Below are 56,530 nucleotides of genomic sequence, written 5' to 3'. Positions count from 1 at the left end.
CGAGGCGCTGGTGCCGCCGGGCGCGGTGGCCGGTGAGCGGGGGAACGCCGCCTACCTGGCCAACCTCGGCACCTGACGCCGCACGCGGAGACGTCGCCCTGGCCGGCCCCGCCACCTCGCCGGGCTCGGTGCTCGCCGGCCGCGCCGGCCGCCGGGGGTTCAGGCGATCTTGTGGATCCAGTTGTGGGTGTCGGGGCGGGCGCCGTACTGGATGCCGACCAGCTCCTCGCGCACCCGCATGGTGATCGGGCCAGGGGTGCCGTCGCCGACCGTCCAGGAGCGGTCGGCGCCCTTGACCGAGCCGACCGGCGTCACCACGGCCGCGGTGCCGCAGGCGAACACCTCGGTCAGCTCGCCGCTCTCGCAGCCGGCCTGCCACTCGTCCACGCTGATCAGCCGCTCCTCGGTCTCCAGGCCGAGGTCGCCGGCGAGCTGGAGGATCGAGTCACGGGTGATGCCGGGCAGCAGCGTGCCGGTGAGCGCGGGGGTGACGAGCTTGCCGCCGATGACGAAGAACAGGTTCATCCCGCCCATCTCCTCGACGTAGCGGTGCTCGTGCGCGTCGAGCCAGACGACCTGGTCGCAGCCGTTCTCGACGGCCTGCCGCTGCGCCACGAAGGCCGCGGCGTAGTTGCCGCCGCACTTGGCGAAGCCGGTGCCGCCGGGCGCGGCCCTGGTGTACTCGGTGGACAGCCAGACGGAGACGGGCTTGATGCCGCCGGTGAAGTAGGAGGCCGCGGGCGAGGCGATGACCATGTACCGGTAGGTCTTCGACGGCCAGTTGACGCCCAGCCCGACCTGCGTGGCGATCATGAAGGGGCGCAGGTAGAGGCTGTGCCCCTCGGTGGTGGGCACCCACTCTTTGTCGGTGTCGACGAGCAGCTCGAGCGACTCGACGAACGTCTCCTCCGGCAGCTCGGGCATGGCCATGCGCTGGGCCGAGCGGTTGAAGCGGCGGGCGTTGGCGTACGGGCGGAACATCACGATCGAGCCGCCCGCCTGCCGGTACGCCTTGAGGCCCTCGAACAGTTCCTGGGCGTAGTGGAAGACCGCAGTGGCGGGGTCGAGGGTGAGCGGCCCGTACGGCGTGAGCCGCGCGTCGTGCCAGCCCCGGCCCTCGGTGTAGTCGATCGAGACCATGTGATCGGTGAAGATCTGCCCGAAACCCGGGTTCGCCAGTACCTGCTCCCGCTCGGCCGCGGTGCGAGCGTGGTCGGATAGCTGCACGTCGAAGCTGAGCTTCTGAGCGACGGTCATGACGACGATCCTTCTCTCTGCGATCTACCGAAATCTAACGGAACTGCCCGCCGGCTGCGGTTCTGCGCGGCCGCCGCAGGGCGGCCGTGCCGGAAGGCAGTCCGTCCTTCCTATTGTCTCGCTATATGGGATGGCAAGGGGTCAATGGTGCATTAAGCGCACTTCCCCCTGGTGCTGGGGACACCAAAAAGCGCCCGGCAGTCCTCCTAGGGCCGCCGGGCGCTCGTGAATCGGCTAGGCGACCCTCGCCGGCTACTCGCGCGGTGATGTCGTCGCCGATCTGCTGCGTGCTGCGCGGGGCGGCACCCTCAGCACGCGCCGCGATGTCGGCGGCGACGGCCTGCTCCACCTTGGCCGCCTCGGCGCTCAGGCCGAGGTGGTCGAGGAGCATGGCGACGGACAGGATGGTCGCGGTCGGGTCGGCCTTGCCCTGGCCGGCGATGTCGGGCGCACTGCCGTGGACGGGCTCGAACATGCTGGGCGCGGCGCCGGTGGGGTTGATGTTGCCGCTGGCGGCCAGGCCGATGCCGCCCGCGATGGCGGCGCCGAGGTCGGTGATGATGTCGCCGAAGAGGTTGTCGGTGACCACCACGTCGAAGCGCTCGGGCTGGGTGACGAAGAACATCGAGGCGGCGTCGATGTGGGAGTAGTCGACGCTGACCTCGGGGTATTCGGCGGCCACGCGGTTGACCGTACGCTGCCACAGGTCGCCCGCGTAGGTGAGGACGTTCGTCTTGTGGACGAGCGTGAGCTTCTTGCGGGGGCGCGACTGCGCCTTGTCGAAGGCGTAGCGCACCACGCGCTCGACGCCGTAGGCGGTGTTGAGCGACTCCTGGGTGGCGATCTCGTGCGGGGTGCCGCGCCGCATGGCGCCGCCGGTGCCGGCGTAGAGGCCCTCGGTGCCCTCGCGGACGACGATCATGTCGATGTTCTCGGGCGGCGTGTCGGCCAGCGGGGTGCGCACACCGGGGAACAGCTTGACCGGACGCAGGTTGACGTAGTGGTCGAACTCGAACCGCAGCCGAAGCAGCAGGTCGCGCTCCAGGATGCCGGGCGGCACGCTGGGGTCACCGACGGCGCCGAGCAGGATGGCGTCGTAGCCGCGCAGCTCCTGGAGCACCGAGTCGGGCAACGTCTCGCCGGTGCGGTGATAGCGTGCGGCGCCCAGGTCATAGTGGGTGGGCTCGATCTTCGTGCCCACCGCCTCCAGGACCTTGAGTCCTTCTGCGACGACCTCGGTGCCGATGCCGTCACCGGGGATGACAGCCAAGCGGATGTTACGCGACTCCATGGGCGGTACCTTACCGGCTCGTCTCGACTGACGAACACATCATCTCACTGTCCGGACGTCCGATTTTAGACGTATTGCGACCTTTTGACCGTTTCGTTAGAGTCCGTCAGGCCTAATCCACGCAGCAGCTGCGTGGAGCCGGGGACCCAACCTCCCCCAGGGGCGAATCGGCGCGCGCCGTAGGGCTGTCTTCCAGGCCCGAGCCCGTCAGCTAACCCGGTCGGCCGCATGGAAGGACAGACCCCTGTCTCGCATCGCCATCGCCCTGGCAGGCGTCGCCGCCGGGCTCATCGCACTCCCCTCTCCGGCCTTCGCCGACCCCGGCGAGAGCCGCGACCCCGCCGGCCCGGACACGAGCCCGGCCGGCTCGATCACCCTCACCGGTCCTCAGGTCAAGCGCATCCTGGAGAAGCGCCGGCCCAGGCCCGCCTGGAAGGTCGCGCTCAAGTTCGCCATGCGCCAGCGCGGCACCCCGTACGTGTGGGGCGGCACCGGCAACGGCGGCTACGACTGCTCCGGGCTGATGCTCAGGGCGTACAGGAAGGCGGGGATCCACCTGCCGCGTACCGCCGCCGAGCAGTACCACGCGTTCTCAAGAAAGATCGGATGGAACCAGCTCAAGCCCGGTGACCTGGTCTTCTTCAGCGGCCTCGGTCACGTGGGCATGATCTCCAAGCCCGGATACATGGTGCACGCGCCACGTTCAGGCGACGTGGTGAAGGAGGAGAAGCTCTCCGAGTGGCGCCGTCAGGCGTTCGTCGGCGCGGTCAGACCGGATCCCAAGGGCGTCCGCCAGTGGGCCAAGGTGCTCGAACGGCGCAAGGAACCCGCACCGCCGATGCTCACCGCCACCCTCTGAACCTCACCCCTGCGACCACCGGACCACACCCATGAACTCCGGCCGCACTCCGGCGACGACCGGCCCCGTGCGACCAGCGCGGGGCCGCTCGTACTCACCTGCTCTGGGGGGCTCCGCCGTTGTCGCGCCGGTCCAGGGCCATCTGGACGGCCTCGGTGGCCTCGTCCTCGTGGTCCTCGGCACGGTTGTAGGCATACATCTCGTACATGTGACTCATCTCGCTTCGCGGACGCGTTCCTGAAAGAGAGGGGGAAGCCGGGCTCCGGTCGCGAGCCCGATCGGGCCTGATCTCGTGGTCCGGGTTGCGGACCGGGCGAAGGGACTTAACGGCCGACACATGCGCCGCTCACCGCGGCGGGTATGTCGACCTGCCCTAACAGGCCCCGCCGCGGCAGGTAATGAGTACGAGAACCTGGCGCATCACCGGCTACGGTACCCGAGGATGAAGCTTGGATGTCCTACTATCTCGCATCCTGAGACAGAAAAGGGCCGCCGCCCGAAACGGGTGACGGCCCTTCGCAGGTCAAAGGGGTATTGACCCAGCCGGCCGGCCGAAAGGCGCGGCCCTCCGGATCAACCGGGGGCCCGCCCCGTCCGCCCGGCCGGGCTCAGGCTCAGTCCTCCGGATCAACCGGGGGCCCGGCCCATCCGCCCGGCCGGGCTCAGGCTCAGTCCTCCAGGTCGACCGAGCGGCCGCTCTCGGCGCCGATCTCGGCGCCGATCTGCTCGACCACGTCGGCCGGGATCGCCGAGTCGACGGTCAGCGCGATGAGCGCCTTGCCGCCCTTGACGTCGCGGGCCACCTGCATCGAGGCGATGTTGATGCCGTGCTCGCCGAGCAGCCGGCCGACCACGCCGACGATGCCGGGGCGGTCGGTGTAGGTGAAGAAGCACAGGTGGGCCGTCGGCTCGATCTCCATCTCGTAGCCGTTGACCTCGACGATCTTGGTGATCTGGCGCGGCCCGGACAGCGTGCCCGAGACCGAGACCGTGCGGCCGTCGGCCAGCACGCCGCGCACGGTGACGACGTTGCGCCAGTCGGGGCTCTCGGAGCTGGTGACCAGCTCGACGTTGATGCCGCGGTCCTTGGCCAGCAGCGGCGCGTTGACGTAGGTGACCTGCTCCTCCACCACGTCGGTGAAGACGCCCTTGAGCGCGGCCAGCTCGATCACCCGGACGTCCTGGGAGGCGATCTCGCCGCGCACCTCGACGTCGAGCTTGGTGGCCACCTCGCCGGCCAGCGCGGTGAAGACCCGGCCCAGCTTCTCGGCCAGCGGCAGGCCCGGCTTGACGTCCTCGGCGACCACGCCGCCCTGGACGTTGACCGCGTCGGGCACGAACTCGCCCGCCAGCGCCAGCTTCACGCTCCGCGCCACCTGGGTGCCGGCCTTCTCCTGGGCCTCGTGGGTGGAGGCGCCGAGGTGCGGCGTGACGACGACCTGGTCGAGCTCGAAGAGCGGGCTGTCGGTGCACGGCTCCTTGGCGAAGACGTCCAGACCGGCCCCCGCGACCCGGCCCTCCTTGATCGCCGCGTAGAGCGCACCCTCGTCGACGATGCCGCCGCGGGCCACGTTGATGATCCGCACGTTGGGCTTGACCTGGTGCAGCTCGCGGTCGCCGATGAGCCCGATGGTCTCCTTGGACTTGGGCAGGTGGACGGTGATGAAGTCAGCCTGCTTGAGCACCTCTTCGAGGCTGACGAGCCGGACGCCCATCTGCGCGGCGCGGGCCGGCGGGAGGTAGGGGTCGTAGGCGATCAGCTCGACGCCGAACGGCGCCAGCCGCTGGGCCACGAGCTGACCGATCTTGCCGAGACCGAGGATGCCGACGGTCTTGCCGTCCAGCTCGACACCGGTGTACTTCGAGCGCTTCCACTCGCCGTTCTTCAGCGCGGCGTGCGCCTGGGGCGTGTTGCGCGCGCTGGCCAGGATCAGCGCGATGGTCTGCTCGGCGGCGCTGGTGATGTTGGAGGTCGGAGCGTTGACGACCATGACACCGGCCTTGGTGGCCGCCTCGACGTCGACGTTGTCGAGACCGACCCCCGCGCGGGCGACCACGCGCAGCTTGGGCGCCGCGGCGATGGCCTCCGCGTCGACCTGAGTGGCGGAGCGGACGATGAGCGCGTCAACGTCGGCGAGGGCGGGCAGCAGCTGGGAACGGTCGGCGCCGTCGGTGTGGCGGACCTCGAAATCGGCGCCGAGAACGGCGAGACCGGCCTCGGACAGCTCCTCTGCGACCAGAACGACGGGCTTGTTCACTGGTGTGGATCCTTAAGGCAAGGCGGGCTGGGGGAGGGACACGTCCACGGATCCCCCCGGCGGTCCCACAGAGTCTATCGGGCGCTTGTGAACGCGTTCACGAGGGACTCACGATGTGAGACGCGGACCTGAGTACCCACCAGGCGGCAAAGTCATCCACGCGGCTCCCATCTTTGTCTTGATCGGGAGATTTATTCGCCGTTAGCCTGATAAGCCGTGGCCGACTACCTATGGTGCGTCATATGAGCATCGGGAATCCTGCGCTTGCCGACGTGCTCGCCCAGCATGGCACTCCTCACCGCCTCCTGGGCGCTCTTGCCGACGGTGGAGTCCTGGTGGCAGTGCGACCAGATCGTTCCGTGGTCCTCGGGACCACGCAAGTGGGTGACCGGGTGCTGCTGGGTTACACCAGCCCCGCCACCTATGCCCGGCACCGCGGCAGCCATTCCCTTTCGTCCTGCGACGCCGACACCATCCTGGACATCCAGCGCGTCACCGGGGTGCGCGAGATCGTGATCGACGCGGCCGGCCCAGCCGCCGCGGCCGTGCCCATCGAGGATCTGCACCGCTTCATCACCACGACGCGCACGGGACCCACACCCGTGCTGTCGGGTGCGGCTCCCGCCGCCTACGCCACGGGCGCGATGGCCACCGTGTCACGCGGCGCCGCGCTGGCCCAGGTGGCTCCTCCCTCGCCCGAAGCGCCCGCGCTGCCGTGGGTGCCCGCTCCCCGCCCGCATCTGTCGGGGCCGATGCAGCAGGTGGACCCGGGCTACCGGCGGTGCACGCATCCGATCCTGCCCGCGCTGCGCAAGGCGATCGCGTACCTGCTGGTCGACTTCCCGCTCGTGCACCACGTGTGGATCAGCGAGGCCCGCACGGCCTCCGGCGCCACCGGGATCATGCTGCACGTCAAGGTGCACATGTCCGCGGCCGAGGACGTCGTACGCGACCTGCACCGCCTCGTGCGCGCCCGGCTGCCGCAGTTCGCCGCCTCCGGCGCGCCGATCCTGATGGCCAGGGTCGCCGACGCGCGAAGCGAGCGCCGCATGATCGAGATCGGCGCCCACGTCGTCTGCGCCAGCGTCAACGACTGACCGGCGGAGGGTCCGTTCCGCCCGGGCCCTCCCCCGCCGCGCCCTCACCGCAGCTCCCTCACCGCAGCGCCCTCACCGTTGGGACCGGGCTCGCGCCGACCGGCCACGCCCTCGCCGCACCGGGCCCTCACCACCGGACCGGGGCCGGTTGATTCAGGCCGTTACCGCGAAACTGGGCCCTCCCCAACAAGGCCTCGCTCGGATTCAATGAGGTAATGATCACACCGGGCGCGGGCGAGGCCACCGTCCCGAAGGGCGTGCGGTTCGGCTACGGCATCGGCTCCTTCTGCACCGCCACCGTCAACACGGTGCCCGGCCTGCTGCTGCTGTACTACATGACGAACTTCCTGGCCGTGCCGGCGTGGCTGGCCGGCGTGGTGGTGACCGCGCCGAAGGTCTGGGACTTCATCATCAACCCGCTGGTCGGCCGCTGGTCGGACCGGACCGTCTCGCGCTGGGGGCCGCGCAGGCCCTGGCTGCTCGCCGGCGCGTGCACGATGCCGGCCGCGTTCTTCCTGGTGTTCGCCGGTCCCCCGCTGTCCGGGGTGCCCGCCGCGCTGTACGTCGGCGCCTGCTTCCTCGCCACGGCCACCGCGTACGCGCTGTTCGAGGTGCCGTACAAGGCGATGCCCGGCGAGATGACGCACAGCTACCACGAGCGCACGTCGCTGCTGCAGTGGCGGATGGTCTTCATCGGCGCGGCCACCGCGATCAGCGGCGTGCTCGCGCCGGCGATCGCCACCGGCGAGGGCGAGCACGGCACGCTGGACAGCTACCGCATGATGGGGCTGACGATCGCGGTCATCATGCTCGTGGCCATGCTCGCCTCGTTCTTCGGCACCGCACGCGCGCCCATGACGGGGGCGCCCGAGCCCGATCGCGGCGGATGGCGCGAGCAGTTCGCGGCGATCAAGGGCAACTCGGCGTTCCTGTGGCTGACCGTGCTGTCCTGCACGCAGATGCTGGCGGTCAGCATGATGCTGGCCGCGGCGCCGTACTTCGCGACGTACACGCTGGGCGACCCCGGGGCCACGCAGACGCTGTTCGCCGCGCTCGTCGGGCCGATCCTGCTGACCATGCCGCTGTGGGTGCGCCTCGCCAAGCGCCTCGACAAGCGCGGCGCGATGGTGCTGGCGGCGCTGATGTACGGAGGCGGCACCATGGCCGCGCTGGCCACGCCCATGTTCGGCTCGCCGTGGGCGCACGGCTGGATCCTGCTGGTCGGCATCGGCTACGCCGGGCTGCAGCTGCTGCAGTTCTCGATGCTGGCCGACGTGATCGCGACGGACGCGGCGGCGTCCGGCAAGCGGCGGGCCGGCGTGCTCACCGGGCTGTGGACCGCCATCGAGAGCGGGGTCAGCTCGTTCGGCGCGCTGATCTTCGGCGTGGTGCTGTCGATCGGCGGCTTCATCGAGTCGGAGCCGAGCCTGCCGGTCGAGCAGCCGGAGAGCGCGCTGAGCGCGGTCCTCATCGGGCAGACGCTGATCCCCGCACTGATCATCTTCGCCTCGGTGCTGATGACGCTGAAGTACCGGCTCAAGCCGCCCGCCGTACCTGCCTCCGCGACCGCCGAGTGACCGTCACCGCGGGGCTCCGGCACGTCCCAGCGGGGCGGGCGGCGCGCCGGATGGCCCCTGTCCTGGGGCCATTTGCAACCGATCCCCGTATTCTGGACAGCAACCGAGGTTCAGGCCGATACTCGCTCTATGAGCTCCACTCATCCGCCTTTTCGCGCCTCAGATGGGGAACGTGACCGTGCGATCGAGGAGCTCAAGCACCGCGCCGTCGAGGGCCGCATCTCCCATGACACCTTCGTGGGCCGGGTCGATCAGGCACTGCGCGCGCGTAACCGGCACGAGCTCGATGAACTCGTGGCCGACCTGCCCAGGCGGCCCACTCTCCGGCAACGGCTGACGGACGCGGTCGCCTCGCTGTCGGAGTTCACCACCAAGATCCAGGCCGCGTGGCGGCGGCCCCGGCTGCCCCGCCTGGCGCTCCCCGACGACGACCGCGAGCGTTACGTGGTCGGGCGCGGGTCCTCCTGCGACCTCGTGCTCACCGACCTGACCGTCTCCCGCGTGCACGCCGAGCTGCGCCGCGAGGGCGACGGCGCGTGGATGCTGGTCGATCTCGGCTCGCTCAACGGCACCCGGCTCAACGGGTGGCGGCTGGTGGGGCCCGCGCGGGTGAAGTCGGGCGACGAGGTGGCGTTCGGCGACTGCGGCTTCCTGCTCACGGCCGAGCGCCCATCCTGACACGTTCTCAGCCGTCTGTCCTGACGCGCCGGACGGCGCCGTTCCGGCGTGTTGAGAAAAGAGCCGTCCGTACGCGGCCCGCCCGTTCTCACAACGCCGCCACAGCCGATAAATACGTGTATTTGCGGATTACAGGCTGCCTGCGGTGATTCATGCTCTTCTGGCGATTCCCCCAGTCACTTGGAGACCCCATGCGGCGCACCTCAGCCTCACTCATCGCGGGCGCGCTCGTCGCGGCCCTCGCGTGGGCGTCAGCCCCCTCCTCCCCTGCCATCGCACGCGACCCCGACGTGGGCGTGGCGGACCTGACTCAGGACATCAACCAGATCCTCAGCGACTCCCGGCTCACGATCGCCCGCGCGGGCGTCGTGGTGAAGAGCGCGAAGACCGGTGAGGAGCTGTACGCCACCGACGCGGGCAAGCTGCTCATCCCCGCGTCCAACACCAAGCTGTTCACCTCGGCCGCCGCCGCGGAGACGCTCGGCCTCGACTACCGCTTCACCACCAGCGTGCTGAGCACCGGACGCAAGGCGGGCTCGGTGCTGACCGGCGACCTGGTGCTGCGCGGCACCGGTGACCCGACGATGCTGGCCGAGGACTACGACGCGCTGGCCGCCCAGGTCGCCAAGGCCGGCATCAAGGTCGTCACCGGCAAGCTGGTGGCCGACGACACCTGGTTCGACGCGCAGCGCCTCGGCAACGACTGGGCCTGGGACGACGAGACCGCCTACTACGCCGCCCCGATCTCGGCGCTGACCGCCGCGCCCGACCGCGATTACGACGCTGGCTCGGTGGTCGTGGCCGTCTCGGCGAGCGGCGGCAAGGTCAAGGTGTCCACGACGCCGGAGACCGACTACCTGAAGATCGTCAACAAGGCGACGGTCGGCGACTCGACGAACGTGCTCATCGAGCGGCAGCACGGCACCCGCACGGTGGTCATCACCGGCACGGTGAAGGACCCGTACCAGGAGTGGGTGGCGGTCGACGACCCCACCGCGTACGCGGCCTCGCTGTTCCGCGACGGCCTGAAGCGGCACGGCGTCAAGGTGCTCGGCCCGACCACGACCGGCGCGGCCCCGTCGGGCGCCAAGGAGCTGGCGAAGCACGAGTCGATGACGCTCGGCGAGCTGCTGGTGCCGTTCATGAAGCTGAGCAACAACATCCACGCCGAGATCCTCACCAAGGCGATGGGCCGCAAGGTCGCGAACCAGGGCACGTGGTCGGCCGGGCTCAAGGTCACCACGGACTTCGCCAAGGCGCACGGCGTCGAGGTGATCAACATGCGGGACGGCTCCGGCCTGTCGCGCCGCGACGGCTTCTCGCCGGCCTCGATCGTGCAGCTGCTGTCGGCCGTACGCGACAAGCCGTGGTTCGGCACCTGGTACGAGTCGCTGCCGATCGCCGGCAACAGCGACAGGTTCACCGGCGGCACGCTGCGCAGCCGCATGCAGGGCACGCCCGCGGCCGACAATGTGCACGCCAAGACCGGCTCGCTGACCGGCGTCACCTCGCTGTCCGGTTACGTCACGAGCGCGGACGGCGAGCCGCTGATCTTCTCGATCATGCTGAACCAGTACCTGTCGGGCTCGCCGAAGGACATCGAGGACAAGATCGCGGTCCGGCTGGCGCAGTTCTCGCGTACGGCGGCGGTCGATGAGACCGTCCAGCTCCGTGCGACGGAGGCGCCGCAGGCGGGCGAGCTGGAGTGCTCCTGGCTCAAGCCGGCCTCCTGCTGACGGCCGGCCGACGGCTCCTGGCAGCCGTGCACGGGCCGATTCCACGGCCGGTGCACGGCTGATCCATGACCGGCCCACGGCCGGCGCACGACCCCGGCGTTTCCCTGACGCGCGGGAGGCCGCCGGGGTTTACCGAGATCAGGCGGTATGTCATCACGATTCGGCCACTTGGAGCTCCAAGTTAGTCGGCCATTTGCCTACAAACGCGGCTCAGTCAGGACAGAATTCGTGATTGAGCGCCAACGCCGCCCGCCTCAGGCGCTCGTACGGACCATGGGAGCGACAGGGCTTCACCGGCCACCCCGAGCCGGTCTCCCACCGCACGCCCGCAGCGCTCCCCTTCGGGCGGACCCGGCCGCGCCTCCCCCCGCACACAGGACCGCGGCCGGGTCCGCATAACACGAGCCAGGTTCGCGATCCCGGCGAAGGTCAGTCCTGCGGCCGGTCCGAGAAGCGGGCGAGGACCAGCGCCTCGACCACGCCGACCGCCGCGTACGCCAGGATCGACACTCCGGTGACCACCACGATGTCCGCCCACACCTCGTCGTAGCGGAACCCGCCGATCGCGCGCAGGATCTCAGCGCCGATGCCCTGGCCGGTGGCCAGCCACTCGGCGATGAGCGCACCGATGATCGAGGCGGGCACGGAGATCCTGGCCGAGGCGAAGACCGAGGGCATCGCGGTCGGCACGGCCACCTTGCGCAGCACGGTCATCCGGGTGCCGCCGTACGCCATGATCAGATCGGTGGCCTGCGGCGAGGCCGAGCGCAGTCCGAAGGCGATGTTCACCAGCGCGGGGAAGAACACCACGATGCCGCCGATGACCGCCACCCCGAGCAGCTCACGGCCGAAGATCAGCGTGATCAGCGGCGTCATGACCACGAGCGGCACCGAGCGCAGCAGCATCGCGACCGGCATGAACGTCTGCTCGACGGTCCGGAACAGCACGAACAGCACGGCCACGACGCTCGCCGCGACCATGCCGGAGACGAAGCCGGTGGCCGCGTCCCTGATCGTGATGCCGAGCGCGCCGAACACGGCGTCCCGATGCTCCTGCGACGACGTCAGGTACTCCCACACCTGCGGCGGCCGCTTGCCCACCAGCGGGCTGATGCCGAACGCCTCCAGCGCCAGCCACCACGCGGCCACGACGATGACGACCGAGGGCACGAGCGGGCCCACGATCCGCAGCACGGTACGCCCGATCACCGCTGGGCCTCCCCTCTCGACCACGGCGTGACCACGCGGGCGACGAGCGCGACGATCGCGTAGCCGAGACCCGCGATCAGGCCGGCGACCAGCGCGAGCCCCCAGGTGCGCGGCACCTGGAACTGCTGCTGCGAGATCATCAGGGAGACGCCGAGCCCCTGGTCGTTGCTGCCGAGGTATTCGCCGATGATGGCGCCGAGCAGCGCGGACGGGGCCGAGATCTTCAGCCCGGCGAACGTGCTGGGCAGCGCCGCGATGACCTGGACGTACCTGAGCCTGGCCAGGCGGCCGCCGCCGTAGACGGTGATGAGGTCGAGGCTGGCCCGGTCGGCGGAGCGCAGTCCGAGCAGCGCGCCGATGAGCGTGGTGAAGAAGACGGAGATGGCGGCGAGGAACACCACGGTCGCCTCGCCGCCGAAGACGACGAGCACGATCGGCCCGATGGCGAGCAGCGGGATGCAGTAGCTGATCACCGCGAGCTGCGTGGCCACGGCCTCCAGCCTGGGCACGAGCAGCACCAGCAGGGCCACGGCGATGGCCAGCCCATTGCCCCACAGGAAGCCTTGGACGGCGGCCGACAGGGTGGCCGAGGCGTTGGGGCCGTAGAAGGACCAGCCGTCTTCGGCCATGGAGGCGACCACCGCGGCCGGGGTGGGCACCGCTCCCCGCCGGCGAAGACCGTGGCGGCCAGCAGCCACCACAGCGCGACGAGGACGACGACGCCGATCAGGCCCTGGATCCGTCTCATGAGCCCTGCCCTCTCAACCGTGCCCGAACAGCAGGTCGCTGAGGTGGTCGTGGAGTGCGTGGAACTCGGGCGTGCGCATCATCTCGGGCGTGCGCGGGCGGGGCAGGTCGATCTCCACCAGCTCGATCACCCGGCCGGGGCGCGGGCTCATGACGGCGACCACGTCCGAGAGGAAGACCGCCTCGCCGATGCCGTGGGTGACCATGAGCGTGGTGGCGGGCTTCTCCGTCCAGATGCGCAGCAGCTCCAGGTTCAGGCGCTGGCGGGTCATGTCGTCCAGGGCGCCGAACGGCTCGTCGAGCAGCAGCACGCTGGGCTTGACCACCAGTGCGCGGGCGATCGAGACCCGCTGGCGCATGCCGCCGGACAGCTCCGACGGCCGTGCCTTCTCGAAGCCTTCGAGCCCGACCAGCTTGATGAGGTCGTCGATCACGCCGGGCTCCGGCTTGATGCCGGCGACCTCGAGCGGCAGCCGGATGTTGGCCGCGACGCTGCGCCAGGCGAGCAGCGCGGAGTCCTGGAAGGCGATGCCGAGCTGGTGGCCCTTGCGCAGCTCCTGCGGCGTCAGGCCGTTCACCCGGATCTCGCCGGTGGTGGGCTCCTCCAGCCCGGCGAGGATGCGCAGCACCGTGGACTTGCCGCAGCCGGACGGGCCGAGCAGCGACAGGAACGAGCCCTTCGGCGTCTGCAGATCGACGTCCTGGACGGCCGTCAGTCCCTTGCCGAAGGTCTTGCTCAGCCCGGTGATGCTGATGCCGCTCATGACAGCTTCAGGCTCGGGTCCGCCTGGTAGACCTCGTCGAGGATCGACAGGTCGAAGAGCTGCTCGGCCTTGATGTTCAGCCCGGCCTTGGCCAGCGAGGCGATGTTCTGCTCGATCAGCTCGGGCGTCATCGTGAACAGGCCGTTCTGCTTGACGTCGGGGGTGACGACCAGCTCGTTCTGCATTTTGGCCTCTTCCGTCTGCTCCTTGACGTCGAGGTTCTGGTCCTTGCCGTAGACGGTGGCGGCCAGCTCGGCGGACTTGGCCGGGTCGGCGACGGCGTCCTTCCAGCCCTTGATCTCGGCGGTCAGGAACGCCTTGAGCTTGTCGCGCTCGTTGTCGATGGTCTCCTGGGTGACCGTGAACGTCTCGGCGACCAGCGGCAGCCCGGCGTCGGAGAGCAGCAGGTACTCGGGGTCGTGGCCCTGCATGCGCAGGTTGACCGGGCCGCTGGTGACGAAGCCGACGTAGCCGTCGAGCTGGCCGGAGGTGAGCATCGACGGGTCCGACTGGAACGGCACCCTGGTGACGCTGGAGGCGTCGAGGCCGTTGGCCTTGAGCAGCGCGTTCCAGACCAGCTCGTTGGAGTCCTGGACGCCGATCCGCTTGCCGGCGAGGTCCTTGGCCTCCTTGATCGGGTTCTTGCTCAGCGAGATGATCGCGAACGGGTTCTTCTGGAACGTCGCGCCGACGATCTTCAGCGGGGCGCCCTGGAGCACGGCGGGCGCGGTGATCGTGGGCGCCGACAGGCCGGCCCAGCAGCGGCCGGTGGCCAGGCCCGACTCGACCGAGGTGCCGGAGCCGCCGCCGGACAGCAGCTCGACCTGCGTGAACCCGGCCGCCTTGTAGTAGCCGTTGGTGTCGGCGAAGTACTCGCCGGCGAACTCGACGTTCTTCTTCCAGGAGAGCTGGAGCTTGACCGCGCCGAAGCCGTCCCCGCCCGAGGAGGAGCCGGACGTGGCGGTGCCGTTGTCGCCGCAGGCGGCCAGACCGAGCGCAAGACCGGCCAGACCTGTCGTCCGCAGGAACGCGCGACGGTCGAAGGTAGCCATAATTCTCCTTGAACGGCGGTGAACCAGCAGGTCAGGACGGTATCTGTCGATTATTACCAAAGTGTGACGGTCATTTCGGACGATGGCCGCGAAAGCCTGCCGTATGCGCATATCGCCGGAAAACCGCTGGCCGTCCCTGTAGGTCCCTACGAGAGCGCCCCGCGAGGACCGTAGATCCCTCCAGCCGCCCGGCCGCTCCGGTACCGTCGAACGGAAGATGAGACTCGACGGAATCCCCCTTTGGGACGGTACCGAATTCCGCGGCCCGGTCGACCTGACATGGGAGCCCGACCGGATCACCGGCATCGACGCCGCCCCCGCCGGACACGCCGACCTGTGCGTGCTGCCCGGCCTGGTCGACACGCACGTCCACCTGGTCGGCTACGCCGGAGACGGCGAGCCGCCCGACTTCGCCACCTGGCCGCTCACCACCACCCGCGACGAGCAGGTGCTGCACGGCGTCGCGCACGCCCAGAAGGCCATGCGCCACGGCGTCACCACGCTGCGCGACCTCGCGGGCGACGAGGCGCAGGTCGCGCTGCGGCGGGTCTTCGACGCCGGGGTGCTGCCCGGGCCGCGCATCCTGGTGCACGGCGTGGTGGGGATGACCGCCGGGCACAACGACCTGTTCGTGCCGCCCGCCGTGCCGTCGCCGCTCAGGAAGCCGGTGGCCGACGGGCCCGACGAGTGCCGCAAGCTCGTGCGCACCTGGGCCAGGGCCGGCATGGACGGCATCAAGCTCACGACCAGCGGCGGCGTGCTGTCCATGGGCGATAAGAACGCCTGGCGCAACTACACCCGCGACGAGATCAGGGCCGTGATCGACGAGGCGCACGCGCTCGGCATGCCGGTCGCCGCGCACGCCCACTCGGAAGAGGGCATCCGCGTGGCCGTCGAGGAGGGCGTCGACTCCATCGAGCACGGCACGCTGCTCAGCCGCGACCTGGCCGAGACGCTGGCCGCCAGGGGCACGCCTGTGGCGCCCACGCTGCTCATCAACGAGGCCATCGCCGAGGGCCGGGTGCCGGTGACGCCGCAGGCCAAGGCCAAGGCAGCCGAGCTGGTCGCCACCCGTGACGTGCTGCTCGCCCAGGCCGCCGCGCTGGGCGTGCGGTTCGTGCTCGGCACCGACGCCAACGGCCACCACGTGCAGTTCGGCGACCAGCTCGCCGAGGTCGTCCGCATGACGCGCATCCTCGGCATGGACGCGGAGTCGGCGCTGCGCGCGGCAACCTCCGACGCCGCCGACGCGCTCGGCATGCCGGTGGGCCGGATCAAGGAGGGCCTGGGCGCCGACCTGATCGTGCTGCGCGGCCGCCCGTGGGAGAACATCGAGGACCTGGCCGCGGAGAACATCGTGGCCGTGGTGTCACGGGGCCGCGTCGTCGCGGGCCGGCTGCCCTGAGCCCTGCCCTGAGCGCAGGGCGAGATACAGGTCCGTACGGTCGCGCATCGACGACATGCGCCGCCCGGTCAGCTCCTCGATGCGCTGCATCCGGTAGCGCAGGGTGTTGACGTGCACGTACAGCTCGTCGGCGGTGCGCTGCCAGGAGCCGCACGTCTCCAGGAACGTGTCCAGCGTGCGCAGCAGCTCGGAGCCGTGGCGGGCGTCGTACTCCTCGACGGGGCCGAGCAGGTGGTCGCGGAACGAGCGGCGGGTCGCGGCGGGCAGCGCGGCGAGCAGCATGTCGAAGCTGTCGATGTCGGCCAGCGACATGATCGAGACGGGGCCCGGGCCGCCGCGCGCCGACTCCATGCCGCGCCTGGCCGTCTCCAGCGCCTCGCCGAGCTGCGAGACGCTGGCCGCCATCTCGCTGATCCCGGCGGCGATGCTGGTGCCGGGGCGGCCGGCGATCAGCGCGCGCAGCTCGTCGGCCAGGCTCTTGCGCGAGGCGCGGCCGTTGACCAGCACGATCGCCTCGTCCGGGGTGCCGCCGACGATCAGGTGGCGGCCCTTCCTCGCCAGACCCTCGTGCAGCAGCTCGGGCAGATCCAGCTCGGGGCCGCCGGTCAGCGTCACCGCCATGGCAGCAGTGGGCAATCCCGGGTCGGCGCCGAGCAGCCGCAAGTGGGCGGATACCTCGCCGGGCGGTATGCGGCCGAGCACGTCGAGCAGGGTCTGCGCCCTGGCCCGCTCGGCCCTGCGCTGCTCGGCGGCGAAGCCCTCGGCGGTCACCACCTCGGTGATCGCGCCGAACGCCTGGTCGGGGGCGGCGAGCAGAAGCGGCAGGCGGCGCCGCTCGCACGCCTCGACCAGCTCGGCCGGCAGCTCGCCGAGCACGACCAGGCCGACGACCAGGCCGGCGGCGTCGCTCGCCCACAGCGCGTCGGCGAAGCGCTCGCAGTCGGAAGGCTCGGAGTACCAGACGCCGCTGGTCAGCACGAGGTCACCGGAGCGCAGGTAGCGGCGGGGATCGGGCAGGTCCGTCGGATAGGCCCTGAGGATCTCTCTGCCGAGCGCGTCGGAGCCCGTCACCAGCGTCAGCCGCAGGTCCTCGCGTGCCAGCAGATCCTCCAGCCTCATGAAATCTGATGTTATGCCAGGTCAACACGTGAGAGTTCAGAGGTTCGCACGATACCTAGGCCCTGACAGGTCCTGTTTACTCGTGGGCATGCGTCCCAAAGCGGAACTCCACCTGCACATCGAGGGCACCCTCGAACCGGAGCTCGTCGTCGAGCTGGCCAGGCGTAACCGGATCGAGCTGCCGACGTACGACGTGGAGGCCATCCGCGCGCGGTACTCGTTCGCGAACCTGCAGTCGTTCCTGGACGTGTACTACGAGAACCTCGCCGTGCTCCGCGCCGAGCAGGACTTCTACGACCTGGCCGCCGCCTACCTGCGCAGGGCGGCCGCCCAGGGGGTGCGGCACGCGGAGATCTTCTTCGACCCGCAGGCGCATCTGAGCAGGGGCGTGCCGCTTGACGTCGTCTTCGGCGGGCTGTCCGCCGCGCTCAAGGACGGCCCTCTTTCGGCGGCGCTCATCCTGTGCTTCCTCCGCGATCGGGGGCCGGAGGAGGCCGAGCAGGTGCTGCGGGCGGCGCTGCCGTACCGGGAGCACTTCATCGGGGTGGGGCTGGACTCGGCGGAGGTGGGGCATCCGCCGTCGCTGTTCCGCCGGGTGTTCGAGATCGCCGGGGGCGAGGGGCTGCACCGGGTGGCGCACGCGGGCGAGGAAGGCGGGCCCGACTACGTGTGGGAGGCGCTCGACGTGCTGCGCGTCGAGCGGGTGGACCACGGCATCAGGGCGATGGAGGATCCGCAGCTCGTGGCCAGGCTACGGGAGGAGCGGATCCCGCTGACGGTGTGCCCGCTGTCGAACGTGCGGCTGCGCGTGGTGCCGTCGCTGCGCGACCACATCCTGCCCGCGATGCTGGACGAGGGCCTGCTGGTGACCGTCAACTCCGACGACCCGGCCTACTTCGGCGGCTACGTGGAGGACAACTACGCCGCGTTGCGGCGGGAGCTGGGGCTGAGCGAGGAGCAGCTCGACGCGATCGCGCGCAACTCCTTCGAGGCGTCGTTCGCGTACGAGGGCTGAAGCCACTCCAGGGACAAGGCGAAGGGGCCCGCCCTCGGCTGGGCGGGCCCCTTGTGCGTCCGTTTCTCGTCAGGCGCTCAGCACGCGCGAGAGGAGCTGGTTCAGGAGGTCCAGGTCGAGGAAGTCGTTGTCCTCACCGAAGTTGTTCCACTCGCCGAAGTCCCATGTGGCATCCTTGCCGTGGTTCGGGCCAGGAAGGATGCGAGCCTGAGACGACTCGGCCGTGACGACGGGCGACGCGGCGAGCGCGGAACCTCCGAACATGACCATCCCGCCGACGAGCCCGGCCAGGACGAGTCCCTTGCGATACATAGTGTTTCCCCTGATACCTCTCGACTACTCTCCGTAGCTACCGGAGGAAGATCTGCCCCTCGCCCAAGTTCGACAAACGCCCATATTTTCGCTGTTGACCAGGCCGAATACGGCGTCTGGCCGAACGGATACCCTCGGTCGCCTTACTTGACGAATCAGTGTGCCGCGCTGAACGCGGGCGGCCTTTGAGCTTGCCCGTCCATGACCGGCCCGCGGGGCCCGCCGAGCCCGTACAAGCGGGGTTTCACGGACAAGTCAGCACGACCGGTCCGTCCTCCGTGATGGCGACCGTGTGCTCGACGTGAACGCTCCTGCTGCCGTCGCCCGAGCACACCGACCAGCCGTCGTCGGCCATGTAGTAGTCGTCGCGGCCACCGGCCATCAGGCTGGGCTCGATCGCGATGACCAGGCCGGGCCGCAGCCGCAGCCCGCGCCCACGAGGTGCCACGTTGGGCACGAACGGCGACTCGTGCATGGCCCGGCCGATGCCGTGGCCGCCGAAGTCGTTCTGCATGCCGTAACCGGCGCCGCGGCCGACCGTGGCCATCGCGTGACCGATGTCGCCCAGCTTGTTGCCGGGCCGGGCCGCTTCGATGCCCGCGGCGAGCGTCTCCTCGGCGACCCTGATGAGCTTGAGGTCCTCGTCGCGCGGCGTGCCGACGGTGAAGCTCACCGTGCCGTCGGCGTGCCAGCCCTCGACGAACGCCGCGCAGTCGATGCTGATCAGGTCGCCGTCGCGCAGCCGGTACGGCGTCGGCAGGCCGTGCAGCATCACCCCGTTGACGGAGGTGCAGATGACGCCCGGATAGGGCGTCGCACCGAACGACGGGTGGTAGCCGAAGAACGACGCCCCAGCCCCCGCCTCCTCGATGACGGTCCTGGCCACCTCGTCCAGGTGCTTCAGCGTCACTCCGACGCCGGCCTGCTCCCGCGTCGCCGCGTGCACGGCGGCCACGACCCGGCCCGCCTCGCGCATCGCGGCTATCTCCCCGGCTGACTTGAGCTCGATCACGGCCCCTCCTCGTCGATAACTATACCGGTATTTTTATCACGCCCAGCGGGCGCGGCGACACCGGGGAGGAGCGCGATGCGGTCAGTCCATCCCCCTCCTGCCGGGCGTCCAGAAGGGCTTCGTCCGCACGTCCCTGCGCTGCCAGCCGCGCTCTGTCACCAGGTGAGCGCGGATCGCCTGGATGGTGCGGGCCTCACCCGCCAGGTAGGCCACGCCCGGCTCGTCCGGCAGGTCCAGCTTCCTGACCGCCTCCAGCAGGGTCTCGGACGAGGCCGCCGGAGCGCCGTTCCTGCACACCGTGACCAGGCCGCCCGGCAGGTCGAGGTGGTCGCCCGGCCCCTCGGCCTCCACGGCCCCGTAGACCCTGGCGTCCTCGGGCAGCGCCCGCAGCATCGCCCCGAACGCCACCGAGGCCGTCTCCTCCCCCGCGAACAGGTGGTACGGGGCATCGGGACACAACACGAAGGCGCCTTCCGGGCGGGTGAAGGCGACCTCATGGCCGGGCTCGACGCTCCTGACCCAGGTGGTACCTGGCGCGTCGCCGCCGTGGTCGTACCCGATCAGCTCGATCGACTCCCGCTCGGGGTCGAGCCGCCAGACCGAGTACGTCCGCAGCACGCCGCCGAGCACGCTCCCGCCGCCGACGAGCACCCGTACGTGCCGGCCCGGAGTCCAGCTCAGGCCGGCGATGCCGGCACCGGCGATCCTGATGCGCCGCATGCGCGGCGCGACCTGCTCGGTCTCGGCGACCCGTCCCTTGACGAGCCACGGGTCGAGCAACCTGCGGGCGAGCGGGCGGCTCATGACGACCTCCGTTTCGGATCGGGCAGGCGGCGGGCGAGCGGATGCCTCATGACGACCTCCGCTTCGGGTCGAGCTCCTCGATCCTGCGGCGGGCGTCCGTGAACACCTCCAGCACGCCCTCGATCACCCGGGAGTCGCCGTGGGCGTGCGCGAGCGTCTTCACCGCCGCCTTGACCAGGCGCAGCGCGGGGCCGATGATCTCGGCGGCCTCTGGCTCGCCGAACATCCCCCACTGGCCCCTGCTGGCCGCGCGGCCCCACAGCCGCTCGATCTCCTCCCGCTGCTCCTCAGCGACCCGCAGGCCCTCCTCGGTGGCGTGGTACACCCTGCGACCCCCTCCGGCCTCGGCACGGACGAGACCCTCGTCCTCCAGGAGCTGGAGCGTGGGGTAGATGGAGCCGGCGCTGGGCTCGTAGGTGCCGTTGAAGCGGTCGGCGAGACGGGTCATGACCTGGTAACCGTGACCGGGCTGCTCGGCGATCAGGGCGAGCACGGCCAGGCGCAGCTCGCCTGGCCCGAAGAAGCGGCCCGTGGGGCCGAGCCCGCCCGCGCCCGGATTGCGGCGCGCGTTCATCATGCCTCGGATGCTATATCGAACGATATATCGCCGTAAAGACGTAATAACTCGACTTCCGGAGAACGAGCACCTTGCCGCCGGCGTGACCGCCCTCCACCTGGGCGATCGCCGCGGCGGCCTCCTCCAGCGGACAGGTGCGATCGATGCCCGGGGTGATCGCCCCTGACGCGACCGGCCCGCGCGGCGTCGCGAGGTCGGCGGCGTTCTCGCTGGTGACGAACGTGACGAAGCGGTGGCCAGCGAACCGCGAGGTGAGGTGCCCCGCCACCATCCGCCCCGCAGGGCCCAGCCGGCGGCCGTCCGACCCGCTGTCGGGGATCAGCGCGCCGCCCGGCGCGAGAGCCGCCTGCTCGTATCAGCCCCGGCGGCATCGCGGCCAGCGGGCCGCCGGCGGGCACGGTGACGCGCTCGGCGAACGCGCCCCTGCGGCACCCGAAGACCCGGTCGCCCGGCCGGCACGCTGACGCCCTTGCCCACCGCCTCGGCATCGCCCGCGAAGTCGTTGCCCAGCGTGAGGTCCTTCGGCCGGGTCAGGCCGGCGACGGCGCGGAAGACGGACGGGCTGTCGCGCATCAGGTGCCGGTCACCCGGGTTGACCGCGGCGGCGCGCGCTCTGACCAGCGCCCCGCCATCGCCGGGCGCGGGCGTGGCGACGTCGTGCAGCTTCGACGACCTCAGGCGGGCCGTAAGCGCGGCAGGAATCTCTGGCATGTGACGACTTCACCTCTCCGTGGTCCGGCGCGAGCGGGCACGAAAAAGCGCGGCGGGCGAGGGGTTCTCCCCCTCGCCCGCCGCGCTCAGCGGTTTCACGAGGCCACCCGCGGGCCACCGGCGGGCCGCTCGCGGGCCCGGCGGTAAGACCGGGCGCCAAGGCCCGGCGACATCGCCGGGCGCGTGGCCCCGCGCGCAAGGCGCTTGACGGCGCTTGGTGAGGCCGGCGAGGCTCAGGCGTCAGCCACCCCGCGCCGGCCGCCCCTTCTCAGCCCTTGAGCCAGCTCATCATCGGGCGCAGCTTGGCGCCCGTCTTCTCGATCGCGTCCTCGGCGAGCTCCTCGCGGTAGCGCTTGAACTCCTTCTGGCCGCTGTCGAACTCGCTGACGAGCTGGCGGGCGAAGCTGCCGTCCTGGATCTCGCCCAGGATGCGGCGCATCTCCTCGCGGGTCTGGTCGTTGATCACGCGCGGGCCGCGGGTGTAGCCGCCGTACTCGGCGGTGTCGGAGACCGACCAGTACATCTTGGAGATGCCGCCCTCGTACATGAGGTCGACGATCAGCTTCATCTCGTGCAGGCACTCGAAGTAGGCGACCTCGGGCTGGTAGCCCGCCTCGATGAGCGTGTCGAAACCGGCCTTGATCAGCTCGGAGACGCCGCCGCACAGCACGGCCTGCTCGCCGAACAGGTCGGTCTCGGTCTCCTCCTTGAACGTGGTGCGCAGCGCGCCGGCGCGGGTGCCGCCGATGCCCTTGGCGTACGACAGCGCGAGGTCGAGCGCCTTGCCCGAGGCGTCCTTCTCGACGGCCACGAGCACCGGAACGCCGCGGCCGGCCTCGAACTGGCGGCGCACGAGGTGACCGGGGCCCTTGGGGGCCACCATGCAGACGTCGACGCCCTCCGGCGCCTCGATGAGGCCGTAGCGGATGTTGAGACCGTGGCCGAAGAAGAGCGCGTCACCCTCCACCAGGTTCGGGGCGACGTGCTGGTTGTACAGGTCGCGCTGGACGTGGTCCGGCGCGAGGATCATCACGAGGTTGGCCTCCTCGACGGCCTCGGACGGGGTGAGCACCCGCAGGCCGTCGTTCTCCGCCTTCTCCCGGCTCTTGGAGCCCTCGGGCAGCCCGACGCGCACATCGACACCCGAGTCACGCAGGGAGAGCGCGTGGGCGTGGCCCTGGCTGCCGTACCCCAGCACGGCCACGTGACGTCCCTGGATGATCGAGAGGTCGGCCTGGTCGTCGTAGTAGATCTCGGTCACTTGCTAAAAACCTTTCAGGCGGTACGGTCCAGTGCCCTGAGGGACCGGTCGGTGATGGAGCGGGCACCGCGGCCGATGGCCACCATGCCCGATTGGACGAGTTCTTTGATCCCGAACGGCTCGAGGACCCTGACGAACGCCTCAAGCTTGTCGGGAGTGCCGGTGACCTCGATGGTCACCGCGTCGGCCGCCACGTCGACGCAGCGGGCCCGGAAGAGCTGCACGAGCTCCAGCACGTGGGAGCGGCTCTCCGCGTCGGCCTTGACCTTGATCAGCATCAGCTCGCGCTGCACCGACTGCGCGGGGTCCAGCTCGACGATCTTGAGCACGTTCACCAGCTTGTTGAGCTGCTTCGTGACCTGCTCAAGCGGCAGCTCCTCGACGTTCACCACGATCGTGATGCGGGAGATGTCGTCGTGCTCGGTGGGCCCGACGGCGAGGGAGTCGATGTTGAACCCCCTCCGGCTGAACAGCGCCGAGACGCGGGCGAGGACACCGGGCCGGTTCTCGACCAGCACCGACAGCGTGTGACGGCTCATCGCTCGCTCACCCTCCTTCGTGCGCCGCGCGGGCGCTGCGTCGTCGCGCCGGGTCCGCTCCTAGTCATCCTCGTTCTCCCACTTCGGCGCCATGTCACGGGCGATCTTGATGTCGTCGTTGCTCGTGCCCGCGGCCACCATGGGCCAGACCATGGCGTCCTGGTGGACGACGAAGTCGACCACGACGGGCACATCGTTGATCTCCATGGCCTTCTTGATCACGGCGTCCACGTCTTCCGGACGCTCGCATCGTAGGCCCACACAGCCATAGGCCTCGGCCAGCTTGACGAAGTCCGGGATCCGCCGGACCGTCTGCAGGTCGGTGTTGGAGTAACGCTCGTCGTAGAACAGGGTCTGCCACTGGCGGACCATGCCGAGATTACCGTTGTTGATGACCGCGATCTTGATCGGCACGCCTTCGAGCGCGCAGGTGGCCAGCTCCTGGTTGGTCATCTGGAAGCAGCCGTCGCCGTCGATCGCCCACACGGTGGCGTCGGGCCGCCCCATCTTGGCGCCCATCGCGGCCGGGACGGCGAAGCCCATCGTGCCGAGGCCGCCGGAGTTGATGAACGTGCCCGGCTTTTCGTAGTCGATGAACTGCGAGGCCCACATCTGGTGCTGGCCGACGCCCGAGACGTAGTAGGTGTCGGGGCCGACGATGGCGCTCAGCCGCTCCATCACGTACTGCGGGGCCAGCGAGCCGTCCTCGAACGGCTCGTAGCCGAGAGGGTAGGTCTCCTTGTAGCCGTTGAGGAGCTTCCACCACTCGGTGTAGTCGCCCTTCTGGCCGGACGCCTTGATCGCCGCGACGAGGTCGCTGATGACCTCCTTGGCGTCGCCCACGATCGGCACGTCGGCGTGGCGGTTCTTGGAGATCTCCGCCGGGTCGATGTCGGCGTGCACGACCTTGGCGTGGGGGGCGAACGTCGACAGGTCGCCGGTCACCCGGTCGTCGAAGCGCACGCCCAGGCCGATGATCAGGTCGGACTTCTGCAGCGCGCCGACCGCCGAGACGCTGCCGTGCATGCCGGGCATGCCCATGTGCTGCGGGTGGCTGTCGGGGAACGTGCCGCGGGCCATCAGGGTGGTGACGACCGGGATGTTCGTCAGCTCGGCGAGCTCCCGCAGCTCCTCCGACGCGCGGGCCTTGTGGACGCCGCCGCCGACGTACAGGACGGGCCGGTGGGACTCGGCGATGAGCTTGGCCGCCTCGCGGATCTGCTTGCTGTGGGGCTTGGTGACCGGGCGGTAGCCGGGGAGCTGCATGACGGGCGGCCAGCTGAACGTGGTCTCCGCCTGCAGCGCGTCCTTCGAGATGTCCACCAGCACAGGGCCGGGGCGTCCCGTGGAGGCGATGTGGAACGCCTCCGCGATCGTGCGCGCGATGTCACCGGCCTCGGTGATCAGGAAGTTGTGCTTCGTGATCGGCATGGTGATGCCGGAGATGTCGGCTTCCTGAAAAGCATCGGTGCCGATCATGGGCGAGGCCACCTGTCCCGTGATCGCCACGATCGGCACCGAGTCCATGAACGCGTCGGCCAGCGGTGTCACCAAATTCGTGGCACCTGGGCCGCTGGTCGCCATGCACACCCCGACCTTGCCGGTGGCCTGCGCGTAGCCCTCGGCCGCGTGACCCGCACCCTGCTCGTGGCGTACGAGCACGTGCCGGACCTTGGTCGAGTCGTAGAGGGGATCGTAGGCCGGGAGAATGGCACCGCCCGGGATCCCGAACACTATGTCGACTCCGACGTGCTCCAGTGCCCTGACCAGGGCCTGTGCACCTGTCATCCGTTCGGTCATCGGCTCGTTCCTTGCGTGGCTACTCGCTTAAGGACATAAAAAATGCCCCTTCCCACCGAATGGTGGGTCTGGGGCGGCGCGCAGGTCGTAGTGCTTCGCTATCGGCCTGCGCGCCGGCGAAGTACTACGAGAATCTCACTGCGGAGCATGGCCTACACGATAGCCGCTCCGAACGCCCCGGTGTCAACTTGGTGGACACATGTCTCAAACAGTGAGACTCGTCCGCATGAGCGAGTCGACGCCGCGCGCCGCCATCGGCCGCGCCACCAGGAAGCCCTGCCCCCTCGTGCAGCCCATCTGCTTGAGCAGTTCGAGCTGCTCGGGACGCTCGATCCCCTCGGCCACCACGATAAGCCCGAGGTCGTGCCCGAGCTGCACGATCGTGCGGGTGAGCAGGGTCAGCGTGTCGTCCTTGCCGAGCCCCGACACGAACGACGGGTCGATCTTGATCATGTCCACGGGGAGCTGGCGCAGGAAGGCCAGCGAGGCGTAGCCGGTGCCGAAGTCGTCGATGGCCAGCCGCACGCCGAGCGAGCGCAGCTCCGACAGCCGCTTGATCGTCTCCTCGGCGTCCTCGACCAGCATCTCCTCGATCACTTCGAGCGTGAGCGACGAGGCGGGAAGGCCGCTCTCGCGCAGCGCCTCCTCGACCGTCTCGACGAACCTGGGCGCCATGATCTGCCGCGCCGACAGGTTCAGCGACAGCCCGATGTCCCACGACGAGGCCCGCCAGGCCGCCACCTCCCTGCACGACTCGCGCAGAATCCACTCGCTCAGCGGCACGATCAGCCCGGTGTCCTCGGCCGGGCCCAGGAACTGCTCGGGCGGCACGAACACCGAGCCGCGCCACCACCGCACCAGCGCCTCCATCGCGGTCACCCGCGACGTCGCGAGGTCCACCACCGGCTGGTACTCGATGGCGAACTGCTGCTCGATCAGCGCCCGCTGCAGGTCGGCCGCCAGCTCCAGGCGGCGCACCACGTCGGCGTGCATCTGCGCGGCGAACACCTCGACCCGGCGTCCGCCCAGCTCTTTGGAGCGCGCCATGGCGACGTCGGCGTTGCGCATGAGGTCGCCGGCGGGCATGCCCTCCTCGGTGAAGGCCACCCCGACGCTCGCCGTCAGCGCCACGTCGCGGTCGGCCACCCGGAACGGCTCCTGCGAGACCGCGCGTACCAGCCGCTCGGCCAGATCGACCGCCACCTGCGCCTCGCCGCCGGTCTCCACCAGCACCGCGAACTCGTCGCCGCCCCAGCGGGCCAGCGTGTCGTCGGCGCGTACGGCGCTGCGCAGCCTGCGTGCCGCCTGCCCGAGCAGGTAGTCGCCGCTGGCGTGCCCCACCGAGTCGTTGACGGAGGTGAAGCCGTCGAGGTCAAGGAAGATCACCGCGACGTTGCCCGACGTGCGGCCCGACAGCACCTCCCTGGTGCGCTCCTCGAAGTAGGCGCGGTTCGGCAGCCCCGTCACGCCGTCGTGGAAGGTCAGGTGGGCCACCTGGTTGCGCAGGGCCTCCTCGTCGCTCACGTCGCGCGTGGTGACCAGCATCAGCTCGTCGCCGCCGACCTGGCGGGTGGCCACCGACTCGGTGGGCCGCCAGGTGCCGTCGGCCGCGCGTACCCGGCAGGCGATCAGGCAGGCGCCCGGCGTGGCCGCCGCCTCGTCGTCGAGCGTCAGGGCGCGCATGGCGACCTGGATGCCCGGCACGTCCTCCGGGTGGATGTAGTCGAAGATCGAGCCGCCCACGACGTCGGCGGGCTTGTAGCCGTACGTCGCCTCGACGCCGGCGCCGATCTCCCGTACGACGCCCTGGTAGTCGCAGGTGAACACCACGTCGCCGGTGCTCTCCGCCAGGTCCATGAGCTGGCGGCGGCCCAGCTTGACCTGGCCGCGCAGGCGCAGGTTGGTGGCCGAGGCGACGAACAGGCGCACCAGCAGGAGCAGCACGGCCGAGGCGCTGAGCGCCGCGACGCCCGCGTTGGGCGGGTCGGGATGGCTGCCCATCTGATGGGCCGCCATCGAACAGACCGCCACCGCGACCAGCACCAGCGGCGCGAGGCCCACCGCGTGGCCCACGGCGGGACGGCCCGCCGCCCGGCCCTTCGGTCCCCATGGCACCGCGGCCAGCATCAGGAACGCGACCGGCGCGAGCATGACGCTCCACAGCTGCGGCTCGCCCTCCAGCAGCCGTCCCACGGCGGAGCCCACCGCGGCCACCGTCATGGTGACCAGCACGCCCAGCCCCGCGAGGCCGAGCAGCCACGACTGCGCCTTGCTGGTGACCACCGAGGGGATCACGGCGCACGTCACCAGCAGCGCGATCATCGGCGGCAGCATGGCCAGGGTGAACCCGACCGGGTCCGCGGCCTCCGCGTAGACATGCCGCAGCGCCGTCACCCACCCGATGAGCAGGAGGGACACGGCGCACAGGTAGGCGTCCGTGAGCTGCCGTAAAGCCGTCCTGGCCGGGAACCTGCGGTCGGCGGCGATCAGCGCGCCGCCGGCCGTGACCACGGTGCCGAGCAGGACGAACATGTCCGCGAAGTTGACCACGAACCCGTCGGCGAACGGCCGCAGGGTCACCCCGGCGGCCCAGATGACCGCGCCGCCGCCCATCCAGCGGGCGCTCGCCGCCGAGGGGCGGTGCGTCGCGGCATGTCGTACCGAGGCGATCAGCAGGGAGGCCGCGGCGATCAGTGCCGCGAGCCCGCCGGCGACCGCACCGGTGATCGTGGCAGGGGCCTGCGCCAGCAGGACGGTGGCGAACGCCACCGCGCCTGCCACCGCCGCGGCGGCCGGCGGCACCCGTGGATCACGCCAGCGGATCAAGTCGTTGCCCATCCCGTCTCGAACTCTGCACCCGCGACCGCCGAAGCCCGGACGATCACCTCTGCCAGTGTGTGCGGTCGTAGGTGCGCGGGTGGTGACAACGCCGATGTCGTCACCGATCTGATAACCAGACAGACCAATTGCCGCTGCCAAGAGATCCTTGACAGTGAGTCAGGAACTCCTGGCAAAGGTAACCGTACGCAGCTGAGGTCACGGACCAGCCACGTTCCGGAATCCTCTCAGTACGCGTCGGTTATGACGTTGACCAGCTCTTCACCGGCGAGGTAACGCTCCAGCTGGGCCCGGATGAGACGCAGCGTCCGCCGTTCGGACGCGGGGGTGCTGCCCGCGATGTGCGGCGTGATCAGCACGTTGGGCGCGCTCCAGAGGGGGTGGCCCTCCGGCAGCGGCTCCGGCGCGGTCACGTCGAGCGCCGCGCGCAGCCTGCCCGTCTTCAGCTCGGCGACCAGGGCGTCGGTGTCGACGATCGTGCCCCTGGCCGCGTTGACCAGCACGGCTCCGTCCTTCATGCGCGCGAGGAACGCGGCGTCCACCATGCCGGCGGTGTCGGGGGTGGCCGGCACCAGCAGCACCACCACGTCGGCGTCCGGCAGCAGGGCGGGCAGCTCGTCCATGGCGTGCACGCCGTCGCGCGCCCTCCTCGCCACCCGGACGACCTCCACCTCGAACCCCTCCAGCCGGCGCTCGAGCGCCGACCCGATCGAGCCGTAACCGACGATCAGCACGCGCGAGTCGGCCAGCACGTCGGTGTGGTGGTAGGTCCACTCGCCCCTGCGCTGCGCGTCCACGAAACCGGGGAACTCCCTGAGCACCGCGATCATCGCGCCCACCGCCCACTCGGCGGTGCCCGCGTCGTGCACGCCGCGCGCGTTGCACAGCACCGCGCCCTCCGGCATGTGCGGACGGTACGGCTCCACACCGGCCGTCACCGTCTGCACCAGCCGCAACGAGGTCATCCTGGCCAGCGTCCCCGGCACGTCGGGCACCGTGACCAGCGGCGGAACCCAGACCTCGACCTCCTCCACCCCCTCGGGCATCGGAGTCGTGCTGTTGTAGACGGCACATTCGATGCCGGGAAGGTCGGAAAGTGCAGCTGCCACCGATTCGGACGGAACCCAGGTCTTCATGCCGAGAACCTTACGACTGCGGGGGCAGGATGGAACACATGAGGAGGCTCTGGACGATCATGCTGCTGGCCGTTCTGACGGCGTGCCCGGCTCTCACAGCGTGCTCGGCGAGCGGCGGCGCGGTCAAGCCCACCGCGGCCGTGCAAGCCGATGCCGCCCCGGGCGAGCCGAAGGACGTCGCGACCGGGCTTTCCGTGCCGTGGGGGATCGCGTTCCTGCCCGGCGGCGACGCGCTCGTCACCGAACGCGACACCGCCCGGCTGCTGCGCGTCACCCCCGCGGGCCAGGTCACCGAGCTGGCCACCATCAGGGAGGCGCGGCCCGACGGCGAAGGCGGCCTCATGGGCGTCGCCGTCAAGGACCAGCAGGTCTTCCTCTACTACACCGCCGAGAACGACAACCGCATCGTGCGCTACCGCCTCGCCGGCGACGCGCTCACCGACGAGCGGCTGCTCGTCCGCGACATCCCCAAGGGCGGCATCCACAACGGCGGCCGGCTCGCCTTCGGCCCCGACGGCTTCCTGTACGCCACCACCGGCGAGACCGGCGACCAGGACCTCGCCCAGCAGCGCGACTCCCTCGGCGGCAAGATCCTGCGCATGACCGTGGACGGCGCGCCCGCGCCCGGCAACCCGTTCGGCACCCTCGTCTACAGCTACGGCCACCGCAACGTCCAGGGCCTCGCCTGGGACCCGTCCGGGCGCCTGTACGCCTCCGAGTTCGGCGCCAACACCTACGACGAGGTGAACCTGATCAAGCCAGGGGGCAACTACGGGTGGCCCGAGGTCGAGGGACGCGGCGACGATCCCCGCTACGTCAACCCCATCCTCACCTGGCCCACGTCGGAGGCGTCGCCGTCCGGGATGGCGTACGCCGGCGGTTCCCTGTGGGTCGGCGCGCTGCGCGGCGAGCGGCTCTGGCAGATCCCGCTGGGCGCCGATGGATCCGCCGGGTCGCCGGTCGCCCACTTCACCGACCGCTACGGCCGCCTGCGCGCCGTGGCCACCGCCCCCGACGGGTCGCTGTGGGTGGGGACCAGCAACAAGGACGGCCGCGGCTCCCCCCGTCCCGGCGACGACCGCCTCCTCACCGTCACCCCGTCCTGACCGCACCCTCCCTGTGGGAACCCGGCCCGTCCTTCCCGCTCGGGGCGTTCGTCGAACGCGTGACTTCGGGGTGATCGGCGGAGGTCCTTTCCGGTGGGGAGAAGGGGCGGCGGCTGAGGCCCTTCCGGCGGAACGGAGGGCCCTGGCTGAGATTCCTCCGTCCGCGCGTCAGCGGCCGGTGCAGACCGTTTGGGGGCGGGGGCGGTACTTGGTGGTGACCTTCTTGTCCTTCTTGACCACCTTGCCGTCCTTGTGGAAGACGCGGGTCACGTCGATGGTGAAGCCCTGCTCCCCCGTCGTCGGTACGCAGTCGGGCGCGGTGCTGACCTCGCGCCGGAACGGGGTGAAGTCCCGCCGCTCCGACTCCACCGCCTCGATTTTGTCGTACCGCTTGACCCCCCACAGCGTGACGGTGACCGACGTCGGGGTGGAGGCGGTCTTGATGAGCACGCCGTTCTCCGAGTCGTTGCGCCACTTGAGGTCGGGGTCCGGCCAGAGGAGCGTCGCGTCGCGCCCGGCGGGGTAGCGGGCGGAGTAGTAGTCCATGGGCTGGTGCTCGACGTCCTCGAACCCGGCGAAGTACGCCGCGTTGTACAGCGTGGTCGCGAACTGCCCGCCACCGCCGCCGACGACGTTGACCGTGCGCCCGCCGACGACCTGACCGGCCTGGACGTACCCCTCCTCGACGGTCCGCTCGCCGAGCGCCTCGTTGAGCGAGAACGTCTCGCCGGGCCGCACCACGTAACCGTCGAGCTTCTCGGCCATGCGCTTGATGTTGGTGACGCGCGGCTGGCAGCAGTCGAAGGTCGTGGTGAACGAGGCCGCGATCTCCTTGATGCCGAGCCCCTGGATGCGGGAGGTCTCGACGGTGGGGGCGACGGTGCCGAGGCGTACCGGGATGACCCGGCTGCCGCCCTGGTCGAACACCTTCTCGGCGTCCCTGGCGAGCAGCTTGTCGTTGACGCCGCGTCCGGGCCGCGAGGGCACGAGGACGGGCTTGCCGTTGACGATCTCGTACGTCGCGTCCCTGGGCTGCTGCGCCTCGTCCACCAGGTTGTTCTCGACCTGCCGCAGCACGGCCTTGGCGTTGAACCGCGGCACGAGCCGCCCTTCGCCGTCCACCTGGTACGTGAGGTTCGCCGCGATCATGGCCGGCGGGATCTGCACCTGCTTGGGCCCGAGGGTGAGCGTCAGCGGCGCGGAGACGGCGGCCCTGGCCTTGGTCAGCGCCTCTTCGACGGCCCCCGGGGTGGTGGCGGGCTTGGCGGGCCTGAGGGTGAGCACGACGTTGCCGCCGCCGTTGAGGAAGGCCTTGCTGATCCTGCGGATGGCGTCGTCGCGGTCGAGCAGCACGCCGTTCTCGGGCATGCGGGCGCGCGGCTGGAGCCCGTTGAAGACGATGCGGCCCTCGCGGGCGGGCTTGTCGACGGTGCCGGCGAGCCCTTCGACGGTCCTGGCGAGCTGGGCGGCGTCGAGGGTGATCTTGGGGGTGAGCTCGGTGGTGCCGGTGAGCCCCCGCCAGACCTCCTCAGGGGTGGGGAACCCGCTGGGCGCCTGCCCGATGGTGCCGACGACGTCGAGTTCGAGCCCGGCCTCGTCGGCCTGGATCGTCTCCTTCTTGCCGCCGATGTCCGCGATGACGGGCTTGCTGAGCTTGGTGGCCAGCTCGGTACGCAGCTTGTCGGCGGCCTTGGTCACCGTCAGGCCGCCGATGTCCACCCCGGCCACCCGGGTGCCGCGCAGCACGGAGCCGGACATGAGCACGGCAGGCACCACGTACGCGAGCGCGGCCAGGATCACGACCAGCGAGACGATCGCGGGCAGCAGCCGACGGCGCCGTGGCGGCTCGGGCTCTTCGAAGGACGACGGGCGTTCCGGCGTCCCGAAGACGGGCGCGGGTTGCGCGGGCTCCTTCTCGGAGGCCATGGGCCAGGGTTGCGCGGGCGGAGCGGCCGGTGGCAGCGCCCCGCCCTTGCCCGCCGTGCCGCCCGCGGCGCTCGGGCCTTGGGCCGGTCGGGTCTCCTGACGGTCCGGCGGGCCGAAGATGTCCCGGGAGACCCCGGGGGGCAGCCCTTCGATCCGCGGCTTCCTGGAGACCTTCGACGTGGGTAGAGGCACCGAGGCGAACGGGTCGGTCGGTGATTCGATCGGTCCGGCGTTTCGCACGCCTCAATCTCCTCCAGGTCCGCAGCCAAGTCTCAGGCAACAGTAAGGCACGCAGATCGGCATATGTCACGGGAAATGGCTACGGAAGTGTGTCAACCTAGCCACCGGTAGCGATGTTCGGGCCGTCCGGCGGTCCCGTAACGGGGCCTCAGCTCGGCCTGGCCGACCGCGCACAGGTACTCCAGATAGCGGCGGGCGCTCACCCGCGACAGGCCCGTGAGCTCGGCGGCCTCGGCCGCGGACAGGTCGCGCCCGGCCTCCCGCAGCGTGTCTGCGACCAGCGCACAGGTGGCCGCCGACAGCCCCTTGGGCATGGGAGCGGCGGACGGCAGGACTCCGAAGAGCCGGTCCACGTCGTCCTGGCGCGCCTCGGGGCCGATGGCGGTCAGGCGCTCGCGGGTGTCGGCGTACTGGCGCAGGCGTTCGGTGAGCGCGGCGGCGGTGAACGGCTTGATGAGGTAGTTGACCGCCCCGCCGCGCATGGCCTCCCTGACGGTGGGCACGTCACGGGCGGCGCTGATCATGAGGACGTCCACGTCGTGCAGCGCCTTGAGCACCTCCAGGCCCGACATGTCGGGCAGATAGATGTCGAGCAGCACCAGATCGGGCCGCAGCTCGGCCACGGCGGCGAGCGCCTCGGCGCCGGTGTGCGCGACCGAGACGACCTCGAAGCCGGGCACCCTCGCCACGTAGCCGCTGTGGATGCGGGCCACCATGAAGTCGTCGTCCACGACCAGCACCCGGATCGCGGCGTCGTTGCGGCCCTCGGTCGCGGTCATGTGGCGGCCCTCGCGGGGAGCAGTGCGGTGAAGACGGCGCCGCCGTCGTTGCGTACGCGCACCCAGCCGCCCCTGCGCAGGCACGCCTGCCGGGTGAGCGCGAGCCCCAGCCCGCGCGGCCCCGAATGCGCGGCCTTGGTGGTGAAACCCTCCCTGAAGACCTCCTCCACCAGCTCGGGTGCGATGCCGGGGCCGGAGTCGCCGACCCGTACGTGCAGCCCGTCGGCGTCGGCGCGTACCGACACCTCGATCGTGCCCTCCGCGCCGTCGAGCGCGTCGATGGCGTTGGCGACGAGGTTGCCGACCACCAGCACCGCATCGCGCGGGTCGCCGAGCGCGCCCTCGGGCACCGAGGAGTCGTCGGAGAGCACCAGCCTGGCCCCGCGCTCGGCCGCCTCGGCCGACTTGGCCATGAGCAGCGCGGCCAGCGTCGGATCCTGGACGCGTTCGCGCAGGTCGGTGGCGTTGGTGTCGTGGGTGGTGCGGGTGATGAAGCCGATCGCGGCCTCGTGCTCGCCGAGTTCGAGCAGGCCGACCACGGTGTGCATGCGGTTGGCGAACTCGTGCGCCTGCGCCCGCAGCGCCTCCGTGGCGCTGCTGGTGTCGTCCAGCTCACGGGCCAGGCGGACCAGCTCGGTACGGTCGCGCAGGGTGACCACCCAGCCGAGCTGGCGGCCGCGTACCCAGACGGGGGTGCGGTTGAGCACCAGCACCCGCTCTCCGTGCAGCACGATGCGGTCCTCGCCCGGGTCGGCGCCGCCGAGCACGTCGCGCATGCGCTCGGAGACCGGCATCGTGGCGAGGTCCTCGCCGACGTCGCCGAGCAGCTCGCGGGCGGCGTCGTTGACGAGCGTGACCCTGCCCTCCATGTCGAAGGCGATCAGGCCCTCCTTCACTCCGTGCAGCACGCCCTCGCGCTGCTCCAGCAGCGCGGCGATCTCCCGCGGCTCCAGCCCGAACGTCTGCCTGCGCACCCGCGCCGTGATGAACCCCGCCAGCGCCAGCCCCGCGAGCAGCACCGCGAGCGCGGTCCAGATGAGCGGCGGCAGGGCGTCGAAGAGCTGGCCGGTGACGGTGGTCGCCAGCACGCCGACGGAGACCAGGCCGATGACCTCGCCGTATTCGTCTCTGATGGGCGTCTTGCCCCTGAGCGTGGTGCCGATCGTGCCGGTCTCGATGCCGACCCAGCTCCGGCCGGTACGCAGGACCGTGCTGCCGTCGGTGGACAGCTTCTCGCCGATCAGCGAGGCGTTGGGGTGGGCGTAACGCCGCTGCTCGGTGTTGGCGATGACCACGTAGTCGGCGCCGGTCTCGGCCTGGACGCTCAGCGCCAGCGGCTGCAGCACGCTCTCCGGGTGCTCCAGCTTGAACGCCTCGCGTACCTGCGGCAGCGCGGCCACCGACTGGGCGATCGCCAGCGCCCGCTGCTGGTGCAGCGAGTCGAGCTGGTCGCGGGTGTGCTCCGCCCACACGGCGGCCGTGCCGCCGGCGGCCAGCAGCACGATCACCATCTGGAGCGCGAAGAGCTGCGTGCCGAGCGAGGCGTCACGAACCCTTCTCAGCCTGTTCATCGAGGCTCATCGAAACAAAAGCAGGTCACGTCCGGGTCGCGACCAATACGACCACTACGACGGCAACCACGCAAAGCCTCGACGTGGCGGGGAATAGGACCTCACCATGCCACTCCCGACGACTGTGAATTCCCCCACCTTGGAGTGAACATGCGCTTGCGCGTATTCGCCGCCCTCGCGGCACTCACCCTGGGCGCGTTGACGGCCTGCGGCGGCGCCGGCGGAGGCGGCGCGTCCGCGAACGCCACCCTGCGCATCATGGCCCCCGCCTCGCCCGGCGGCGGCTGGGACCAGACCTCCCGCGTGGCCGAGCAGGCGTTCAAGGCCGCCGTGCCGGACCGCAAGGTCGAGGTGTACAACGTGCCCGGCGCCGGCGGGACGATCGGCCTGGCCCAGCTCGCCGGCGAGAAGGGCAACGGCAACCTGCTGATGACCATGGGCCTGGTCATGGTGGGCGCCATCGAGCAGAACAAGTCGAAGGTCACGCTGGCCGAGACCACGCCCATCGCCAAGCTGACCGAGGAGTACGAGATCGTCGTCGTCCCGGCCGAGTCGCCGTTCAAGACGCTGGCCGACCTGGTCGCCGCCTGGAAGGCCGACCCGGCGAAGGTGTCGATCTCGGGCGGCTCGGCGGGCGGCACCGACCACATCGTGGCCGGGCTGATGGCCAAGGCCGCAGGCGTGGACCCCAAGCAGGTCAACTACATCGCGCACTCGGGCGGCGGCGAGGCGCTGAACGAGCTGCTCGGCAACAAGGTCAGCGCCGGCATCTCGGGGGTGGGCGAGTTCGCCGAGCACGTGAAGTCCGGCAAGCTCCGCGCGCTGGGCGTCACCTCCGGCGAGCGGCTGCCCGACCTCGACGCGCCCACCCTGAAGGAGGCCGGGCTGGACGTCGAGCTGTCCAACTGGCGCGGCTTCGTGGCCCCCGGCGGGCTCTCCGACGCCGACAAGAAGGCCCTGACCGACCTGGTCACCAAGATGCACGACGCGCAGCCGTGGAAGGACGCGGTGGCCAAGAACGGCTGGATCGACTCGTTCCAGACCGGGCAGGAGTTCGCCGACTTCCTCGCCGCCGAGCAGACCAGGGTCAAGGGCATCATCGCCGAGATGGGGCTCGTGTCCTGATGGCTCGCTGGTGGCGGCCCGAGCTCGGGCTGGCGCTCGTGGTGCTGCTGCTGGGCGTGCTCGTCGTGGTCGGCACGCTCGACGTGTCGGCCGCGGCCTCCCAGCTCGGCCTCGGGCCGCGGTTCTTCCCCATGCTGGTGGGCGGCGCGATGGTGCTCATCGGCCTGTTCTATGTGGCCGACGTGCTGCGCGGCGGCCGCGCCGACCCTGAGGAGAGCGAGGACGTCGACGCCGACGCGCCCACGGACTGGCGCACGCTGAGCCTGGTCAGCGGCGTCTTCCTGGCCTTCGCCGCGCTGCTCGACCTGCTCGGCTGGATCATCGGCGCGAGCCTGCTGTTCTTCGGCCTGGCCGTCGTGCTGGGGGCCGGGCACCGGCTGCGCGCGGCCGGGATCGCGGTGGTCATGGGCGTGGTGACGTACCTGCTGTTCGTGAAGGGGCTCGGCGTCTCGCTGCCCGCCGGGCCGCTGGAGGGGCTGATCTGAGGTGACCTCGTTCCAGCTCCTGCTCGACGGCTTCGCCGCCGCGCTGACCCCCGTCAACCTCCTGTACGCGCTCGTCGGCGTCACGCTCGGCACGCTCGTCGGCGTGCTGCCCGGCATCGGGCCCGCGATGACCGTGGCGCTGCTGCTGCCGATCACCTTCACCGTGCCGCCGACCAGCGCGTTCATCATGTTCGCCGGCATCTACTACGGCGGCATGTACGGCGGCTCGACCACTTCGATCCTGCTCAACACGCCCGGCGAGTCATCGTCGATGATCACGGCGCTTGAGGGCAACAAGATGGCCAGGCGCGGGCGGGCGGCGCAGGCCCTCGCCACGGCCGCCATCGGCTCGTTCGTGGCCGGCACGATCGCCACGGCGCTGCTCGTGGTGGCCGCGCCCGCGGTGGTGAGCTTCGCGATCTCGTTCGGTCCCGAGGACTACTTCGCGCTCGCCATCCTCGCCTTCACCGCCGTCTCCTCGGTGCTGTCGCGCTCGATCGTGCGCGGCCTGGCATCGCTGGGGCTCGGCCTGGTGATCGGGCTGATCGGCATCGACCAGCAGACCGGGCAGGCGCGGCTCACGCTCGGCATCCCGCAGCTGCTCGACGGCATCGACGTGGTGATCGTCGCGGTCGGCCTGTTCGCGCTGGGCGAGTCCCTGTACGTCGCCAGCCGCCTGCGGCACGCGCCTCCCGAGGTGGTACCGGTGGGCCGGGCCTGGATGGGGCGCTCCGACTGGCGGCGCTCGTGGAAACCATGGCTGCGCGGCACGGCCCTGGGCTTCCCGTTCGGCGCGCTGCCCGGCGGCGGGGCCGAGATCCCGACGTTCCTGTCGTACGCGGCCGAGAAGCGCCTGGCCAAGGGCGTGGCCAAGGAGGAGTACGGCAAGGGCGCCATCGAGGGCGTGGCCGGTCCCGAGGCGGCCAATAACGCCTCCGCGGCCGGCACCCTGGTCCCGCTGCTCACGCTGGGCCTGCCGACCTCGGCCACGGCCGCGATCATGCTGGCCGCGTTCCAGCAGTACGGCCTGCAGCCCGGCCCGCAGCTCTTCGACCACAACCCGGCGCTGGTCTGGGGCATGATCGCATCGCTGTTCCTCGGCAACACGATGCTGCTGGTGCTCAACCTGCCGCTGGCCCCGGTGTGGGCGCGCATGCTGCGCATCCCCCGCCCGTACCTGTACGCCGGGATCGTGCTGTTCGCCGCGCTCGGCGTCTACGCGCTCAACGGCACCGTCGTTGACCTGTTCGTCCTGTACGTCCTGGGCCTGCTCGGCTACGCCATGCGCCGCTTCGGCCTGCCGATCGCGCCCGCCGTGATCGGGATGATCCTGGGGCCGATGGCCGAGATCCAGCTCCGCCGGGCACTGGCCATCGGGGCGGGCGACGTGACCGTGCTCGTGCGCAGCCCGGTCGCGGTCGTCCTGCTCGCGCTGTCCCTGCTCGCCCTGCTCAGCCCGCTGATCAGGCGGTGGTACGCCCGGCGCAACGCGCCCGCACGTACGGAGCCGGAAAGGAAGGCGCCCGCAGGCATCTGAACGCGAAAGGAGGGCCCCGCCCACGCGGGACCCTCCTTGACGGCCTTTCGCCAAGACGGCCTCACCCGCGGGGAGGGGCCGTCTTCGCCGCGGTCACTCCTGGACGCCGAGCTTCTCCAGGATGAGCTGGCGGGCCCTGGCCGCGTCGGCCTTGCCCTTGCTGGCCCGCATCACGCCGCCGACCAGCGCACCGGCCGCGGCGATCTTCCCGGAGCGGACCTTCTCGGCCGCGTCGGCGTTCTCGGCCAGCACCTGGTCGATGAGCGCGGACAGCTCGCCCTCGTCGTTGACGATGCGCAGGCCGCGCCGCTCGACGACCTCGTCCGGCGTGCCCTCGCCGGCCAGCACGCCTTCGAGCACCTCGCGCGCCAGCTTGTCGTTGAGCGCGCCGGAGGCGACCAGCTCGGTCACCCGGGCGATCTGCTCGGGCGTGATCGGCAGGTCGGCCAGCGCCACGCCGGTCTCGTTGGCCCGCCGCGCCAGCTCGCCCATCCACCACTTGCGGGCGTCGGCCGGCGGGGCACCGGCCGCGACCGTGGCCTCGACCAGGTCGATCGCGTCGGCGTTGTGCATGGCCTGCATGTCGAGGTCGGACAGGCCCCACTCGGCCTGCAGCCGCTTGCGCTTGACCGACGGCAGCTCGGGCAGCGCGGCCTTCAGCTCGGCCACCCACGCCTTGTCGGGCGCGATCGGCACCAGGTCGGGCTCGGGGAAGTAGCGGTAGTCCTGCGCCTCCTCCTTGGACCGGCCGGAGGTGGTGGTGCCGGTGTCCTCGTGGAAGTGGCGGGTCTCCTGGATGACCTTCCCGCCCCCGGCCAGCACCGCCGCCTGCCGCTCGATCTCGCTGCGCACGGCGCGCTCGACACTGCGCAGGGAGTTGACGTTCTTGGTCTCCGTACGGGTGCCCCACTCCGACGACCCGCGCGGCATCAGCGAGACGTTGACGTCACACCGCAGCGAGCCCTCCTCCATGCGCACGTCGGAGACGCCCAGCGAACGCATGATCTCGCGCAGCTCGGTGACGTAGGCCCTGGCCACCTCCGGCGCGAGCCGGTCGGCGCCCGGGATGGGCTTGGTCACGATCTCGACCAGCGGGATGCCGGCGCGGTTGTAGTCGACGATCGAGTAGTCGGCGCCGTGGATGCGGCCGGTGGCACCGCCCACGTGGGTGGACTTGCCGGTGTCCTCCTCCAGGTGCACCCGCTCGATGCCGATCCTGACCGTCTTGCCCTCGACCTCCACATCGATGTAGCCGTCGTAGCAGAGCGGCTCGTCGTACTGGGAGATCTGGTAGTTCTTCGGCATGTCCGGATAGAAGTAGTTCTTCCGGGCGAAGCGGCACCATTCGGCGATCGAGCAGTTCAGCGCCAGGCCGATGCGGATCGTCGACTCGATGGCCTTCTGGTTGGCCACCGGCAGCGCCCCGGGGAGCGCCAGGCAGGTGGGGCAGACCTGCGTGTTGGGCGGCGCGCCGAAGGTCGTCTTGCAACCGCAGAACATCTTCGACTTGGTGCCCAGCTCGACATGCGTCTCGAGGCCGAGCACCGGCTCGAAGCGCTCGAGCGCTTCGTCGTACGGCATGAGCGTACCGGCAGTCATGGTGAGGTCCTCAGTTTCAGCTCGTTGCGTGTCACGCCAGCTCCGGTGCCTTGGACAGCAGGCTGCCGCCCCAGCGGCTCTCCAGGGCCTGCTCCACGGCCGCGCCGACGCGGTAGCAGCGGTCGTCGGCCAGGACCGGGGCCATGATCTGCAGGCCGACCGGCAGGTTGTCCTCGTCGGCCAGACCCACCGGCACGGAGATGGCCGCGTTGCCCGCCAGGTTGGACGGGATGGTGCACAGGTCGGCGAGGTACATCGACATCGGGTCGTCGGTGCGCTCGCCGATCGGGAACGCCGTGGTCGGCGTGGTGGGCGAGACCAGGACGTCGACCTGCTGGTAGGCGGCCTCGAACTCCCGGGCGATGACCGTGCGCACCTTCTGGGCCTGGCCGTAGTAGGCGTCGTAGTAGCCGCTGGACAGCGCGTACGTGCCGAGCATGATGCGCCGCTTGACCTCCGGACCGAACCCGGCCGCCCTGGTCAGCGCCATGACCTCCTCGGCGCTGCGGGTGCCGTCGTCGCCGACGCGCAGGCCGTAGCGCATGGCGTCGAAGCGGGCCAGGTTGGACGAGCACTCCGACGGCGCGATCAGGTAGTAGGCGGGCAGCGCGGTCTTGAACGACGGGCAGGAGACCTCGACGACCTTGGCCCCGAGCGACTCCAGCAGTTGCACGGCCTCGTTGTAGCGGGCCAGCACGCCCGGCTGGTAGCCCTCGCCGGAGAACTCCTTGACCACGCCGATGCGCATGCCGGCGACGTCGGGGTGCTTGGCGGCCTCGACCACCGAGGGCACCGGCGCGTCGATGGAGGTGGAGTCCATCGGGTCGTAGCCGGAGAACGCCTCGTGCAGCAGCGCCGCGTCGAGCACGTTACGCGCGAACGGGCCAGGCGTGTCCAGCGAGCTGGCGAACGCGATCAGGCCGTAGCGGGACGAGCCGCCGTAGGTGGGCTTCATGCCGACGATGCCGGTGACGGCGGCGGGCTGCCGGATGGAGCCGCCGGTGTCGGTGCCGGTGGACAGCGGCGCCTCGTAGGCGGCCACGGCGGCGCTCGACCCGCCGGACGAACCGCCGGGCACCCTGCTCAGGTCCCACGGGTTGCGGGTGACCTGGTAGGCGGAGTTCTCCGTCGATGAGCCCATGGCGAACTCGTCGAGGTTCGTCTTGCCCAGGATGACCAGGCCGGCCTCGCGCAGGCGGGCGGTGACGGTGGCGTCGTACGGCGGCCGCCAGCCTTCGAGGATCTTGGACGCGGCCGTCGTCGGCATGTCGCGCGTGGTGAAGATGTCCTTGTGGGCGACCGGCACACCGGCCAGCGGGCCCAGCTTCTCCCCGCCCGCAGCCGGGCGTCCACCGCGCGGGCCTGCTCCAGCGTGGTCTCCCGATCGACGTGGAGGAACGCCTGCACCTTCGGCTCGACCTCGGCCATGCGGTCGAGGTGCGCCTCGGCCACCTCGACGGCCGACACCTCGCCCGCGGCGATCATCGCGCCGAGCTCGGCGGCGGTCTTGCGGATCAGGCTCATGCCTCCTCCCCGAGGATGCGCGGCACCCGGAAGCGGTCGTCCTCGACGGCGGGCGCGCCGGCGAGCGCCTGGTCGGGCGTCAGAGACTGTCGCACCTCGTCGGCACGGAAGACATTGGTCAGCGGAAGCGCGTGCGACGAAGGCGGCACATCCTCGGCGGCGACCTCGGCCACCTTCGCGACCGACTCGATGATCGCATCGAGCTGGGTGGCGTAGTGATCGAGTTCGTCGTCGCTGAGCGCCAGCCTGGACAACCGGGCCAGGTGTGCGACCTCGTCGCGGGTTATGGCGGACATGAGTCGTTGAACCCGTTTCGTGGATGGAGTCTTTGGACACTGCCATCCTAGGGGTCTTGACGTAGCAGCCCCGAACGCATTATCCGCTCAGGCGGAGCTGACTTCGGGCTGGTACTCGTACTCCACCGAGCCGCCCGTGCGGTCGCGCAGCCAGACCGCGGCCTCCTCGGCGGGCATCGGCTCGCAGAACAGCCAGCCCTGCCCGGCGTCGCAGCCCAGCTCGACGAGGCGCATCGCGACCTCCTCCGACTCGACGCCCTCGGCGACCGAGCGCAGGCCCAGGCTCCGTACGAGGTCGACGATGGAGCGGACGATGCGGTAGTCGTCCTCCGACTCGGCGATCCTGCGGACGAACGAGGCGTCGATCTTGACCTCCGAGACGGCCAGCCGCTGGAGCCGGATCAGCGAGGAGTAGCCGGTGCCGAAGTCGTCGATCGCGAGCGGCACGCCGAGCGCGGCCAGCGCCTTGATGGTCTCCTGCGTGTACGCCTGATCGCCGGTCAGGATGCGCTCGGTGACCTCGAGCTGGATGGCGGCGGGCGGCAGCGCGTACTTGGCCAGGCCCACCCCGAGCTGCTCGGGCAGGGCGGAGCCGAGCAGGTCGCGGGCCGAGATGTTGACCGAGATCTGCACCCGCAGCCCCGTGTGCCACCAGGCGGCGGCCTGTCGCATCGCCTCCTCGATCACGTAGGCGGTGAGCTGCCGCATCAGGTACGACTGCTCGGCCAGCGGCACGAAGTCGGCCGGCGCCACGGGCCCGTGCACGGGGTGCCGCCAGCGCAGCAGCGCCTCTACGCCCTGCACGTCGCCGGTGCCGAGCGCCACCTTGGGCTGGTAGTGCAGGCGCAGCTCGCGGTTGTCGATGGCGCGGCGCAGGTCGCCGAGCAGGGTCAGGCGTTCGGGAGAATTGCGGTCTTTGTCGGGCTGGTAGAGCTCGACGCCCGTACGCCCCTCCTTGGCCAGGTACATCGCCACGTCGGCCCGCTGGAGCAGCAGCTCGAAGTCGGGCGCGTGGTCGGGATAGAGCGCGATGCCCACCGAGGCGTCGAGGTCGAACGTCATGCCCTCCAGGCGCACCGGCTCGGTGAGCGCCGCGCGCAGCCTCGCTGCGACCTCCCTGGCCGCGTGGGCGTCCCTGATCGAGGGCAGCAGCACGGCGAACTCGTCGCCGCCGAGCCGCGCCACGACGTCTCCCGGGCGTACGGCATGAGTGAGCCGGTGGGCGACGAGCTGCAGCAGCCGGTCGCCGACCGGGTGGCCCATCGTGTCGTTGACCTCCTTGAACCGGTCGAGGTCGAGGAGGAACAGCCCCACCCGCTCGTCCTGGCGCACCTCGGCCAGCGCCTCCTCGGTGCTGACCACGAGCATCTTCCTGTTGGGCAGGCCGGTCAGCTCGTCGTGCATGGCCTGGTGGTCGCGGCGCAAGGAGAGAGTGGCGGTGAAGTAGACGGCGGCCAGCGGGGCCACGAACAGCGGCACCAGCCCCGGCGAGTGGTCCATGACGACCACCACCAGGGGCGCGAGGCCCAGCAGGCCGATGTACACCAGTGCTTGGGGGCCGACGCTGGCCCTGAGCACGCGTACCAGCGAGCGCCGCTCGTGCAGCGCCACCGCGCCGCACACCAGCGCGCCTCTGACCAGGAAGTACGCGATCCCCGCCAGCGCGATGGCCAGCAGGTCGTCACCCGCGGGCACCCAGGGCGCGGCCGGGCTCGGCACGATGCCGAACAGGCTCAGCACCACGGCAGCCGCGATCAGCGCCAGGGAGGACTGCGCGATGTTGAACATGACCCGATGCCACGCCTTGCGCGTCACCACGCCGTTCATCGCCACCGCCACGGCCTGCATGAGCACCGCGACGGGCAATCCGAGGTGCAGCAGCACCGCGAAGGTGAACATGGTGGACGGGTACGTGCCGCCCACGGCGGTGGCCGACGACACCATGACGGGCCGCAGCTCGCCCAGGATCACCAGCACCGCCAGCACCCAGAACAGCGGGGTGCGGGCGAGCTCCACCAGACCGGACGGGTCCAGCCGCAGCATGGCCACCACCAGACCGGTGAAGCCGATCACGGTGACGCCCGCGAGATAACCCCACAACGGCGTGCCGACGCGTGGCCCTTTGTCGCGGGTGTCGGTTGGGTCAGTCATCGGTAACAGAACCCCCATTAGGTCACTATGGGAGGGTACGACCTTCACCCCACTTCGCGAAACCAAGCGCGTACGTTCCGTCACTTCTCCTTTCCGACATATACCCAAAAAGCACCCTGTGTAGCAAACCGAGCACACAGCGACCCCAACCTACGCCGAAGCAGCCGGAACCCTGGCAGCGCCCACACGGCTCGCATAGAAGACGACCAACCCCCGCAAACGGTTTGCCACCCCCGCAAACAACCCGTAAGAAGATCCGCACTCCCCGTTCTCGGAGGGGCCGGAGCACGACCGTCGGGGCCGCTCCCGGTCACGTCCACGGACTCCCACGAACTCCATCGAAGAGCGGACACCTCCTTCGAAGGAGATGTCGAAGGAGATGACGCGCAGACGGCACTCCCCCGATGTGAGGGCGGAAACCAGGGGGCGCTCGGGTCACTCGGCGGTTCGAGCGACAGCTCGCGCCCGCAACGGCCAGACCAGGACGGGCCTACAACGGGCAGCATGAGCGCATCCCGCAGCAACCCGCCAGACACAGCGGGAGCGCACGAGCGCGATAACGCGGAAGGGGGCCGCCCGCGCCCGCGAGCCGCCCCCTTCAACTGACCCCCGGTTCAGTCCTCCGGTGTGGTCGCCACCTGGGCCGCCGCCTCGGGGCCTTCGTTCAGCAGCACCTCGAAGCCGGCCCGGTCCAGGATCGGCACCTTGAGGTCCACCGCCTTGTCGTACTTCGACCCCGCGTTCTCCCCCGCGATCAGGAACGACGTCTTCTTCGACACCGAGCTCGACACCTTGCCGCCCCGGCCGGTGAGCTCAGCGGCGGCCGAGTCGCGGGTGTAGCCGTCGAGCGTGCCGGTCACCACGAACGTCAGGCCCTGCAGCGTCTGCGGCCCCTTCTCGGGCGCGGGCTCGTCCTCCATGCGGACCCCGGCGGCCCGCCACCGATCGATGATCTCGCGGTGCCAGTCGACCTCGAACCACTCCTTGATCGTGGCCGCCACCTTGGGCCCGATGCCTTCGACGGCGGCCAGCTCCTCCTCGGAGGCGTTCATGATCGCGTCGATCGAGCGCATGGCGTCGGCGAGCGCGCGGGCGGTGGGCGGGCCGACGTGGCGGATGGAGAGCGCGACCAGCACCTGCGCGAGCGAGGACTGCTTGGCCCGCTCGAGCTCCTCCATCAGGCGCAGCGCGTTCTGGCTGGGCTCGCCGTTGACGTTGGAGAAGAACGTGACGACCTTCTCCTTGCCGGTCTTCGGGTCGATCTTGGGCAGCCCGGTCTCCTGGTCGCGGACCACCGACTTGATCGGGATGAGCCGGTCGAGGGTGATGTCGAACAGGTCGGCCTCGGTGCGCACGACCGGCTCCTGCGGCGGCAGCGGCTGGGTGAGCGCGGTGGCCGCGACGTAGCCGAGCCCGTCGATGTCGAGCGCGCGCCGCCCGGCGGCGAAGAACAGGCGTTCGCGGATCTGCGCGGGGCAGCCGCGCGCGTTGGGGCAGCGCAGGTCGGCGTCGCCCTCCTGCTCGTACGCCAGCTCGGTGCCGCACTCGGGACAGTGGGTCGGCATCACGAACTCGCGCTCGGACCCGTCGCGCAGCGGCACGACCGGCCCGACGATCTCCGGGATGACGTCGCCCGCCTTGCGCAGCACCACGGTGTCGCCGATGAGCACGCCCTTCTTCTTGACGATCGCGGCGTTGTGGAGCGTGGCCCGCTCGACCGTCGAGCCCGACACCGAGACCGGCTCCATCACCCCGAACGGCGTCACCCGCCCGGTGCGCCCCACCCCGACCTGGATGTCGAGCAGCTTGGTGTTGACCTCTTCCGGCGGGTATTTGTACGCGATCGCCCAGCGCGGCGCCCGCGAGGTGGAGCCCAGCTCCCGCTGGGTGCGGAAGTCGTCGACCTTCACCACGACGCCGTCGATCTCGTAGGGCGGGTCGTGGCGGTGCACGCGGTAGTGCTCGATGAACTCGTTGACCTCGTCGAGCGTCGGCACCACCTTGTAGAGGTCGCTGACCGGCAGCCCGAACTCGCGCAGCCGCTCGTAGCACTCCGACTGCGCGCGCGGCTCCTCGGACCCCTCCCACACGCCGATGCCGTGCACCAGCATGCGCAGCGGCCGCTGGGCGGTAATGCGCGGGTCTTTCTGCCGCAGCGTGCCGGCCGCGGAGTTACGCGGGTTGGCGAACGGCGCCTTGCCCTGCTCGACGAGCTGCTCGTTGAGCTTTTTGAAGTCTTCGACCGGGATGTAGACCTCGCCGCGCACCTCGACCAGGCTCGGCACGTCGTCGCCCTCGAGCCGGTGCGGGACGCCCTTGATCGTGCGGACGTTGTCGGTGACGTCGTCGCCGGTGCGGCCGTCGCCGCGGGTGGCGGCCCGCTCCAGCTTGCCGTCGCGGTAGACCAGCGCGACGGCGAGCCCGTCGATCTTCAGCTCGCACAGGAAGGGACCGGGGTGGCCCTCGGCAAGACGCTCGGCCCGCGACGCCCAGGCGGCCATGTCGTCGGCGTTGAACGCGTTGTCGAGGCTCTCCATCCGGTTGAGATGCTGAACCTTGGCGAAGTCGCCCGACACCGGCGCGCCCACCTGTTGCGTGGGCGATTCGGGCGTCTGCAGCGAGGGATATTGCTCCTCCAGCGCGAGCAGCTCTTTGAACCACTCGTCGAACTGGGCATCGCTCACCGTGGGCTGGTCGAGCACGTAGTAGCGCCAGCGCGCCTCCTTGACCAGCTCACTCAGCTCGGCATGCCGCTTGAGCGCGGTCACCGGCACACCCTCGACCTCGCCGCCCGGCTCACTCACGCGACGTCTCCTTCCGTACGACGACCTGAGCAAACGCTACCGCCGGCCACCGACAAAACCATGTCTCAGCCGCCCTCGCCCGCGGGATCGTCCCTGAGCACCTGGGCCGCCTTCGTGCACGCGCCTAGCGCCTGGCGCGCGTAGGCGGGAGAGGCGCCCGCCAGCCCGCACGCCGGGGTGAGCACGACCTGCTCGGTCAGCCGGTCGGCCGGGAACCCCAGCCGCCGCCACAGCTCCAGCGCGGGCTTGGCCACCACGCCGATGTCCGGCAGCCGGGTGTCCACGCCCGGCACGACGCCCATGAACAGCGTCAGCCCCGCCTCGAACAGCTCGCCCAGCTCGTCCTCGTCGCGCCGCCGCAGCAGCGAGGCGTCCACCGACACGCCGCGCGCTCCGGCCCGGCGCAGCAGCGCGAACGGCACATCCGGCGCGCAGCAGTGCACCACCGGCGACTCAAAGTGGCGCAGCGACTCCTCGACCCGCCACTCCTCGACCGCGGGCAGCCGCCCGAACCCGGACGCGGTCGGCACCGTACCGGCCAGCACGCCGGGCAGCCCCGGCTCGTCGAGCTGCAGCACGATCTCCGTCACCCCGGGCAGCCGCCTGCGCACCTCGGCGCAGTGGTCGGCCACGCCCTGCGCCAGCGAGGCGATCAGGTCGCGTACGGCGCCCGCGTCGGACAGCATCTTGTCGCCGTGCTTGAGCTCGATCGACGCCGCCAGCGTCCACGGCCCGCAGACCTGCAGCTTCAGCGGCCCCGCGTAGTCGTGGCCGACCTCCTCGAGGCCGTCGAGGTCGCGGCGCAGGTGATCGACGGCGCGCTGGTGGTCGCGTCCGGGCCGGTCGGTCAGCCGCCATCCCGAGGGCTGCACCTCCACCGGCAGGTCGATCAGCAGCCCCGCGCTGCGCCCCACCATGTCGGCGCCGACGCCCCGCGCGGGCAGCTCGGGAAGGTACGGCAGCCCCGGCACCTCGCCGAACACGACCCTGATCGCCTCAAGATGATCGGAACCGGGGTGCGAGCCGACCCCGGTGGCCTCCCACATAGACATGGGCACAAGCGTAGGCTCTGCCGCATGAAGCTCACGAAGCACGATCACGCCTGCGTCCGCGTGGAGAAGAACGGCAAGGTGCTGGTCATCGACCCGGGCGCGTTCACCAGGGGCCCGGTGCTCGACGGCGCCGACGCGGTGCTCATCACCCACGAGCACGCCGACCATGTGGACGTCGACCGGCTCAAGGCCGCATCGCCCGACTTGGAGATCTACACGTGCGAGGGCGTCGCGGCCCTCTTGACCGAGGTGCCGGGCAAGGTCCAGGTGGTACGCCAGGGCGACGGCTTCGACGTGGCGGGCTTCCGTGTCAGGGTGTTCGGCGAGTGGCACGCCTACAACCACCCCGACATGGCGGTCGTGCAGAACGTCGGTTTCCTGATCGACGACGAGGTCTTCTACCCGGGCGACGCGCTGACCGACCCGGGTGTGGAGGTGCCGACGCTGCTGGTGCCGACCGGCGCGCCGTGGCTCAAGCTCGCCGAGACCGTGGAGTATCTGCGCAAGCTCCGCCCGGCGCGGGCGTACTCGACGCACGACGGCCTCTACGGCGAGATCGGCCTCGGCCTGGTGGACAACTGGCTGCGCATGGAGGCCGACAAGCAGCAGGCCGACATCCGCCGCATCCCGGTCGGCGAGTCGGTGACGATCGGCTAGCCGATCAGCTAGAAGATCAGCCGGCGGACATGATGGTGGCCGACCCGATGACGGTGTCGCCCGAGTAGAGCACGGCCGCCTGCCCGGCGGCGACGCCCGTGGCGGGCCGGTCGAGCTCGATCGTCAGGCCGTCGCCGGTCTCTTCGAACCGGCACGGATAGACCTCGCCGTGCGCCCTGAGCTGCACGGTCAGGTCGTCGTAGCGGGACGGGCCGTTCCAGACAGGGCGGCCGCAGGTGATCGTGGTGACCTCGAGCGCCGAGCGCGGGCCGACCGTGACCGTGTTGGAGACCGGCTCGATGGACAGCACGTAGCGGGGACGTCCGTCGGGCGCGGGACGGTCGATGCGCAGGCCCTTGCGCTGGCCCACGGTGAACCCGTGAGCGCCCTGGTGGGTGCCGACGACCTCGCCGTTCTGGTCGACGATCGGGCCCTCGGCGGAGCCGAGCCGCTTGGCCAGGAAGCCGCGGGTGTCGCCGTCGGCGATGAAGCAGATGTCGTGGCTGTCGGGCTTGTCGGCCACGGTCAAGCCGCGCCGCGCGGCCTCCTCGCGCACCTCTGCCTTGGTGGAGTCGCCCAGCGGGAACATCGCGTGGCTGAGCTGCTCGCGGGTGAGCACGCCCAGCACGTACGACTGGTCCTTGCTCTGATCGACGCTGCGCGACAGCACGCCGTCGACCAGCCTGGCGTGGTGGCCCGTGGCGACCGCGTCGAAGCCGAGCGCGAGCGCCCTGTCGAGCACCGCCGCGAACTTGATCTTCTCGTTGCAGCGCAGGCACGGGTTGGGCGTGCGGCCCGCGGCGTACTCGGAGACGAAGTCCTCCACCACGTCACGCTGGAAGCGCTCGGCCATGTCCCAGATGTAGAACGGGATGCCGATGACGTCGGCGGCGCGGCGCGCGTCACGCGAGTCCTCGATCGTGCAGCAGCCTCTGGCGCCGGTGCGGTGGGATTGGGGGTTGGCCGACAGCGCGAGATGCACACCGGTGACGTCGTGGCCGGCCTCGGCGATGCGGGCGGCGGCCACCGCTGAATCGACGCCGCCCGACATGGCGGCAAGCACACGCAATCCCATGACTCATCCAGCGTACTGTCCGAGCGGGAGTGCGCGACCATGGCATGGGTCTGGAAGGATTCGTCCATGCGACTGTTCGGGCGCAAAGACGCAGACGAAAGGGCGGGCCAGGGGAAAGCGGCCATCGCCGGATTCTGGACCTGGTGGCAGGAGAACAGGCCGCGGCTGGACGCGATGATGGCCTCCGGCGAGACCGGCGAGCTGGAGGAGCTGCTGGCGGCCCCGGTCGCCGCGATGGATCCGGCGCTGGTCTGTGAGGTGGCGCCGGGCAAGGAGGCCGCGCACGCCCTCGTGGTGACCGCGGAGGGCGACGCCGAGCTGCGCCCGCTCGCCCACCGCTGGGCCAAGGCGGCGCCGCCGGCCGACCTGCTGTGGGAGTTCCACCCGTCGCGCCAGGCCGACCCGCGCGCCGCCGAGCGCACGATCGACGTCGGCGAGTACACGGTCGGGATCGACAGGATGACGCTCGGGCTGCGCGTGCCGCGCAATCAGGCCAGGGTCGACGTGGCCGCCTACCATCCGGTCTTCGGCGAGCTCGACCCCGAAGACCGGATGCAGACCGCGCTGCGCGCCCTCGACGCGCTGCTCGGCGAGGACGAGGTGGCCCGGTGGGTGGGCGAGATCACGGCGGTCGCGTTCGAGCCGATCGACGCCGTCGCGGCCGTCCACCTGCCCGCCGTGGTCGCCGACGTGGCCTCGGGGATCGGCGAGGACGAGTGGGTGCTGCTGGAGGGGCAGGCCGGCGGCAAGCCACTGGCGGCCACCGCCCGCTACCCGCTGCGGCCGGTCGATCATCCGCTGTGCGACGAGCACATCGCCATCACGCTCCCGTACGCCGAGCGCGACGAGCAGGACCTGCCCGCGGGCGGCTCGCTGGAGGCGCTGCGCGACCTGGAGGAACGGCTGACCGCACGCCTGGGCGAGCACCCCGCCGACGCGCTGCTCGCGGTGCACCTGAGCGCCGACGGCCACCGCGTCATCCACGTCTACGCCGACCCGGACGCCGGCGCCGCCGCGATCGCCAAGGAGCTGGCCTCGGGCTGGCGGGAGGGCAAGGCGCTGGTGGACGTCTCACGCGACCCGGCCTGGACGGCCGTCGCCCCGTTCCTCACCTGACGTCCGCTGACGTCCGCCCCGGTGCCGGCCCGGCTGAGGCGGTCTCATGAGCGCCCCCGTGCCGGCCCGGCTGAGGCGGCCTCATGCGGAGCCACCCCTGACCACCTCATGCGGAGCCGGTCCCGGCCGCCTCATGCGGAGCCGCCCCTCACCGCCTCATGTGGAGCCGGCCCTGCATGTGACCCTCATGACGGGCCGCCCACGGCCGCGCGGGTCAGCCGAGGCCGGCGCGGCGGGCGCGCTCCACGGCGGCCGGCAGCACCTCGATGAGGCGGTCGATGTCGTCGCGCGTGGAGGTGTGGCCCAGCGTGAAGCGCAGCGAGCCGCGCGCGGCGGCCGCGTCGGCGCCCATGGCGAGCAGCACGTGGGACGGCTGCGCGACCCCGGCCGAGCAGGCCGACCCGGTGGAGCACTCCACGCCCTTGGCGTCGAGCAGCATGAGCAGCGCGTCGCCCTCGCAGCCGGGGAAGGAGAAGTGGGCGTTGCCGGGCAGCCGGTCGTCTGGGTCGCCGTTGAGCACGGCGTCGGGCACGACCTCGCGTACCCGTCTGATCAGCTCGTCGCGCAGCTCCGACAGGCGGCGGGCGAGCGCCTCCTGCTCGCGTACGGCGACGCTGACCGCGGCGGCGAACGCGGCGATGCCGGGCACGTCGAGCGTGCCGGAGCGCACGTCGCGCTCCTGACCGCCGCCGTGCTGCACGGACACCGGCGTCAGCCCCCTGGCCAGCAGCAGCGCGCCGACCCCGACAGGACCGCCGACCTTGTGGCCGCTGATGGTGATCGCATCGGCGCCCGAGCCGGAGAACGACACCGGAAGCTGCCCGACGGCCTGCACGGCGTCGCTGTGGAACGGGATGCCGTGGTCGTGGGCGATGGCGGCCAGCACCTGGACGGGCTGAACGGTGCCGACCTCGTTGTTGGCCCACATGACGCTGATCATGGCGACGTCGTCGGGGTCGCGCTCGATGGCGGCGCGCAGCGTCTCGGGGTGGACCCGGCCGAGCTCGTCGACCTCGAGCAGCTCGACCTCGGCGCCCTGGCTGCCGGCCAGCCAGTGGGCGGGGTCGAGCACGGCGTGGTGCTCGACGGAGCTGATGAGCACGCGGCGGCGCGGGCGGCGCGCCCAGTAGAGGCCCTTGACCGCGAGGTTGTCGGCCTCGGTGCCGCCCGAGGTGAAGACGACCTCGCTCGGCCGCGCGCCGAGCGCGTCGGCTATCGTTTCCCGTGACTCCTCGACCACCCTGCGTGCCTGACGACCGGCCGCGTGCAGCGAGGAAGCATTTCCCACGCGTTTGAGTTGAACCGTCATGGCCTCGATCGCTTCGGGCAGCATGGGGGTGGTCGCCGCGTGATCAAGATAGGCCGACGGTCTGGTCACCCGTTCAGGGTATCTCGTTTGCGACTGTACCGTCCGGACGGTACAGTAGAGGTATGCGAAGGGACGAGCTTTTGGACGCGGCGGAGGAGATCCTCTGCGACCAGGGCTCGACCGCGCTCACCCTGGCCGCGGTGGCCGAACGGGCGGGCGTCAGCAAAGGTGGCCTGCTGTATCACTACGGCTCCAAGGAAGCCCTGATCAAGGGCATGGTGGAGCGGCTGATCGACGACTTCGACGAGCTGGTGGCCGCCCAGACGGGCGCGACCTACACCGAGCGCTACCTGGCCGCCACGCTGGCCGCCGTGCGCTCCGGCCGCCTGCGACGCTGGGCCGTCGTCACGGGGGCGTCGGGCAACGTGCTGCTGCTCGCTCCGCTCCGCGAGGCGATGGCCCGCTGGCACCGCGAGGGGCTGGACGACGAGCCCGATCCGCTGGCCTCCCAGGTCGTCCGGCTGGCGTGTGAAGGGCTGTGGGACGTCGCCAGCCACGACCCCGAGCTCTACAGCGAAGAGGACCTTCAGGCCCTGGAGCGCCGCCTGACGGCGATGCTCGCTCCGAGCTGACCCGCCGCCCCGGCGCGCCGCCACGACTGACGCCTCGTCGTGCCCTCGTGGCGAGCGCCGCCGGCTCATCCCCCTTCACCCCCTTCACCCCCCTTCATCCCCCAAGGGCGCCTTCACGGCGCCCGTTTTGACCATCCCCCCAAGGGCGCCTTCAGGGGCGCCCGCTTTGACGTGCGCCGTGTCGGATTCCGGTGCGGCGCTCGGCATGCCGAAACGCGGCCCCTGCCTGCTGCCGGGCCTGCGGCTCCGGCATGCCCGCAAGCAGTGACCCAAGACGTACACGTACGACGACTTCAGTGAGGTGTGGCCTTATGACCCGCGAGCTGAGGAGTGCCCGTTACGGGGCGGTCCTCACCTTTGTCCTTGCCGGCCTGATGGTGGGCACGATGACCGTGCGCATCCCCGCCCTGACCGACAAGCTCGGCCTCTCCGAGGCCATGGTCGGGACGATCCTGCTGGCATGGGGCCTGGGCGCCCTGGTGACGATGCAGTCCATGCGGCGCGTCATGGCGCGCGTGGGCAGCCGGGCGGTGTTGCGGGCAGGTGGTCCACTGACGGCACTGAGCCTCCTCGGCGTGGGCCTCGCTCCCGACCTGCCGCTGCTGCTGACGGCCGTGGTGCTGTTCGGCATGGCGTTCGGCGTCATGGACGTCGCCATGAACGCCCAGGGCTCGGCCGTCGAGCAGGCCTACCGGCGGCCACTGATGAACGGCATGCACGCCGGCTGGTGCGTGGGCGCCATCTCGGCGGGCGCGCTCGGCAGCCTCGCGATCGCCGCAGGACTGCCGTTCACCACGCACGTCACGCTGATCGCGCTGCTCGCGCTGCCGGTCATCGCGCTGCTCGGCCGTACGTACCTGCCGGAGCGGCCCGCCGTGGCCACCGCGGCGCAGGGGCGGCGCCGCATGCCGCCGGTCGTCTACCTGCTGGGCGCGATCATGTTCTTCGCGTTCATGGTCGAGGGCACCGTGGCCGACTGGAACGGCCTCTACATGCGCAACGAGCTCGGCGCGCCCGAGGCCGTCGCGGCGCTCGGCTACCCGGTGTTCGAGGTGGGCATGCTCATCGCCCGCGTGACCGGTGACCGGCTGCGGGTCAGGTTCGGGGTGCGCGGCATGCTCACCGTGTCGGGCGTCGCGACGGCCGGGTTCTTCTCGGTCGTGCTGCTCGCCCCCGCCGCGATGGTCGCCGTGCCGGCGATGTTCTTCGTCGGGCTCGGCGTGGCGACGATCTCGCCGCTGACGCTGTCGCTTGCGGGCACCGCGACCGACGCGCCCGGCCCGGCGATCGCGCAGGCCGGCGCCATGGGCTACGCGGGGCTGCTGCTCGGCCCCGTGGTGATCGGGTTCCTGTCGGACGCGGCCGGCCTGCGTACGGCGCTGAGCATCGGCGTGGGTCTCGGCGTGCTGATCGCGCTGGCCGCGCGCCTGCTCCCGCACGGCGAGCCGGCCCAGGTGACCCGCCTGCCGGAGCCCGAGCCCGAGCCTGAGCCCGAGCCGGTCAGGGCCGCCGCCTGAGAGTTCTCTGTGGATCGGCGCGGGCGGCCTGGCATCTCGCCACATGCGCCGCCCGCGCTCACAGAGAACTCACAGAAACCCTCAGAGCGCCTCCAATCAGCCGCTTCAGGCTGGATCGCATGATCCAGCTCAATGGACTGACCAAGCGCTACGGCGAGACCGTCGCTGTGGACCACCTCACCTTCACCGTGCAGCCGGGCCTGGTCACCGGCTTCCTCGGTCCCAACGGCGCCGGCAAGAGCACGACCATGCGGATGATCATGGGCCTCGACCTGCCCACGTCCGGCACGGTCACGATCACCGGCCGGCGCTACCACGAGCTGCGGCACCCGTTGCGCACGATCGGCGCCATGCTGGATGCGCGGGCCGTGCACCCGCGGCGGAGCGCGTACAAGCACCTGCTCTACCTGGCGCAGTCGAACGGCATCCCGGAATCCCGCGTCGGCGAGGTGCTGGAGCTGGTGGGCCTGGCGGACGCGGCGGACCGGCCGGCCGCGGATTCTCCCTCGGGATGGGCCAGCGGCTGGGCATCGCCGCCGCCATGCTCGGCGACCCTCCGGTGCTGCTGCTCGACGAGCCGATCAACGGGCTGGACCCCGAGGGCGTGCTGTGGGCGCGCAACCTGATGCGCGGGTGGGGCGCCGAGGGACGCACCGTGCTGGTCTCCAGCCATCTCATGAGCGAGATGGCGCTGACCGCCGACCGGCTGGTGGTGATCGGCAGGGGACGGCTGCTCGCCGAAGGCGACATCGCGGACTTCACCGCGAGGGGGTCGGTCGTGGTCGTCCGTACGCCCGACGCCGGTCACTTCGCCCGGCGGCTCGCGCTCGCGGGCGCCTTCGTCGAGCCGGGAGAGACCGGCGAACTGCTCGTCAAAGGCATGTCACCGCCCGATGTCGGCAGGCTGGCCGCGGCCGAGAACGTCACGCTCTACGAGCTGAGCATCCGAGAGCCCTCACTGGAGGAGGCATTCATGGAACTGACCCGCGACGCCGTCGAGTGGGGTGCGGCCCGATGATCGACGCAGGAGCGCTCAAGGCCGAGTGGACCAAGTTCAGCAGCCTCAGGGCGACCATGGCGCTGTCGGTGGCGGCGGTGCTGGTGTCGGGCCTGTTCGGCTGGATGTTCTCCAACGCCGCCGCCGCCGAGTACGCCACGCTCACCCCGCAGGAGCGGCTCGGCTTCAACCCCGTCGAGCTGGGCATGCGCGGCATCTTCCTGGTCCAGGTGCTGCTCGCGGGCCTGGGGGCGCTGATCGTCTCCACCGAGTACGGCTCGGGCACCATCACCGCGAGCATGGCCGCCGTCGGCAGGCGCGGCCGGCTGCTGGCCGCCAAGGCCGGCATGACGGTGCTGAGCGCCCTGCCGGTGAGCGTGGCCTCCATCGTCCTGATGTTCACGGTCAGCCAGAGCACGCTGGCGGCGGGCGGCGCCCCGGCCGCGACCCCGGGCGATACGACGGCGATTCAGCTGCTGCTCGGCGGGCCGATCGTGCTGACGCTGATCTCGCTGTTCGGGCTGACACTCGGCGTGCTGCTGCGCAGCACGGCCGCCGCGGTCAACTTCTCCGTCGTCTTCCTGCTGTTGCCCATCCTGTCGAGCGTGATGCCGGGCTTCCTGCAGGTGGTCGTCAGGTTCTTCTGGCCCAACGCGGCGCCGTTCCAGGCCATGTACGGAGCGGAGAACGTGCCTGATTTGTTGGGATATGGGCTTATTGTGGCGTTTGTCGTGGTCATGCTGGCAGCGGCCTACGTCCGGTTCACCCGGAAGGACGCCTGATTAGTGTGAGATCGGGAGGTGGCTCACATGGCCGAGCGGCTGCTGGTGGTCGATGACGAGCCCACCGTCAGAGAGCTGCTCTCGGCGACGCTGCGCTTCGCGGGCTTCACCGTGAGCTCGGCCGCCGACGGCCTGCAGGCGCTGGACGAGGCCCGGCGCGACCCGCCCGACCTGGTGCTGCTCGACGTGATGCTGCCCGACCTCGACGGCTTCGAGGTGCTGCGCAGGCTGCGCGCCCTGCCCAGGGCCGGCGGTCGTCCCGGCCCCGTGCCGGTGCTGTTCCTGACCGCGCGCGACGCCAAGGCCGACAAGGTCAACGGGCTGCGGCTGGGCGGCGACGACTACGTCACCAAGCCGTTCGACCTGGAAGAGCTGCTGGCCAGGATCCGCGCCATCCTGCGGCGCACCGGCGGGACCCCCGACGATCACACGCTGGTGGTCGGCGACCTGGAGCTCGACCCCGAGGGCCACCAGGTCACCAGGGCAGGACGTCCGGTACGCCTGTCGCCCACCGAATACCGGCTCCTGCACCACCTGATGCTCAACGCGGGCCGCGTACTGCCGAAGGCGTCCATCCTCGACGCCGTGTGGCGCTACGACTTCGCGGGCGACACCAGCATCGTCGACACCTACATCAGTTACCTGCGCCGCAAGCTCGACACCGGCGACTCGCCCAAGCTGATCCACACCGTGCACGGGGTCGGCTACGTCCTGCGGCGGCCGAAGCCGTGAGAGGGCTTCTGCGCGGGCTCTCGCTGCGCGCGCGGCTGCTCGCCATCACGGTCCTGCTGCTGGTCGCGGGGCTGGCGCTGATCGGTTCGGTGTTCGTACGGCAGCTCGAAACGCAGCTCATGGCCCGCACGGACGCCCAGCTCACGCCCATGGGCACGGCCATGTCGATGGTGCCGCCCGAGCTGGCCTCCGCGCTCGGCTCCCGGCTCGGCGGGGCGGGGACCGTCTTCACCGGCCTCGACCTCGCCACCCAGGGGTACGCGGCCTACCTCGCGCCCGACGGCCGCGTGCTGCGCGCGTACGGCGGCGCCGCCGGCATCGCCTGGCCCCGCCTCGACACGGCCGGCATCGCCCAGCGCGACGGGCGGCCGTTCACCGTGCGGGACGCGGACGGCACGGAGTGGCGGGCGGTGGCGCTGCCGGCCCGGCGGGCCAGCGCCGAGTTCGCGTACACGGGCGTGGTG

General features: G+C 70.8%; 48 protein-coding genes, 3 pseudogenes and 1 riboswitch (2 of these 52 only partly in view). Of the genes and pseudogenes, 21 read left to right on the top strand and 30 right to left on the bottom strand.

Annotated elements, in window-relative coordinates:
• Nucleotides 1-76, top strand: partial view of an aldo/keto reductase gene (locus WBK31_RS01025; protein ID WP_406674188.1) — the 3' end only. 908 nt of this gene lie to the left of the window's left edge; 76 of the gene's 984 nt are visible here — the last part of the coding sequence; the start codon falls outside the window, past its left edge; it ends in the stop codon at nt 74-76.
• Between the two features lie 83 nt (nt 77-159).
• Here the strand turns inward: WBK31_RS01025 and WBK31_RS01020 are convergent, their stop codons facing one another.
• Nucleotides 160-1,257 carry a branched-chain amino acid aminotransferase gene (locus WBK31_RS01020; RefSeq protein WP_364058980.1) on the bottom strand — a complete coding sequence of 366 codons (1,098 nt, stop codon included), beginning with the start codon at nt 1,255-1,257 and terminating at the stop codon, nt 160-162.
• A gap of 121 nt (nt 1,258-1,378) precedes the next feature.
• Nucleotides 1,379-2,548, bottom strand: a complete 1,170-nt coding sequence (locus WBK31_RS01015; RefSeq protein WP_406674187.1) for a 3-isopropylmalate dehydrogenase — start codon at nt 2,546-2,548, stop codon at nt 1,379-1,381.
• Between the two features lie 99 nt (nt 2,549-2,647).
• A riboswitch (cyclic di-AMP (ydaO/yuaA leader) is annotated at nt 2,648-2,789 on the top strand.
• Between the two features lie 213 nt (nt 2,790-3,002).
• Here WBK31_RS01015 and WBK31_RS01010 point away from each other — a divergent pair.
• A complete protein-coding gene (locus WBK31_RS01010) occupies nt 3,003-3,407 on the top strand; it encodes a C40 family peptidase (RefSeq protein WP_364058986.1) in 405 nt (134 codons plus the stop codon).
• A gap of 668 nt (nt 3,408-4,075) precedes the next feature.
• Here WBK31_RS01010 and serA read toward each other — a convergent pair.
• On the bottom strand, nt 4,076-5,665 hold the full coding sequence (gene serA, locus WBK31_RS01005; protein WP_364058989.1) for a phosphoglycerate dehydrogenase: 1,590 nt from the start codon (nt 5,663-5,665) through the stop codon (nt 4,076-4,078).
• Nucleotides 5,666-6,024: 359 nt separating this feature from the next.
• Here serA and WBK31_RS01000 point away from each other — a divergent pair, with 359 nt between their 5' ends.
• From WBK31_RS01000 to dacB, 4 genes are all read left to right on the top strand, one after another.
• The gene (locus tag WBK31_RS01000) at nt 6,025-6,762 is read left to right on the top strand and encodes a hypothetical protein (RefSeq protein ID WP_406674186.1); all 738 of its coding nucleotides are present in this window, start codon (nt 6,025-6,027) and stop codon (nt 6,760-6,762) included.
• Nucleotides 6,763-6,977: 215 nt separating this feature from the next.
• Nucleotides 6,978-8,339 (top strand): MFS transporter, encoded by a 1,362-nt coding sequence (locus tag WBK31_RS00995; RefSeq protein WP_378785016.1) that lies wholly within the window; start codon nt 6,978-6,980, stop codon nt 8,337-8,339.
• 129 nt (nt 8,340-8,468) lie between these two features.
• Nucleotides 8,469-9,017: a DUF1707 and FHA domain-containing protein gene (locus tag WBK31_RS00990; protein ID WP_364058998.1), complete on the top strand. Its 549-nt coding sequence runs from the start codon at nt 8,469-8,471 to the stop codon at nt 9,015-9,017.
• A gap of 191 nt (nt 9,018-9,208) precedes the next feature.
• Complete coding sequence (gene dacB / locus WBK31_RS00985) at nt 9,209-10,753, top strand: D-alanyl-D-alanine carboxypeptidase/D-alanyl-D-alanine-endopeptidase (RefSeq protein WP_364059001.1); 1,545 nt, start codon at nt 9,209-9,211, stop codon at nt 10,751-10,753.
• Nucleotides 10,754-11,182: 429 nt separating this feature from the next.
• On the opposite strand, the gene WBK31_RS00980 is transcribed toward dacB, so the two are convergent.
• The 4 genes from WBK31_RS00980 to WBK31_RS00965 all read right to left on the bottom strand — a co-directional run bounded on the left by WBK31_RS00980 (nt 11,183) and on the right by WBK31_RS00965 (nt 14,525).
• The gene (locus WBK31_RS00980; protein WP_364059004.1) at nt 11,183-11,962 is read right to left on the bottom strand and encodes an ABC transporter permease subunit; all 780 of its coding nucleotides are present in this window, start codon (nt 11,960-11,962) and stop codon (nt 11,183-11,185) included.
• Nucleotides 11,959-12,621, bottom strand: a complete 663-nt coding sequence (locus WBK31_RS00975; RefSeq protein ID WP_406674185.1) for an ABC transporter permease — start codon at nt 12,619-12,621, stop codon at nt 11,959-11,961. The genes WBK31_RS00980 and WBK31_RS00975 overlap by 4 nt, the downstream gene beginning before the upstream one ends.
• Nucleotides 12,622-12,723: 102 nt before the next feature.
• Nucleotides 12,724-13,473, bottom strand: coding sequence for an ABC transporter ATP-binding protein (locus tag WBK31_RS00970; protein WP_364059010.1), 750 nt, complete (start codon nt 13,471-13,473; stop codon nt 12,724-12,726).
• Nucleotides 13,470-14,525, bottom strand: a complete 1,056-nt coding sequence (locus WBK31_RS00965) for an ABC transporter substrate-binding protein (protein ID WP_364059013.1) — start codon at nt 14,523-14,525, stop codon at nt 13,470-13,472. Before WBK31_RS00965 ends, WBK31_RS00970 begins: the two co-directional genes overlap by 4 nt.
• Nucleotides 14,526-14,742: 217 nt before the next feature.
• Between WBK31_RS00965 and WBK31_RS00960 the strand changes: the two genes are divergently transcribed.
• Nucleotides 14,743-15,930 (top strand): amidohydrolase family protein, encoded by a 1,188-nt coding sequence (locus WBK31_RS00960; protein WP_378785019.1) that lies wholly within the window; start codon nt 14,743-14,745, stop codon nt 15,928-15,930.
• On the opposite strand, the gene WBK31_RS00955 is transcribed toward WBK31_RS00960, so the two are convergent.
• Entirely contained in the window at nt 15,895-17,049 is a 1,155-nt protein-coding gene (locus WBK31_RS00955) for a helix-turn-helix domain-containing protein (protein ID WP_364059018.1), read from the bottom strand. The two genes, WBK31_RS00960 and WBK31_RS00955, sit on opposite strands and share 36 nt — an antisense overlap.
• A gap of 88 nt (nt 17,050-17,137) precedes the next feature.
• Here WBK31_RS00955 and WBK31_RS00950 point away from each other — a divergent pair, with 88 nt between their 5' ends.
• Complete coding sequence (locus tag WBK31_RS00950; protein ID WP_364059021.1) at nt 17,138-18,064, top strand: adenosine deaminase; 927 nt, start codon at nt 17,138-17,140, stop codon at nt 18,062-18,064.
• A gap of 69 nt (nt 18,065-18,133) precedes the next feature.
• On the opposite strand, the gene WBK31_RS00945 is transcribed toward WBK31_RS00950, so the two are convergent.
• From WBK31_RS00945 to WBK31_RS00895, 11 genes and pseudogenes are all read right to left on the bottom strand, one after another.
• Nucleotides 18,134-18,376, bottom strand: a complete 243-nt coding sequence (locus WBK31_RS00945; protein ID WP_364059024.1) for a hypothetical protein — start codon at nt 18,374-18,376, stop codon at nt 18,134-18,136.
• Between the two features lie 244 nt (nt 18,377-18,620).
• Nucleotides 18,621-19,388, bottom strand: a complete 768-nt coding sequence (map, locus tag WBK31_RS00940) for a type I methionyl aminopeptidase (protein WP_364059027.1) — start codon at nt 19,386-19,388, stop codon at nt 18,621-18,623.
• A gap of 81 nt (nt 19,389-19,469) precedes the next feature.
• Nucleotides 19,470-20,192, bottom strand: coding sequence for a siderophore-interacting protein (locus WBK31_RS00935; RefSeq protein WP_364059030.1), 723 nt, complete (start codon nt 20,190-20,192; stop codon nt 19,470-19,472).
• 46 nt (nt 20,193-20,238) lie between these two features.
• A complete protein-coding gene (locus WBK31_RS00930; protein WP_364059033.1) occupies nt 20,239-20,769 on the bottom strand; it encodes a PadR family transcriptional regulator in 531 nt (176 codons plus the stop codon).
• Nucleotides 20,770-20,779: 10 nt separating this feature from the next.
• Nucleotides 20,780-21,058: a zinc-binding dehydrogenase gene (locus WBK31_RS00925; protein ID WP_406675435.1), complete on the bottom strand. Its 279-nt coding sequence runs from the start codon at nt 21,056-21,058 to the stop codon at nt 20,780-20,782.
• 29 nt (nt 21,059-21,087) lie between these two features.
• Nucleotides 21,088-21,480 (bottom strand): alcohol dehydrogenase catalytic domain-containing protein, encoded by a 393-nt coding sequence (locus tag WBK31_RS00920; protein ID WP_378785022.1) that lies wholly within the window; start codon nt 21,478-21,480, stop codon nt 21,088-21,090.
• Between the two features lie 268 nt (nt 21,481-21,748).
• Nucleotides 21,749-22,732 (bottom strand): ketol-acid reductoisomerase, encoded by a 984-nt coding sequence (gene ilvC / locus WBK31_RS00915; protein ID WP_364059576.1) that lies wholly within the window; start codon nt 22,730-22,732, stop codon nt 21,749-21,751.
• 23 nt (nt 22,733-22,755) lie between these two features.
• The gene (gene ilvN / locus WBK31_RS00910; protein WP_364059039.1) at nt 22,756-23,280 is read right to left on the bottom strand and encodes an acetolactate synthase small subunit; all 525 of its coding nucleotides are present in this window, start codon (nt 23,278-23,280) and stop codon (nt 22,756-22,758) included.
• 60 nt (nt 23,281-23,340) lie between these two features.
• Nucleotides 23,341-25,086, bottom strand: a pseudogene (locus tag WBK31_RS00905) (acetolactate synthase large subunit); the annotation flags it as partial.
• 198 nt (nt 25,087-25,284) lie between these two features.
• Nucleotides 25,285-27,918 (bottom strand): putative bifunctional diguanylate cyclase/phosphodiesterase, encoded by a 2,634-nt coding sequence (locus WBK31_RS00900; RefSeq protein WP_406674184.1) that lies wholly within the window; start codon nt 27,916-27,918, stop codon nt 25,285-25,287.
• Between the two features lie 227 nt (nt 27,919-28,145).
• The gene (locus WBK31_RS00895) at nt 28,146-29,054 is read right to left on the bottom strand and encodes a 2-hydroxyacid dehydrogenase (protein WP_406674183.1); all 909 of its coding nucleotides are present in this window, start codon (nt 29,052-29,054) and stop codon (nt 28,146-28,148) included.
• A 29-nt stretch (nt 29,055-29,083) separates the two neighbouring features.
• On the opposite strand from WBK31_RS00895, the gene WBK31_RS00890 reads away from it, so the two are divergent.
• Nucleotides 29,084-30,160, top strand: a complete 1,077-nt coding sequence (locus WBK31_RS00890) for a PQQ-dependent sugar dehydrogenase (RefSeq protein WP_406674182.1) — start codon at nt 29,084-29,086, stop codon at nt 30,158-30,160.
• Nucleotides 30,161-30,328: 168 nt separating this feature from the next.
• On the opposite strand, the gene WBK31_RS00885 is transcribed toward WBK31_RS00890, so the two are convergent.
• The 3 genes from WBK31_RS00885 to WBK31_RS00875 form a co-directional block, all read right to left on the bottom strand.
• Nucleotides 30,329-32,326 (bottom strand): VanW family protein, encoded by a 1,998-nt coding sequence (locus WBK31_RS00885; protein ID WP_364059051.1) that lies wholly within the window; start codon nt 32,324-32,326, stop codon nt 30,329-30,331.
• A gap of 92 nt (nt 32,327-32,418) precedes the next feature.
• A complete protein-coding gene (locus tag WBK31_RS00880; protein ID WP_364059054.1) occupies nt 32,419-33,105 on the bottom strand; it encodes a response regulator in 687 nt (228 codons plus the stop codon).
• Complete coding sequence (locus WBK31_RS00875; RefSeq protein WP_406674181.1) at nt 33,102-34,676, bottom strand: ATP-binding protein; 1,575 nt, start codon at nt 34,674-34,676, stop codon at nt 33,102-33,104. The genes WBK31_RS00880 and WBK31_RS00875 overlap by 4 nt, the downstream gene beginning before the upstream one ends.
• 150 nt (nt 34,677-34,826) lie before the next feature.
• Here WBK31_RS00875 and WBK31_RS00870 point away from each other — a divergent pair, with 150 nt between their 5' ends.
• From WBK31_RS00870 to WBK31_RS00860, 3 genes are read left to right on the top strand one after another with little or no spacing between them, the layout of a single operon-like run.
• Nucleotides 34,827-35,801 (top strand): tripartite tricarboxylate transporter substrate binding protein, encoded by a 975-nt coding sequence (locus tag WBK31_RS00870; protein WP_364059060.1) that lies wholly within the window; start codon nt 34,827-34,829, stop codon nt 35,799-35,801.
• Entirely contained in the window at nt 35,801-36,286 is a 486-nt protein-coding gene (locus tag WBK31_RS00865; protein WP_364059063.1) for a tripartite tricarboxylate transporter TctB family protein, read from the top strand. The genes WBK31_RS00870 and WBK31_RS00865 overlap by 1 nt, the downstream gene beginning before the upstream one ends.
• A gap of 1 nt (nt 36,287) precedes the next feature.
• Entirely contained in the window at nt 36,288-37,823 is a 1,536-nt protein-coding gene (locus WBK31_RS00860; protein WP_364059066.1) for a tripartite tricarboxylate transporter permease, read from the top strand.
• Nucleotides 37,824-37,916: 93 nt separating this feature from the next.
• Here the strand turns inward: WBK31_RS00860 and gatB are convergent, their stop codons facing one another.
• The 6 genes and pseudogenes from gatB to WBK31_RS00830 all read right to left on the bottom strand — a co-directional run bounded on the left by gatB (nt 37,917) and on the right by WBK31_RS00830 (nt 47,249).
• Entirely contained in the window at nt 37,917-39,422 is a 1,506-nt protein-coding gene (gene gatB / locus WBK31_RS00855; protein WP_364059069.1) for an Asp-tRNA(Asn)/Glu-tRNA(Gln) amidotransferase subunit GatB, read from the bottom strand.
• A 31-nt stretch (nt 39,423-39,453) separates the two neighbouring features.
• Nucleotides 39,454-40,946: pseudogene (gatA, locus tag WBK31_RS00850) on the bottom strand (Asp-tRNA(Asn)/Glu-tRNA(Gln) amidotransferase subunit GatA).
• The gene (gene gatC / locus WBK31_RS00845; protein WP_364059075.1) at nt 40,943-41,242 is read right to left on the bottom strand and encodes an Asp-tRNA(Asn)/Glu-tRNA(Gln) amidotransferase subunit GatC; all 300 of its coding nucleotides are present in this window, start codon (nt 41,240-41,242) and stop codon (nt 40,943-40,945) included. The pseudogene gatA and the gene gatC overlap by 4 nt, the downstream one beginning before the upstream one ends.
• Before the next feature lie 87 nt (nt 41,243-41,329).
• Entirely contained in the window at nt 41,330-43,393 is a 2,064-nt protein-coding gene (locus tag WBK31_RS00840) for an EAL domain-containing protein (protein WP_364059078.1), read from the bottom strand.
• 614 nt (nt 43,394-44,007) lie between these two features.
• Nucleotides 44,008-46,197 carry an NAD-dependent DNA ligase LigA gene (ligA, locus tag WBK31_RS00835; protein WP_364059081.1) on the bottom strand — a complete coding sequence of 730 codons (2,190 nt, stop codon included), beginning with the start codon at nt 46,195-46,197 and terminating at the stop codon, nt 44,008-44,010.
• A gap of 65 nt (nt 46,198-46,262) precedes the next feature.
• The gene (locus WBK31_RS00830; protein ID WP_406674180.1) at nt 46,263-47,249 is read right to left on the bottom strand and encodes a methionine synthase; all 987 of its coding nucleotides are present in this window, start codon (nt 47,247-47,249) and stop codon (nt 46,263-46,265) included.
• Nucleotides 47,250-47,273: 24 nt separating this feature from the next.
• On the opposite strand from WBK31_RS00830, the gene WBK31_RS00825 reads away from it, so the two are divergent.
• Nucleotides 47,274-47,906, top strand: coding sequence for an MBL fold metallo-hydrolase (locus WBK31_RS00825; protein ID WP_364059087.1), 633 nt, complete (start codon nt 47,274-47,276; stop codon nt 47,904-47,906).
• Nucleotides 47,907-47,922: 16 nt separating this feature from the next.
• Here WBK31_RS00825 and mnmA read toward each other — a convergent pair whose 3' ends face one another.
• Nucleotides 47,923-48,981, bottom strand: a complete 1,059-nt coding sequence (gene mnmA, locus WBK31_RS00820) for a tRNA 2-thiouridine(34) synthase MnmA (RefSeq protein ID WP_378785033.1) — start codon at nt 48,979-48,981, stop codon at nt 47,923-47,925.
• 66 nt (nt 48,982-49,047) lie between these two features.
• Here mnmA and WBK31_RS00815 point away from each other — a divergent pair, with 66 nt between their 5' ends.
• Entirely contained in the window at nt 49,048-50,097 is a 1,050-nt protein-coding gene (locus WBK31_RS00815) for a DUF695 domain-containing protein (protein ID WP_406674179.1), read from the top strand.
• 214 nt (nt 50,098-50,311) lie between these two features.
• On the opposite strand, the gene WBK31_RS00810 is transcribed toward WBK31_RS00815, so the two are convergent.
• On the bottom strand, nt 50,312-51,475 hold the full coding sequence (locus WBK31_RS00810) for a cysteine desulfurase family protein (RefSeq protein ID WP_364059096.1): 1,164 nt from the start codon (nt 51,473-51,475) through the stop codon (nt 50,312-50,314).
• Nucleotides 51,476-51,528: 53 nt separating this feature from the next.
• On the opposite strand from WBK31_RS00810, the gene WBK31_RS00805 reads away from it, so the two are divergent.
• The 7 genes and pseudogenes from WBK31_RS00805 to WBK31_RS00775 form a co-directional block, all read left to right on the top strand.
• Nucleotides 51,529-52,038 carry a TetR/AcrR family transcriptional regulator gene (locus tag WBK31_RS00805; RefSeq protein ID WP_364059099.1) on the top strand — a complete coding sequence of 170 codons (510 nt, stop codon included), beginning with the start codon at nt 51,529-51,531 and terminating at the stop codon, nt 52,036-52,038.
• Between the two features lie 311 nt (nt 52,039-52,349).
• Complete coding sequence (locus tag WBK31_RS00800) at nt 52,350-53,555, top strand: MFS transporter (protein ID WP_364059102.1); 1,206 nt, start codon at nt 52,350-52,352, stop codon at nt 53,553-53,555.
• A 119-nt stretch (nt 53,556-53,674) separates the two neighbouring features.
• Nucleotides 53,675-54,081: pseudogene (locus WBK31_RS00795) on the top strand (ATP-binding cassette domain-containing protein); the annotation flags it as partial.
• Nucleotides 54,082-54,096: 15 nt separating this feature from the next.
• Complete coding sequence (locus tag WBK31_RS00790; protein WP_406675575.1) at nt 54,097-54,573, top strand: hypothetical protein; 477 nt, start codon at nt 54,097-54,099, stop codon at nt 54,571-54,573.
• Complete coding sequence (locus WBK31_RS00785) at nt 54,570-55,334, top strand: hypothetical protein (protein ID WP_378785036.1); 765 nt, start codon at nt 54,570-54,572, stop codon at nt 55,332-55,334. Before WBK31_RS00790 ends, WBK31_RS00785 begins: the two co-directional genes overlap by 4 nt.
• 27 nt (nt 55,335-55,361) lie before the next feature.
• Entirely contained in the window at nt 55,362-56,066 is a 705-nt protein-coding gene (locus WBK31_RS00780) for a response regulator transcription factor (RefSeq protein WP_364059111.1), read from the top strand.
• Nucleotides 56,063-56,530: the 5' end (the start) of a HAMP domain-containing sensor histidine kinase gene (locus WBK31_RS00775; RefSeq protein ID WP_364059114.1), read on the top strand. Its footprint extends 981 nt past the window's final position; the window shows 468 of its 1,449 coding nt (coding positions 1-468); the start codon lies at nt 56,063-56,065; its stop codon lies beyond the right edge, outside the window. The genes WBK31_RS00780 and WBK31_RS00775 overlap by 4 nt, the downstream gene beginning before the upstream one ends.

The sequence above is a fragment of the Nonomuraea sp. N2-4H genome (genome assembly GCF_045291505.1).
GTDB lineage: Bacteria > Actinomycetota > Actinomycetes > Streptosporangiales > Streptosporangiaceae > Nonomuraea > Nonomuraea fastidiosa.
The sequence above is the reverse complement of the archived record's forward strand: the minus strand, read 5'-3'. Positions and strand labels throughout refer to the sequence as shown.

What these genes read in the sequence shown, in the direction of transcription:
- WBK31_RS01020 (WP_364058980.1), bottom strand. Translation starts at nt 1,257, where the DNA reads ATGACCGTCGCTCAGAAGCTCAGCTTCGACGTGCAGCTATCCGACCAC.
- WBK31_RS01015 (WP_406674187.1), bottom strand. Translation starts at nt 2,548, where the DNA reads ATGGAGTCGCGTAACATCCGCTTGGCTGTCATCCCCGGTGACGGCATC.
- WBK31_RS01010 (WP_364058986.1), top strand. Translation starts at nt 3,003, where the DNA reads ATGCGCCAGCGCGGCACCCCGTACGTGTGGGGCGGCACCGGCAACGGC.
- WBK31_RS00995 (WP_378785016.1), top strand. Translation starts at nt 6,978, where the DNA reads ATGATCACACCGGGCGCGGGCGAGGCCACCGTCCCGAAGGGCGTGCGG.
- WBK31_RS00990 (WP_364058998.1), top strand. Translation starts at nt 8,469, where the DNA reads ATGAGCTCCACTCATCCGCCTTTTCGCGCCTCAGATGGGGAACGTGAC.
- dacB (WP_364059001.1), top strand. Translation starts at nt 9,209, where the DNA reads ATGCGGCGCACCTCAGCCTCACTCATCGCGGGCGCGCTCGTCGCGGCC.
- WBK31_RS00970 (WP_364059010.1), bottom strand. Translation starts at nt 13,473, where the DNA reads ATGAGCGGCATCAGCATCACCGGGCTGAGCAAGACCTTCGGCAAGGGA.
- WBK31_RS00965 (WP_364059013.1), bottom strand. Translation starts at nt 14,525, where the DNA reads ATGGCTACCTTCGACCGTCGCGCGTTCCTGCGGACGACAGGTCTGGCC.
- WBK31_RS00960 (WP_378785019.1), top strand. Translation starts at nt 14,743, where the DNA reads ATGAGACTCGACGGAATCCCCCTTTGGGACGGTACCGAATTCCGCGGC.
- WBK31_RS00955 (WP_364059018.1), bottom strand. Translation starts at nt 17,049, where the DNA reads ATGAGGCTGGAGGATCTGCTGGCACGCGAGGACCTGCGGCTGACGCTG.
- WBK31_RS00950 (WP_364059021.1), top strand. Translation starts at nt 17,138, where the DNA reads ATGCGTCCCAAAGCGGAACTCCACCTGCACATCGAGGGCACCCTCGAA.
- WBK31_RS00945 (WP_364059024.1), bottom strand. Translation starts at nt 18,376, where the DNA reads ATGTATCGCAAGGGACTCGTCCTGGCCGGGCTCGTCGGCGGGATGGTC.
- WBK31_RS00935 (WP_364059030.1), bottom strand. Translation starts at nt 20,192, where the DNA reads ATGAGCCGCCCGCTCGCCCGCAGGTTGCTCGACCCGTGGCTCGTCAAG.
- WBK31_RS00930 (WP_364059033.1), bottom strand. Translation starts at nt 20,769, where the DNA reads ATGATGAACGCGCGCCGCAATCCGGGCGCGGGCGGGCTCGGCCCCACG.
- WBK31_RS00920 (WP_378785022.1), bottom strand. Translation starts at nt 21,480, where the DNA reads ATGCCAGAGATTCCTGCCGCGCTTACGGCCCGCCTGAGGTCGTCGAAG.
- ilvN (WP_364059039.1), bottom strand. Translation starts at nt 23,280, where the DNA reads ATGAGCCGTCACACGCTGTCGGTGCTGGTCGAGAACCGGCCCGGTGTC.
- WBK31_RS00900 (WP_406674184.1), bottom strand. Translation starts at nt 27,918, where the DNA reads ATGGGCAACGACTTGATCCGCTGGCGTGATCCACGGGTGCCGCCGGCC.
- WBK31_RS00895 (WP_406674183.1), bottom strand. Translation starts at nt 29,054, where the DNA reads ATGAAGACCTGGGTTCCGTCCGAATCGGTGGCAGCTGCACTTTCCGAC.
- WBK31_RS00890 (WP_406674182.1), top strand. Translation starts at nt 29,084, where the DNA reads ATGGAACACATGAGGAGGCTCTGGACGATCATGCTGCTGGCCGTTCTG.
- WBK31_RS00880 (WP_364059054.1), bottom strand. Translation starts at nt 33,105, where the DNA reads ATGACCGCGACCGAGGGCCGCAACGACGCCGCGATCCGGGTGCTGGTC.
- WBK31_RS00875 (WP_406674181.1), bottom strand. Translation starts at nt 34,676, where the DNA reads ATGAACAGGCTGAGAAGGGTTCGTGACGCCTCGCTCGGCACGCAGCTC.
- WBK31_RS00870 (WP_364059060.1), top strand. Translation starts at nt 34,827, where the DNA reads ATGCGCTTGCGCGTATTCGCCGCCCTCGCGGCACTCACCCTGGGCGCG.
- WBK31_RS00865 (WP_364059063.1), top strand. Translation starts at nt 35,801, where the DNA reads ATGGCTCGCTGGTGGCGGCCCGAGCTCGGGCTGGCGCTCGTGGTGCTG.
- gatB (WP_364059069.1), bottom strand. Translation starts at nt 39,422, where the DNA reads ATGACTGCCGGTACGCTCATGCCGTACGACGAAGCGCTCGAGCGCTTC.
- gatC (WP_364059075.1), bottom strand. Translation starts at nt 41,242, where the DNA reads ATGTCCGCCATAACCCGCGACGAGGTCGCACACCTGGCCCGGTTGTCC.
- WBK31_RS00840 (WP_364059078.1), bottom strand. Translation starts at nt 43,393, where the DNA reads ATGACTGACCCAACCGACACCCGCGACAAAGGGCCACGCGTCGGCACG.
- WBK31_RS00830 (WP_406674180.1), bottom strand. Translation starts at nt 47,249, where the DNA reads ATGTCTATGTGGGAGGCCACCGGGGTCGGCTCGCACCCCGGTTCCGAT.
- WBK31_RS00825 (WP_364059087.1), top strand. Translation starts at nt 47,274, where the DNA reads ATGAAGCTCACGAAGCACGATCACGCCTGCGTCCGCGTGGAGAAGAAC.
- mnmA (WP_378785033.1), bottom strand. Translation starts at nt 48,981, where the DNA reads ATGGGATTGCGTGTGCTTGCCGCCATGTCGGGCGGCGTCGATTCAGCG.
- WBK31_RS00815 (WP_406674179.1), top strand. Translation starts at nt 49,048, where the DNA reads ATGCGACTGTTCGGGCGCAAAGACGCAGACGAAAGGGCGGGCCAGGGG.
- WBK31_RS00805 (WP_364059099.1), top strand. Translation starts at nt 51,529, where the DNA reads ATGCGAAGGGACGAGCTTTTGGACGCGGCGGAGGAGATCCTCTGCGAC.
- WBK31_RS00800 (WP_364059102.1), top strand. Translation starts at nt 52,350, where the DNA reads ATGACCCGCGAGCTGAGGAGTGCCCGTTACGGGGCGGTCCTCACCTTT.
- WBK31_RS00790 (WP_406675575.1), top strand. Translation starts at nt 54,097, where the DNA reads ATGCTCGGCGACCCTCCGGTGCTGCTGCTCGACGAGCCGATCAACGGG.
- WBK31_RS00785 (WP_378785036.1), top strand. Translation starts at nt 54,570, where the DNA reads ATGATCGACGCAGGAGCGCTCAAGGCCGAGTGGACCAAGTTCAGCAGC.
- WBK31_RS00780 (WP_364059111.1), top strand. Translation starts at nt 55,362, where the DNA reads ATGGCCGAGCGGCTGCTGGTGGTCGATGACGAGCCCACCGTCAGAGAG.